Source organism: Stenotrophomonas sp. YJH_SMC_4 (assembly GCF_059371575.1).
This window is the reverse complement of record NZ_JCAFUR010000001.1, coordinates 503024-559684: the sequence shown is the minus strand read 5'-3', so window position 1 is coordinate 559684 and position 56661 is coordinate 503024. Positions and strand designations below refer to the sequence as shown.

Below are 56661 nucleotides of genomic sequence, written 5' to 3'. Positions count from 1 at the left end.
ACCGAGCCGCGCCTGTGGGTGTTCGACCTGGCCCACCAGCGCCTGCTGTTCGAGGAGTGGGTGGCGCATGGCCGCAACAGTGGCGAGAACCGCACCGAGCACTTCTCCAACCGCGATGGCAGTTTCATGTCCAGCCTCGGCGCGTTCACCGCGCAGGAGACCTACATGGGTGGCAATGGATATTCGCTGCGCCTGGCGGGGCTGGAACCGGGCTTCAACGACCGCGCGCGTGACCGAGCCATCGTCATCCATGGTGCGCCATACGTGAACCCGGCTGCCGCGCAGCTGCAGGGGCGGCTGGGCCGCAGCCTGGGTTGCCCGGCGGTGCGCCTGTCGGTGGCCAGGCCGCTGATCGATGCGTTGCGTGGCGGCACGATGGTGTTTGCTTACTACCCCGACCAGGATTGGCTGAAGCACTCGCAGCTGCTGGCCGGCGGGTGCGGTGGCCAGGGCACGCTCGCCACGCGGTGATGCACGACGGCGCGCGGCATGATGCAATGCGCCGATGAACATCGACTCCCTGCTGCACACTCCGAGCCAGGTGATCTCCAGCCTGGACTACCGCCGCGAACGTTGGCGCAACGGCCTGGGCTGGACCCGCGAGATCCTGCGCCTGCCCGCGCAGGGCGATGACTGGGCGCTGCGCCTGTCGGTGGCCGAAATCGAACAGGATGCCGCGTTCTCTGCCTTCCCCGGCGTGGAGCGCGAACTGGTGTTGCTGCAGGGCAATGGCGTGCGTCTGCGCTTCGACGATGGACGCGTGGCGGAAGTGCTGCCGCCACACGGACGAGTGCGGTTTGCTGGTGAGGAGACACTGCACGGGGAACTGATCGATGGCACCACCCACGACTTCAACCTGATGTGGAAGCGCGAGCTGCTGCAGGCCGAACTGCTGCACCGGCCGCTGGTGGGCGCGATGTTCTTCTTCTGCGAACCGGGCGTGGCCTGGGCGCTGCATCTGCTGGCCGGTCAGGCGGAGTTTGGTGCCGACAGCGGCCTGCCGGCGCTGCAGGCGGGCGATACCGCATGGTTGGCGGCCGGCGAACGTCAGCGGCACGCGTTGCAGGGTGGTGGCGAGTTGCTGGCGATACGGGTCAGTGCAGCAGCGGGATGATTGCTGGGCGCCGGTGGGCTCCATCCACGCATGGCGTGGATCTACAGCTGTGAGGTTGTCACCATGCCTGGGCACGCCGTCATGGTGCGGCTGTGGTTGGGGTCAGAGCCCTTTCCTGCGGAAAGGGATCCGACCCCGATGGTTCGTTCAATACACATCGCGCCGGTAACGACCGGCCAGCAACAGCGCTTCCTTGCCCGCAGTACCCAACACCTGCTCGATCACCGCATCCACCGCCGGGGCCATGCCCTGCAGGCTGCCGCAGACCAGGATCGTCGTGCCTTCATCCACCCACTGCCGCAGCGTTGCCGCTTCGGCCAGCAGCCGGTCCTGCACATAGCGATGCGCGCCGCCATCTCGGCTGAACACCGCATCCAGCCGCGCCAGCGTGCCGTCGGCCAGCATCGCCTGCAGTTCTTCACCGAAGTGGAAGTCGTGCGCGGCGGTACGCTCACCGAACAGCAGCCAGGTGCGGCGCGCGCCACTCCGGGCACGTTCGTGCAGGTGCGCGCGCAGGCCGGCGATGCCGGTGCCGTTGCCGATCAGCAGCAGCGGCACATCGGTGGGCACGCCATGGAAATTGTCGTTGCGGCGCAGACGCAGCTGCACCGGTTCGTCGATGGCCGCGTGGTCGCACAGCCAGCCACTGCCGATGCCCGGTGTTCCATCGGCGCGCAGTTGGCGGCGCAGCAGCAGCTCCACCGCACCGTCGGCCATCACCGAGGCGATCGAGTACTCGCGATGCGGCAGCGGCTGCAGGGTCGCCAGCAATGCAGGCAGATCACCCGGGGGAACCAATGAGGGCAGGTGCGAGCGCGCGACGCGTGCCAGCAACGTCTGTCCGTCATCCAGCACGATGTCCGCGTCAAAGCGTTGTGTGTCCAGCCAGGCACGCACGGTGTGCGATGCGTGCTGTGGGCCGATCTCGGCGATGTCACCGGCCTGCCATTGCGCATCTGCATCGGCTGGGGGCTGCAGGCGCAACCAATACACGGGGCCGCCGGGGCTGCCGGGGTTCAGATGCTCGCGCTGCAGCAGCGTCCACGGCTGGTACTCGGCCGGACTCCAGTCGGGCAGTTCGCTGGCGTTACCGCCGAGTTGTCCCAGCAACTGCTGCCAATGGCGCAGCGCCGCCGGATCGGCGTTGTCGACTTCGATTGCATCGAACAGTGGATGCGCGCCGTGCTGGCGCAGCCATTGGTCGAGCTGGTGACCGAATCCGCAGAAGTGGCCATAGCTGCGGTCGCCCAGTGCGAGCACGCCGTAGTGCAGATGCTGCAGCGAGGGCGGCGTGGCCATCACCCCGCGCAGGAAAGGCAGCGCGTGGTCGGGCGGATCACCTTCGCCGGTGGTGCTGGCAATGAACAGCGCGCGCTGGCTGCCGGCCAGCAACACGGCGTCGACCTCATGCAGTCCGCGCACGCGCGCTGGCACGCCGGCACCGCGCAGGGCCTCGGCACTGCGTTCGGCCAGTTCGCGGGCAAAGCCGGTCTGGCTGGACCAGGCCAGCAGGATGGGCGCGGAGTCTCCGCTTGCGGCATCGTCGCGCGGGCGCCCACGCCACCACAGCGCAACGCAGGCCAGCGCATACAGCGCCGTGGCGAGTACCGCGATCTGAGACTGCCGCGCCGGTGGCGCGCCATGCCACCAGGCTTCACCGAGGTGCAGGCGCAGCAGCGCCCAGCCGATCAGCGCCAGCAGAAGCAGGACCAGCGCGTTGCCGAGCCACGCGCGCGACGGCCGGGTACTCATGGGCTCTGCTCGTCGAGCAGGCGCTGGAAGGCGCTGCTGAGGAATTCCTGCGGGCCGTCCGCTGCGCGTTGCAGGTAGCGCGCAGCCAGCCCTTCGAGTTCGGCCAGCGCCATGCCCTGTTCGCGGCCCAGCACGGTCAGTGCGGTGGCCCAGGCATCGGCGTGCATGGCGTCGTCGGCCACCACGGTGACTGCCGCGGCAACCTGGCGCACCGGTCTGCCCGAACGCGGGTCCAGGCTGTGACTGTAGGCCTCGCCATCGACCTGGTACTGGTGCCAGCGATCGCCGGAGGTGGCCACCGCCTTGCCCTCCAGCGCCAGCACCCGCAGCGGGGTATTGGTGTGCGCATCTTCTTCCGGCGCGGACTCCACCAGCACGCGCCACGGCTGGCCGTCCGGTTTGCGGCCGTAGCCGGCCAGTTCGCCGCCGACTTCGACCAGCGCGGCAGTGATGCCCTGTGTGCGCAGCCACGCAGCGACATGGTCGACGCCAAAGCCCTTGGCGATCGCGGAGAGATCCAGTTCCAGCCCACCCGGTTGCAGCAGCGCATCGTCCTGCCACTGCAGGCGCTGCCAGCCGCAGCGATCGCGCGTGGCCTGCAGGGTAGCGTCGTCGGGCTGGCGGCGTTCACCGGCATGTGCACCGAAGCCCCACAGTGCAACCAGCGGACCGACGGTGGGATCGAAGGCGCCGCCACTGGTGGACGCGATCGCCTGTGCGCAGGCCAGAACGTGGCGGGTCTCGGCCGGCAGCACGCACCATTGGCCCGCGTCGGCGCGGTTGTAGCGGCTCAGGTCCGAACCGGGCTCCCAGGTACTCATCTGCGCGACCACTTCGTCCAGCCGCGCCTGGATGCCGGCGTGCAGCGGGTGCAGGTCGCGCTGGCGCGGCGCGACCAGCGACACGCTCCAGGTGGTGCCCATGGTGGTGCCGCCGAGGCGGGCGATGTCGAGCAGGGAATCGGTCATGGTGATGCGTTGCGGGTGCGATGCCGGGCTGCCCGGCATCGCGGTCCACGTCATTACTGCGGCAGCACTTCCAGCGTGGCGACGTAGCTCAGGCGGCGCTTGGCGGCCTGCTTCACCGACGTCTTGTTGTCCTCGGTGCCGGTTTCCAGCCAGTACATGCCGGCTTCCGGCCAGGTCACCTTGATCTCGCCCTTGGCATCGCTGGTGACCTTCAGCTCGTCCTGTGCGTTGCGGTAGCGGGTGGCACCACGCACGATCTCGAATTCCAGGCCGGCCGCCGGCTTGCCATCGACGAGCACGCGGAAGGTGGCTTCCTCGCCGGCGAACAGATCATTCGGGTGGCCGACGGCGACCAGCTCGATGCCACGGTTGGTCGGCTTCAGCGCGGTATCGTTCGGCGCGCCGTTGGTGACGAAGGTCTCCACGCGGCCGACCGACTGGCTCACTTCCAGCTTCTTCGCGTCCTTCGGCAGTTCGCCGAAGGTGGCAACGCTGCCGCGCCAGCGCTTGCGCTCGCCGTTCTGCTCGTAGGTGGCGAACAGGCCGTCATTGACCGACGCAATGCGGTAGGTGCCCGGCTGCTTCAGTTCGATGTCGAACACGCTGCGGTACTTGCCGGTCGACGCGTTCTGCGGTTGCACGGTGCTGCCGTCCGGTGCGGTGATCACCAGCGATTCCAGGCGCAGCGGCACGTGGTTGAAGTAGAACAGATCGTTGGAGACCGCACCGTCGACGGTGATCCACGGCGCGTTGCCGGCGATCACGGTCTGCGAGGGCAGCAGCCAGGCCTTGTGGGCCAGGGCGGAGAAGGGAAGGGCAGCGGCCAGGGCGGCGGCGAGGACGAGCGTGCGCTTCATGCGGAAGACTCCAGTTGGAAGGGGTCGGATCCCTTTCCATCGGAAAGGGCTCTGACCCCGGGGGATACGGCGATGGGGTCAGAGCCCTTCCTGCGGAAGGGACTCGACCCCGGCTCAGGCAGTTATGGTTTGACGGCGAGGGTGACCTGGCCCAGTTCGGTGGCGCCCTGCGCCTTGCCGTTCTGCGCGGCGGTGGCCGGCCAGGTGAAGGGGATCTTCAGCAGTTCGCGGCCGCCGACTTCGCGCACCGCTTCCACTACCAGGGTGTAGTTGCCCGGGGCCAGCTGCTTCAGTGCCGGCTGCCTGTCATTGAACGACAGTGCGTGCTTGCCGGCCGGGCGGGTCGGACCGGTCACGCCGTCCACCGGCACCTGCAGGGTGCGGCCGCTCTTGCGCCACCACTGGCGCAGGTCGGGCAGCCACTTGGTGCCGTGGCCTTCGCTGTTGCTGGTCTGCTGGTACCAGACCGAGAGGTTGGCCGCGACCTTCTGGTCGGCGCCTTCCAGCCACACGGCCACATACGGGCGGTGGTATTCGGCCACGTTGAGCTTGGGCACTTCGACGTTGATGTCGAGGGTGGTGGCATAGGCCGGCGAGGTGGCCAGCAGGCCGCTGAGGGCGATGGTCAGGGTGACGCGCATGGGGCGGCTCCGGAAAGGGGGAAAAGTCAGTGGATCAGCAGCAGGGCGATCAGCAGCGGGATCATCAGGCCGAGGCCGACCAGCGGCCAGGTCATGCGCCGCTGCCGTGCATGGAGGTGCAGCAGGAACAGGCCGGTGATGCAGAACACCAGGCAGGCCACGGCGAACAGGTCCAGGAACCAGCCCCATGCCGGGCCGGCATTGCGGCCCTTGTGCAGATCGTTGAGGTAGGACACCGCGCCGCGCGAGGTCGATTCGTATTCCACCGCGCCGGTCTCGCGATCGATGCTCAGCCAGGCGTCGCCGCCGGGGCGCGGCAGCGACAGGTAGATCTCTTCGGGCGACCACTCGGCCGGTCGCCCGCCGATGGCGATGCCCAGCTGCGTGTCCAGCCATTGCCGGGCAGGGCGCGGAATCGGTGCGTTGCCGTCTTCGCGCGTGCCGAGCTGTCCAAGCAGCGCGGCCGGCAGTTCAAGATGCTGGTTCTGCACCTCGGGCTTGGCCTCGATCTTCGCGGCATGGTTGAGGGTCAGGCCGGTCACCGCGAACAGCAGCATGCCGATCAGGCACACCGCCGAGCTGATCCAGTGCCACTGGTGCAGCGTCCGCAGCCAGAAGCCGCGGTTCTGTTGCTGCTGCACGGTGGAAGAGGCAGGACGGCTCACGGCAGGGTTCGAGGCGGACGGGGACTGCCCATTACATCATTGATGAGAATAGCTCGCAATTGCGTGTCGTTCTGTATCCCTGGAGCAGGTCTGGCGGGTTGCCGGCCAGCGGCCGGCACTACCGATCAGTAGAGCCACGCCATGCGTGGATGAAGCGGTGCCGACCAAGGTCGGCACCCACCGGGGCAGGGCGCGGCGATCAGAACTTCGCGTTCAACGAAATCCAGTAGCTGCGGCGCTGGTCCTTGGTCGCGTAGTCATCCACGCAGCTGAACTCGCTGGGATTGAGCAGCAGGCACGACTGCGAAACGAAGTCCTTGTCGAACAGGTTGTTGACCCGTGCATTGACCGTCAGCCACGGCGTAGCCTTCCAGCTGCCCCCAAGGTGGAAGATCGTGTAGTCCTCGTAATAGCGCACGTGGCGGGTGCCGGCACTGTCGATGAGGGTGTCGCGATAGCGGTCGTAGCGGCCTTCGCCGATCAGCGACAGGCTGATCGCTTCGTTGATCTGCCAGTTGAGGCTGGCGTTGGCCATGTGCTTTGCCGGCGTGGTGCCTGAGATCGGGCGTCCCTTGTCGGGGCCGCTGGTCTGCTCGCTCCTGGTCCAGGTGTAGTTGCCGCGCAGCTGCAGGGTGTCGAGCAGGTCGACATGACCGGCCAGTTCCGCGCCGCGGGTCTCGGCCTTGTCGATGTTCACGCTCTGGGTGAAGGTGCTGTAGCCCAGTGCTGCCCAGCCTGGGCCGATGTCTACGCAGTAGCCGCTGCCGGCGCGCGCCACTTCGCAGTTCGGGAACGTTCCGCCGCTGGCGATCTTGTCTTCGAACGTGTTGAAGAAGCCGGTGACGTTGAAGCCCCAGCGCTGGCCTTCGTAGTAGGCGGCCAGCTCGTAGTTGGTGCTGGTTTCAGGCTTGAGGTTCGGGGAACCGACCAGCGGCAGCACGCCCTGGCCACCAAAGCCGGTGATGCCCGGGAACAACTGGTCCGGTCGCGGGGTCTTGTAGCCGGTGCTGACGCCACCCTTGAAGGTCCACGCATCGCTGGCGTTCCACACCAGGTAGCCACGCGGACTGACGTGGCTGCCGAACACGTTGTGGTCGTCGTAGCGCAGGCCGAAGGTAGCGGTGAGGGTATCGGTCAGCGCCCAGTTGTCCTCGGCGAACAGCGCCCACATGCGGTGCTTCTGCCTGGTGTTGCTGCGATAACCGGCGCCATCCATGCCGAACACGCCGTCGATCATGTCGGTGTCGTTGTACTGGCCGCCGACGGTCAGCTTGTGCGCGCCGAAGTCGAGGTCGAGCATCGTGTCGAGCACGTAGCCTTCCAGTTCCATGGTGCGCAGCGGACGCGGCAGGAACGCCTGCAGGCGCGCCATCTCGCTCGGGTTGAGCGCGGCCAGGGCATTGCCACGGCCGGCCGCACAGTTGTTGGCGGCACCGGTGCGGCGGCAGACGTCATTCCACAGCGTCTGCAGGTTGGCGCGCTCGTCCAGGGTCAGCGGCAGCGAACGACCCAGGTTGCTGCTCTTGCTGTGGGTCAGCGAGGTCTGCCAGGTGCCGAAGCTGTAGCGGCCCTGGTGGGTCAGCGACAGCTGATCGCGCTCGTAGCGCTGGTAGGCGGTGTAGCCGACGCGCGGCTGCACCACGCGGCGGGTGACGGTGCCGCTGCCGTTCGGGTTGGGGATGACCGCATTGCCGACGCGCCACAGGCTGGCCAGGCTGTCCAGCGTGCCGGTCTGGCCTTCGCTGTTGTCGTACTTCTGCCGCGACACGTCGTAGTCCAGCCACAGTTCGTGGTCATCGTTGACCCGGAAGTCCAGGCGCACGCCGGTATTCCAGTTGGTGTTGGCCACCGACTTGCCACCGCCGCCGAAGCCGATGCTGCGCTCCCACAGGCTGCCGTCGGGCAGGGTCAGTGCGTCCCACTCCGGATTGGAGGCCTTGGCGTCGTAGTAGCTGCCGCGGACCGCCAGGCTGAGGCGGTCCTTCAGCAGCGGGCCGCTGAGGTACAGGTCGGTGGTGCGCGCATCACCGAACTGGTCATCCTGCTGCACGGTGAAGCCCTGGGTCACGGCGCCGTGCCAGCGGTCCTGGTTGCGTCGGGTGATGATGTTGATCACGCCACCCATCGCGTCCGAGCCATACAGCGTGGACATCGGGCCGCGCACGACTTCGATGCGCTCGATCGCGTCCAGCGGCGGCAGGTAGGCGAACTGGCCGCCACCGAAATTGTTCGGGTACAGCTGGCCGACATTGCTCTGGCGGCGGCCGTCGATCAGCACCAGGGTGTACTCGGACGGCAGGCCGCGCATGGAGATGGTGGCGCGGCCGTTCTTGTCGGTGGCCTCCAGGCCGACATCGATGCCTTCGACGTCGCGCAGCGCATCGACCAGGTTGGTGTAGGGGCGCTTGCTGAGTTCTTCGCGGCTGACCACGCTGATGCTGGCCGGTGCATCGATCACCTTCTGCTCGAAGCCGGAGGCGGTGACCACCACCTTGTCCAGCGTCTGTGGCGCGCCGGTAGCGTCACCGTGGGCGAAGGCAGGGGCGGTCATGGCTGCCAGCACGGCGCTGGTCAGCAGGGTACGGGACAGGGACGAACGGACACGATGGCGCTGGGCCATGGCAGTAACCTCGAAGGTTGCAGGGTGGTGCGATGCCAGGCGCGAACGGCGCGGCATGCACGGGGAGGCCCGGTCAGGGGCGGCAGGGATGAAGCAGGCAGCGGCGCGCGGGCGCGACCGCGCAGGCGGTCACGCGGGGCCGTGAATCAGGCGAGCGGCGGCGCCTGGCCGCGTTGCTGGCGGCGCCCGGGCGCATCGGCCCAAGGCGTGTCCGGAGCAGCCAGCGGCCAGTCCGGGCGCACGCCGGGCATGGCCGGCGTGGCGGGTACGAGTTCAAGCTCGGTGCGCAGCCATTGGCTGGCCAGCAGCAACGGCGGGCGTGCCTTCTCGGCCGCTTTCACCGGGGTGGAGGCACAGCGGCGCAGCTTGGCCGGGGCTTCTTCCTGCAATGGGCCTTCGCCGCCGCGTTCTTCCAGCGGTACCTGCACGGTCGCCGCTGTCGCCGGATGCGGCAGCAGCGGCAGGGTGCCCAGCAGCAACGCCAGCATCGCCACCCACGCCAGCAGGCTGGCCAGCGCAGGACGCTGGCCGCGCATTGCGGTGCCCATCTTGCGATGGATGAGTGGACGAGGGCGAAGCGGGCGCAGCAAGCAGGGGTCCCCAGGGGTCTGCCGGCAGCGGCCGGCATCAACGGGGCGTGATTGTAATGAGAGCTGTTAGCTGTTGCAAATGAGAATGATTGCCAAAATGTCGCAGGCCAGCCCGACCGGGCTCAGACCTCGCTCCAGCGCCGCAGCAGGTTGTGGTACACGCCGGTCAGCTGCAGCACCGCCCCGGCGTCGCCGCCGGTCTGCCGCAGGCGCTCGATCGAGCCGTCCATTTCCCATAGCAGGCGGCGCTGCACATCGTCGCGGACCATGCTCTGCACCCAGAAGAACGAGGCCACGCGCGCGCCGGCAGTGACGGGGCGCACCTGGTGCAGGCTGCTGGACGGGTACACGATCAGGTCGCCGGCCGGCAGCTTCACTTCGTGCTCGCCGTAGGTGTCGCTGATGATCAGTTCGCCGCCCTCGTACTCGTCCGGCGCCGACAGGAACAGGGTGCAGGAAATGTCCGAACGCAGCTGTTCGCCGTTGGCCAGGTTCATCACCGCGCCATCAACATGGAAGCCATAGGTGCCGCCACCGCTGTAGCGGTTGAAGCGCGGCGGCAGGTATTTCAGCGGCAGCGCGGCGCTGAAGAACAGCGGGTGCCGGGCCAGCGCGACGAGGATGATCTCGCCCAGTTCGCGGCGCAGCGGTGAGCCCTCGGGCAGCTGCTGGTTGTGCTTGGCCTGCGCGCCCAGATGGCCGACGGTTTCGCGGCCATCGGTCCAGTCGGCGGCATCCAGTCGGCGGCGAAAGTCGGCCACCTGGTCGGCGCTGAGAATGTCGGGGATGTGCAGCAGCATGCGGGGCTCCTCAGAGGGACGGCGGCGCGACCAGGGCGCGCACTTGTGGATGCGGCGACGCGGCCAGTTCGGGCACGATGTGCGCCATGAACGCCGGGCTGCCGTGGGCCAGTGCGAGCCGCAACCAGTGCACGGCCTGCTCGACCTGTCCGGCCTGCAGCAGGATCGAGGCGTAGTTCGCCTGGCCGCGGAAATCACCGGCTTCGGCCGCGCGCTGGTACCAGGCCAGCGCTGCCTGCGGATCGGGTGCGGTATCCAGCCCGTCTTCGAGGTGGCGGGCCAGCAGGTTCATCGATTTGGCATGGCCCAGGTGTGCGGCACGGGTGTACAGGGTCAGTGCCTGTGCGCGGTCCTGGGTCACGCCGCGGCCGGTGGCCAGCAGGTTGGCCAGGTTGTACAGGCCCCAGTCCAGGCCGGTGTCGGCCGCGCGCCGGTACCACACCGCGGCCAGCACCGGGTCGGGTGCGGTGCCCTGGCCCAGTTCGTGGCAGCGGCCCAGCATGTTCATCGCCATCGGCGCGCCGTTGTTGGCGGCGGTCTCGTACCAGAGCCGTGCCGCCGAGGCGTCCTGTGCGGTGCCTTTGCCTTCCATGTGCATCTGCGCGAGCAGCAGTTGTGCCTCGACCTGTCCGGCCTGCGCGGCGTCGCGCACGCGTGCGAAGGCAGCCTGCGGATCGTGCTGCAGCAGCGCGGCAAGAGCGTCGCTGTCGATGGGGGTACGGGTTGCCATGGGGTGAGTATCGCCGGAAACAAAAACGGCGGCAGGAGAGCCTGCCGCCGTGGTGGAGCGCAGTTACATCAGAACTTCACGTTCAGTGCCAGGGTGGCCGAGCGACCCGGGGCGATGCTCGCGTAGTGCGAGGCATAGGCCTTGGTGAAGTAGGTCTTGTCGGTCAGGTTCTGCACGTTGAGCTGCAGGCTGATGTTGTCCTGGATCGCGTAGCTGGCCATCGCGTCGAAGCGGGTGTAGCTGGCAATCCACTTGGTGTTGGCGACGTCACCGTACTGCTTGTCCGAGTAGAACGCACCGGCGCCGATGGTCAGGCCGATCGGGAAGCGGTAGGTGGTCCACAGGTTGGCGCTGTGCTTGGCGGTGTTCGGGAACACGTTGCCGTTGTTCGGCGACGGCACGTAGACGTTGGACGGACAGGTGCGGCCCACCGGTGCGCCACAGACGAAACCGTTGTCCTTCAGTTCCGAGTCCAGGTAGGTGTAGCCGCCGTACAGGCTCCAGGCATCGGTCAGCTGGCCGGTGAAGCCCAGCTCGAAGCCGTTGATTTCCTTCTTGCCGGCGTTCTGGCTGGTGCCGTTGTCGATGGTCACGCGTGCGTTGTTCATCACGGTGTGGAAGATCGCGGCAGTCAGGTTCAGGCGCTTGTCGAACAGGTCCCACTTGGTGCCCAGCTCGAGGTTCCTGGTGTCCTGCGGCTTGAGGTCGGCCACGGCGGCGCTCAGGCCGTCCGAACCGTCGCCACCGTCCATGCCCGGCGGGGTCGAGGAGGTGCCCCAGGACAGGTAGATGCTGCCGTTGGCGGCCGGCTTGAACACCACGCCGGCCTGGTAGTTCAGGAAGTCGTTGCTGTTGCGCACGCGGGTCGGTGCCTTGCCGGCCACCGGAGTGGTCAGGGTGGTACGGAAGTCGTCGTAGCGCAGGCCGAGGTTGATCATCCACTGCTCATTGAGCTCGATGGTGTCGAACACGTAGGCCGAGGTGGTCTTGGTGCGCTGCTCGACGTCCAGTGCCTTGTCGCTGCGATAGACGATCTGACCGGCCGCCCACGGATCGTTCGGGTTCGGATTGTTGAAGTCGGTGCAGTTGTAGCCGGTGGCCGCGCCGGACACCTGGCAGCGAGTGCTGTTGGCGCTGTTTTCAAGGGGATTGGCGGTGCCCGGCGACATCAGGTAGCTGCCACGGGTCATCTTCTCGTCGCTGTACTCCACGCCCGCGCTGTAGCTGTGCTTGAGCGCGCCGGTCTGGAACGCACCGGTCAGGCCCAGCTGGTCGGCGAAGCTCTTGACGTCGACCGCACGGGTGTTGGTGCGACGCCACAAGGTGCCGTACAGGTTGGGGTTGCCCTTGCTGTCGTCCGGCTGGGTCCACAGGTAGTCGTTGCTGGTGTTGCCCAGGCGCGCGATGTTGCGCAGCTTGTGGCCGCCGAAGTCGTAGCTGGCATCCAGGGTGCTGATGTCGGCGCGGGTGCGCTGGAAATCACGGTCGACCAGGCCGTAGTAGTTGTTGCGGTCCGGCACCATCGGCCGGCCATCACCGTTCTTGGCCACGTTCGGGCCGCTGGAGAACGGATTGCTGTAGGGGAAGCCACCCGCGTCCGGCAGGTCATCGCTCTGCATGTGGTAGTGGCTGGCGATCAGCTGCGCCGGTCCGTTCAGGCCGAACGCGATCGACGGCGCGATGCCCCAGCGGCTGACGTTGGCGGCGTCGCGGCCGGCGATGTCCGATTCGTGCTTCATCAGGTTCAGGCGGGCGGCGATGCCATCGCCCAGCACGTAGTTGGCGTCCACGGTGCCGCGCGCGTAGCTGTCGGTGCCGATGCCCATGCTGGCGCTGGTCTCGTTCTTCAGCTTCGGCGTCTTGCTCACCAGGTTCAGGCTGCCACCACCGGAGTCACGGCCGCCGTAGGCCGAGCTCGGGCCCTTGACCACTTCCACCTGCTCCAGGTCGAAGATCTCGCGGGTCTGCGAGCCGACGTCGCGCAGTCCGTCGACGAACACGTTGCTCTGCGAATCGAAGCCACGGATGAAGGGGCGGTCACCGGTCGGGTTGCCGCCTTCGCCGGCACCGAAGGTGATGCCCGGCACCATGCGCAGCGCATCCTGCAGGTTGGTCGCACCGGTTTCGGCGATCAGCTTCTCCGACACGATCGACACCGACTTCGGGGTGTCCAGCAGCTCGGCGGTGAACTTCGGCGAGGACGGGTTGAACCAGCTGCCGCGCACCTGCACCTTGTCCAGCTCGGTGGCGTTGCGGGAACCGGCGTCGGCGCCGTCGGCAGCCTGCGCAGCCAGCGGAGCAAAGCCCGCGGCCAGGGTGGCGGTGGCGAGCAGGGAAACGCGCGGGGCGTGCTTGCGGGACGTGATGTGGGTCATGGCGGTGGGTAGTGGCTTGGATCGGGAAAGGGCGAGCGCGAGCCGGCGCAGATGGGCATGCGGCGACAGGCGGGAGGTGGGTGCTGTAGAGCCGAGCCAGGCTCGGCTGGCGGGAACGCAATCAGGCGCACGGCAACGGCCGCAGGGCGCCTCAGCTGGCGTGCGGTGCGGGCGGTGCGTGGCCGGGGTTCAACCGCAGCGCGGGATCATGCAACTGCCAGCGCAGGGCATCGGAGCGCCACAGCGGGATACGCGCGACCAGAGCGGCGCGTGCAGGGACCAGACCGGTGCAGGGCGAGGTGCCCTCGCCATCAAACGGAGGCTCCGGTGCTGGTGCGGCGTGCTGCGGGCATTCGTCGGCTGGCGGTTGCGGCAGCGGCATCGCCTGCAGCAGATCTTCAGCGTGTGCCTGCCAGCCGTGCGCGGCCGGATCGCCGCCACGCCCTTCGTGCAAGGCCGACCAGCTCAGCAGCAACGTCAGCAGCACGGCCACGAGCAGTGGCCACCCTTGGCGGGCGAGCTGGCACAGCGTGGCGGTGGGCGCGGGCGAAGCCATGGCGCAGGGGCGATGTCGTTACGAAGATGTTACGTAGAATAACATCAACGATAATGATTCGCATATGCGCGATCGGGTTGCCGATCTGGATGGCCTGGAAGGGCCTTGGAGGGCCCCTCAGTGCACTCCAGTAGATTCCACCTCACGGGTGGATGCTCTCCGCCAGGCGCCCTCTGGGGGGGCTCTCCGGGCCGAGCGCCGCCTCAATCCCGGTCGTCGCGGGTCCAGACCGCGTCGTGCTCGCGCTTCACCGGGAACTTGGGCACAGGGCTGTAGGCCGGGGCGCACAGGGCGCGGCCATCGCGCACGTCGAAGCGCGCGCCGTGCAGCACGCACTCCACGCTGCCTTCGGTCGTGTTGAACTCGCCCGAGGACAGTTCGAACTCTTCATGCGTGCACTGGTCTTCCAGTGCGTACAGCTCGCCATCGAGGTTGAATACCACGATCGGCGTGCCGGTCACTTCGTCGAACACACTCTTCATTTCACCCGGCAGCAGCTCGTTGCCGGCACAGACAAAGGTCCAGGCCTCACTCACGCGGCGGCTCCGTTCAGCGGCTTTTCCAGGATCTCGAAGCGCAGGTCGTCGCGCTTGGGGATGCCGAAGCGTTCGTCGCCATACGGGAACGGCTTCTTGATGCCGGTACGGCTGTAGCCGCGGCGCTCGTAGAAGGCGATCAGCTCGTCGCGCACGTCGATGACGGTCATCTGCATCACCGGTACGTTCCATTCGCGCGCGGCGTGTGCTTCGGCGGCGTCCATCAGCTGCTTGCCGACGCCGCCGCCCTGCTGGGCCGGATCGACCGAGAACATGCCGAAGTAGCCCTTGCCGTCGACATCGGCGACGTGGGCGCAGGCCACCAGCTGGTCCCCGCGCTCGGCCAGCAGGATGGTCGAGCGCGGGCGGTCGAGGTCGGCCTGGATGCCTTCGGCGTCGATGCGGGCGCCATCCAGCAGGTCGGCTTCGGTGGTCCAGCCGACGCGGCTGGCGTCGCCACGGTAGGCCGAGGTGACGAGGGCGATCAGGGCGGGGATGTCGGCCGGCGTGGCGGCGCGGAAGGTCAGGGTGCTCATGGCCCCATTCTAGGTGGGGTGTGGGCGGGCGCAAATGGGGGAGGGGGCAGATCCCTTTCGCAACGCGGAAGGGATCTGACCCCGGCGTCTACTGACCCAACGGCAGGCCATGGACCGACTGGCACGGGCGCGGAATCGGCAGATGCTCGGGGTCGGATCCCTTTGCGCAGCGAAGGGCTCTGACCCCCTGTTACCAGGAGCTGCCCATGCCGAGGCCACGACGGGTCGATGCACCCGGATATCCGCAACATGTCGTCCAGCGCGGCAACAACCGCCAGCCCGTGTTCTTCACCGATGGCGACCACGTCGCCTACCTTCGCCTGCTGTGTCATCACGCGCACCAGCAGCATTGCCGGGTTCACGCCTATGTGTTGATGGGCAACCACGTCCATCTTCTGGCAACGCCTGATGTCTGCGGCGGGCTGTCACGGATGATGCAGGCCGTGAGCCGGACCTACGTACGTCGGGTGAATGAACGGCAGGGCCGCACCGGCACGTTATGGGAAGGGCGCTTTCACTCCACGGTGGTGGATTCGGATCGCTATCTGCTGGCCTGCCAGCGCTACATAGAGCTCAACCCGGTTCGGGCGGGGAAGGTGGCGCATCCCGGCGACTATCGTTGGTCCAGCTATCGCGCCAATGCGCGTGGCAGGCCCAATGCGCTGCTCGAGCCGCATTCGGCATTCGAGCTGATGGGTTCTGATGCGGATGAACGGCGCAGGCGCTATGTGGAGTTCATCGAGGCGGGCATTCCGGCGGGGGATCTGCTGGCGATCCGGCGGGCATTGCAGTCGCAACGGCGGCTGTCGGGAATGCTGGTGGGGTCAGAGCCCTTTCGCATCGCGAAAGGGATCTGACCCCGGTGTGCTACGGGCGGTATGCCGGGTTCATCTGGTCGCGATCCGGCGGGCATTGCAGTCGCAACGGCGGCTGTCGGGAATGCTGATGGGGTCAGAGCCCTTTCGCATCGCGAAAGGGATCTGACCCGGTGTGCCGGCTCAGCCCAACAGCTTCCGTACCTTGGTCAGCGCGGTCATGAACCGCTCGATCTCGGCGTGCGTGTTGTAGAACGCCAGCGAGGCACGGCAGGTTGCCGCCACGCCGAAGTACTGCAGCAGCGGGTGCGCGCAGTGCTGGCCTGACCGCACGGCCACGCCTTCCAGGTCGAGCAGGGTTGCCAGGTCGTGGGCATGCGCGCCGTCGATCAGGAACGAGACCACGGCGGCCTTCTCCGGTGCTTCGCCGATGATGCGCAGACCGTCGACGCGGCGCAGCTCTTCGGTGAAATGCGCCAGCAGTTCAGCCTCGCGTGCCTCCACGTTCTCCTGGCCAAGCTGCTGCAGGTAGTCGGCGGCCACGCCCAGGCCGATGAAGCCGGCGATGTTCGGGGTGCCGGCTTCGAACTTGTGCGGGGCATCGTTGAACACGGTGCCGTCGAAGCTGACTTCCTTGATCATCTCGCCGCCGCCAAGGAACGGCGGCATCGCATCCAGGTGCTCGCGGCGCGCCCACAGCGCACCGGTGCCGGTCGGACCACACATTTTGTGGCCGGTGATGGCGTAGAAGTCACAGCCGATCGCGGCCACGTCGACCTTGCGGTGCGGCACGGCCTGCGAGCCATCAACCACGGTGATGATGCCGCGCTTGCGCGCTTCACGGCAGATCTCGCGCACCGGGTTGACCGTGCCCAGCACGTTGGACACGTGGGTGACCGCCAGCAGCTTGACCTCCGGGGTCATTGCCGCGCGCAGCGCATCCAGATCGAGTGCGCCGTCAGGCGTGATCTCGGCCACGCGGATGGTGGCGCCGGTACGCTGTGCGACCAGCTGCCACGGCACGATGTTGGCGTGGTGTTCCATGCGCGTGATCAGGATCACGTCGCCGGCCTTCAATCGCGGCAGGGCCCACGAATACGCCACCAGGTTGATGGCGAAGGTAGTGCCGCTGCACAGCACCAGGTCGCTGGGGCGCACGTTGAGGAAGCGTGCCAGCTTGTTGCGCGCGCCTTCGTAGGCGTCGGTGGCTTCGCTGCCCAGTGCATGCACCGCGCGGCTGACGTTGGCGTTGTAACGGCGGTAGAACTCGTCCACCGCGCCGATCACCTGCACCGGCTTCTGGCCGGTGTTGGCATTGTCGAAATAGACCAGCGGCTTGCCGTGCACTTCACGCATCAGCAGCGGGAAGTCGAGGCGGACGCGATCCCAATCGGGCGCGCCGGTGCGTTCTTCGATCGGGCGCGGGGTGGACAGGTTCATGCCACACCCGCCTCGGCCAGGGCCTTGTCCAAACGGCGTGCCAGCTGCTCGCGCAGGGCTTCCGGCAGGATCTTCAGCGGCTCGTGGCAGAACGCGGCGCTCAGCAGTGCCTGCGCCTGTGCCTGCGGCAGGCCGCGCGAGCGCAGGTAGAACAGCGCGTTGGCATCGAGCTGGCCGACGGTGGCGCCATGCGCGGCCTTCACTTCATCGGCGTCGATGACCAGCGTCGGCTGGGTATCGATCTCGGCGTCGGCCGACAGCAGCAGATTCTTGTTGGACAGGTTCGCATCGGTACCGTCGGCGCCTTCGCGGATCTGGATGCCACCATGGAACACCACGCGGCTGCGGTTGGCGGCAACGCCACGCCACAGCAGCTCGCAACTCGTATCGCGCGCGATGTGGTCGATGCCCAGACGGGTCTCGACGTGGCGTCGGCCATTGCCGAGCAGCACGCCGTTGGCGGTCAGCTGGGCGTTGTCGCCTTCCAGGCGCACGTTCAGTTCGTGGCGGCTGAGTGCTGCGCCCAGTTCCAGGTCGACGCGGTGGTACTGCGCGTCGCGGGCCAGCACCGCGTCGGTACGCAGGAAGCTGGTCTGGCGCGCGCTGCCGGCCTGCACGCGGGCGTGCTTGAGCACGGCATCGCGGGCGACATGGGCGTGCAGCACGGTGTTGTCCAGGTGCGCCGAATCGCCGACGCTGAGGCGGTGCTCGACCACGCCCAGGCTGGCGCCGGCACGCAGTTCGATCAGGTGGCGGTGGTGCCAGGCCAGATCGGTATCGCCGGCGACGCTGGCGAACACCAGCTGTAGCGGCGCTTCCACCTGCACGCCTTCGTCCACGCGCAGCACCACGCCTTCATCGGCCAGCGCGGCATTCAGGCGGGCGAAGATCTCTTCGCTGCGCTCGTAGCGGCGGCCAAGGAAACGCACGGCGTCTTCGCCGGAGGCCAGTGCGGCCGACAGCGGCTGCAGCTGCACGCCGGCCGGCAGGCTCTGCACATCGCTCAGCGCGGCATCCAGGCGGCCGTTGACGAACACCAGGCGCGGTGCCGGGATGTCCTCCAGCAGCGCGGCGTCCAGCGCCGGGCCCTGCAGCGGTGCAGCCGCGAACGCACGGCGTTCCAGCTGGCGCAGCGAGGTGTACTTCCAGGCTTCGTTGCGCGCGGCCGGCAGGCCGTCACGCAGGGCCGCGTCCAGCACTTCGCGGCGCGCGTCGCTGCCGCAGAAGGCCTGGGCCATGGAGTCGAGCAGGGCGCTCATCAGACCGCCGCCTCGCGCACCACGCGATCCTTGAGGAAATCGTAGCCGTGCGCTTCCAGTTCCAGCGCCAGTTCCGGGCCACCGGTCTTGACGATGCGGCCATCGGCCAGCACGTGCACCACGTCCGGCTTGATGTAGTCCAGCAGGCGCTGGTAGTGGGTGATGACCAGGAACGAACGGTCGGCGCCGCGCAGCGCGTTGACGCCGTCGGCCACGCTCTTCAGCGCGTCGATGTCCAGGCCCGAATCGGTTTCGTCCAGGATCGCCAGCTTCGGCTCGAGCACGGCCAGCTGGAAGATCTCGTTGCGCTTCTTTTCGCCACCGGAGAAGCCTTCGTTGACGCCACGGTGCAGCAGCTCGTCCTTCAGGTGCAGCACGGCCAGCTTCTGGCGCACCAGCTTGAGGAACTGCATGGAGTCCAGTTCGTCCTCGCCACGCGCCTTGCGCTGCGCGTTCAGCGCGGCGCGCAGGAAGTAGGTGTTGTTCACACCCGGGATTTCCACCGGGTACTGGAACGCCAGGAACAGGCCGGCGGCGGCGCGCGCTTCCGGGTCCTGCTCCAGCAGGCCGACGCCGTCGAACTGCACGCTGCCTTCGGTGACTTCATAGCCGTCGCGGCCGGCCAGGACATTGCCCAGGGTGGACTTGCCGGCGCCGTTGGGGCCCATGATGGCGTGCACCTGGCCGGGCTTCACTTCCAGCGACAGGCCCTTGAGGATTTCCTTGTCGCCGATGCGGGCGTGGAGGTTTTCGATCTTCAGCATGGTCATGGCTTGGTAGGTTTCGGGGCTGCGGGGGCGATGCGGACGATCTGCACCGTGCCGTTGCCGGGCTGCCCAGGTTGAGCGGGGAGGGCGGAGAAAACCACGATGATCTCTTCACCGGGTTCTTGCAGGCAGGAGACTGCGAGGGAGGCCTGTCGGATGGATTCGGCAGCGGCGCGATCCAGCTCACGGTTGCCCGAGCTCAGGCGAGCCCGGATCGCGCCGAAGCTGCCGTCCTGCTGCGTTGTCAGCACTATCGAAAATTCTTTCGGCGCGGAGATGACCGTGCTGGCGGGCAATTTGACCGGGGTGGCACCCACCAGGTCTTCGGGGGTGCAGGACGCGTTGGCGAAGGCCCAGGGCGAAAGGCCCAGCAGCAACAGTGCGGGCAAAGACGTACGCATCATCCGACGCTTCCTTCCAGCGAGACTTCCAGCAGCTTCTTGGCCTCCACCGCGAACTCCATCGGCAGTTCGCGGAACACCTGCTTGCAGAAGCCGTCGACGATCATCGACACCGCGTCTTCCTGGCTGATGCCACGGGCGCGGCAGTAGAACAGCTGGTCGTCGGAAATCTTCGAGGTGGTGGCCTCGTGTTCGACGGTGGCGCCCGGGTTCTTCACCTCGATGTAGGGGAAGGTGTGCGCGCCGCACTGCTTGCCGATCAGCAGCGAATCGCACTGGGTGTAGTTGCGCGCGCCATCGGCGTTGCGGTCCACCCGCACCAGGCCGCGGTAGGTGTTCTGGCCACGGCCGGCACTGATGCCCTTGCTGACGATCTTGCTCTTGGTGCGCTTGCCGACGTGGATCATCTTGGTGCCGGTGTCGGCCTGCTGGCGGTGATGGGTCAGCGCCACGGAGTGGAACTCACCGACCGAGTCGTCGCCGAGCAGCACGCAGGACGGGTACTTCCAGGTGATCGCCGAACCGGTTTCGACCTGGGTCCAGGTGACCTTGCTGCGCGCGCCACGGCATTCGGCACGCTTGGTGACGAAGTTGTAGATGCCGCCGACGCCGTTCTCGTCGCCCGGGTACCAGTTCTGCACGGTGGAGTACTTGATCTCCGCGTCTTCCAGCGCGACCAGCTCGACCACCGCCGCGTGCAGCTGGTTCTCGTCGCGCATCGGCGCGGTGCAGCCTTCCAGGTAGGACACGTAGGCCTTGTCCTCGCACACGATCAGGGTGCGCTCGAACTGGCCGGTGTGGCCGGCATTGATGCGGAAGTAGGTGCTCAGTTCCATCGGGCAACGCACGCCCTTGGGAATGAACACGAAGCTGCCGTCGGAGAACACCGCCGAATTGAGCGCGGCGAAGTAGTTGTCGCCTACCGGCACCACGGTGCCCAGGTACTGGCGGACCAGTTCCGGATGTTCCTTGATGGCCTCGGACATCGAGCAGAAGATGATGCCCTTCTCGGCCAGTTCCTTGCGGAACGTGGTACCGACGGACACCGAGTCGAACACCGCGTCCACCGCCACGCCTGCCAGCTTGGCACGCTCGTGCAGCGGCACGCCCAGCTTGTCGTAGGTGTCGAGCAGTTCCTTTGGCACGTCATCCAGCGAGGCGTACTTCGGGCCCTTGGGCGCGGAGTAGTAGCTGAGCGCCTGCAGGTCGATCGGCGCGATCTCCAGCTTGGCCCAGTCCGGCATCGGCATGGTCAGGAAGTGGCGGTAGGCGTCCAGGCGCCACTGCGTCATCCACTCCGGCTCGTCCTTCTTGGCCGACAGGGCACGGATGGTGTCCTCGTCCAGGCCCGGCGGCAGGGAGTCCGATTCGATCTCGGTGATGAAGCCGGCCGAATACTTGCGACCGAGCTGCTCGTGGATCTCGCGGTTGGGGGTGTCGTCGTGGGCGACGTTTTCGATGGTTTCGGTGGCCATGGGGGGCTGCCTGTGGATCAGGAGACGACGTCGACAGCGATGGTGCGGCGCTGTTCGTCATCGGCAAGGGGAAGAGGGGGCAGGATCTGGGCGAGGGTGACATCGCGCAGGGCCTCGGAGACCACGTCGTTGATCAGCCGCCAGCTGCTGCGCGCGCCGCACTTGGGCGCCATGCCGCACTGGTGGTGGTCGTGGCTGCATTCGGTCAGGGCCAATGGCCCTTCCATCGCTTCGACCACTTCGAACAGCGAGATCTCGATGGCCGGGCGGGTCAGGCGGTAGCCGCCACGGACACCGCGCAGGCCTTCGACCAGGCCGGCCTGCGCCAGCGGCTTGAGCACCTTGCTGACGGTGGGCGGCTCCAGGCCGGTGAATTCGGCCAGCTCAGTGGCACTGAGCACCTCGCCCGGACGGGCGGCAAGCACGGTCAGCACCACGGTGGCGTAATCGGTGAGCTTGGTGACACGCAACATGGGAATGCGAGCGGTTCTTAAAGCGGACTGAAATTGTACGCTTTTATTCGCCGGCATCCAACCCGGGCATTCAGCCGGCGCTGGGACGGACCGGGACGACGCACCGGGGCCACCGCCGGGGCGCCATGCTGCGCCAACGGGGTGATTTTCGCAATCACCCGGAATGGGCGAGAATCCCGGTTCCATCCGCTGCAAACAGCCCGTGCCGATGCCGAAGAAGATCCAAGCCCGCAAGTCCGCCATCCATGGCAACGGCGTGTTCGCCGTGGCCCCGATCAAGCAGGGCGAGCGCGTGATCCAGTACAAGGGCCTGCTGCGCAGCCACGGCGACGTTGATGCCGATGATAGCGGCGACGTTGAAAGCGGCCATACCTTCCTGTTCACCCTCAACGATGACTGGGTGATCGATGCCAACTACAAGGGCAACGATGCGCGCTGGATCAACCACAGCTGCGACCCGAACTGCGAGGCGGTGATCGAGGAAGACGAGGACGGTGACAGCCGTGGCGACAAGGTGTTCATCGAGGCGCTGCGTGACATCAAGGCCGGCGAAGAGCTGACCTACAACTACGGCATCACCCTGGCCGAGCGTCACACCGCCAAGCTGAAGAAGATCTGGGAGTGCCGCTGCGGCTCGCCCAAGTGCACCGGCACCATGCTGCAGCCCAAGCGCTGACCGGTACCGGGTAGTGCCGGCCGCTGGCCGGCAAGGCGCAATCCAGGTGCCGGCCAGCGGCCGGCACCACCCGGAGGCTCTCCACCTGCCGTGCACGGCAGGGTCACCGCCGTGCAAGGGCCGTTCTTCCATTCTGTCGGCACCCCCAACCGGAGTGCACCCATGGCAGAACGATTGAAGGGCAAGCAGATTGCCATCCTTGCCACCCACGGCTTTGAACAGTCCGAACTGACCGAACCCAAGCGTCTGCTGGAAGCCGAAGGCGCGCGCGTCAGCGTCGTGTCGCCTGCAAAGGAGGCGACGATCAAGGGCTGGAAAGAGAAGAACTGGGGCGACGCCGTTGCAGTGGATATTCCGCTGGATGAGGCCGATCCGGCCAGCTTCGATGCCCTGGTGCTGCCGGGAGGGGTCATCAATCCGGACACGCTGCGTACCGACGAGGCTGTACTCGGCTTCGTCCGCGCAGTAGACGAAGCCGGCAAGCCTGTGGCGGCGATCTGCCATGGCCCGTGGCTGCTGATCAACAGTGGCCTCGCCGATGGCCGCGAGCTGACGTCCTGGCCGTCCCTGCAGCAGGATCTGACCAATGCGGGGGCGAACTGGCGCGATGCCGAGGTCGTGGTCGACGGCAACGTGATCACCAGCCGCAAGCCGGATGACATCCCAGCCTTCAGTGAGGCGGTGGTCAAGGCACTTGCCGCCTGATGCGCTACCGGTAGTGCCGGCCGCTGGCCGGCACCACCTTACTTGCCCAGCACGCCTGCCGGCACCAGGTTGCCCAGGTTCTGGTTGAAGGTGACCACCAGCTTGCCGTTCTTCACCTGTGCCGACTGCACCTGCAGCGCGCCAAGCATGCCGGCCACGGCCGGGTCCAGCTTGTAGATCGGCTCCCGCTGGGCGTAGTCGCTCAGCCAGGCGTTGAGCAGGCCACGGGTACGGGAGTCGAGACGACCGCCCTGGTTGGCCGGGGTGAAGTCATCCACGCTCGGCTGCTGCAGGTGGAACCCCTGGGTCTGCGCGTCGTAGCGCAGGCCGCTGCTGAGCTTCACCGTACCCAGTTTGGCCGGACTGCCACCGGCAGTGGCCAGTGCCACGTCCATGCCAAGGTTCAAGCGCTCGCCGGCCGGGAGGCTCAGCTGGGGGTGGCTCATGGTGAGGGCGATCAGTCCGCCCAACGCGTCCTGGGTGCGCGGGAAGCTGCCATCGAGATACTGCTGCACATCGCTGGCGCCGACCGACAGTTCGCGGCCGGAAATGGATGGGGCGGCCTGCGCGCCGATCGCGGCGGCGATCAGTACGGTGGAGGCGGCGAGGCGGGTCATCAGGGAACGCAGGCGCATGGCGGTGACCGCTGGACTGGGAAAGGATGGAGGAAAGAGTAGCCGGGGCGGCTGAATCGCGCGTGCATGCCGCTGCAACGGTTCAGTCCAGCGTTGGCCGCAGTTGCGCCGACTGGATCTGCCAGCCGCGGCCATCAGCACTGGGCTGCACGCGGTACCAGCCGCCGAAGCGGAAGGTGCCTTGGGTGGTGACCGCGCGGATCCGCACCGGCACCTCCAGCAGCTTGGGAGGGTGCTGGCCGTCGCGCGCCACCGGGCGCTCGCTGTCCAGCCGCAGCGTACGCACGCCCTGCAGCTGGCGTATGGCAGCGTCATCTGCGCGGTGCGGGTCGGCCGGTGGAATCGCCCATGCCGCGTCGCTGGCGCTGCGGTTGCGGTTGAGCAGCGCGATCACGTAGCGGTTGAGCATCACCGACGGTGGTTGGGCGTCGGCAGCGACCGCAGCGAACAGCGGATCGATCGCCGGTGTCTGCAGGGGCGCCGCTTCGGTGCCGGCGATGCCCTGCGTTCCGGCACTGGCGACAGCCGGCGCTGGCGCAACATCGGGCGCTGCCGCAGGCTTGGAGCAGCCGAGCAGCGCCAGGGGCGCGATCAGGAAAAGCGTCCTGCGCATGCCTCCTCCCCGAGGCGATGTGGGGGAGACAGTGTATCGGCTGCGCGGGAATCAGCGGGAGGAGGGCAACTGCTCCAGCGCATCCAGTGCCGGCAGCACCTGCCCGGCGATGGCGGCCAACGCATGTCCATCGGTCTCCGCGTGGCGCTGCACGATGTCGCGCAGCAGCTGGGTGGCGATCACCAGGGTCGCGCGTTCATCACCGCTGATGCCAGCGGTGCGTGGCGCCGCTTCCAGCAGGCGCATCAGGTCGCGGCTGGCGCGATGTTCCAGTTCGATGGTGCAGCGCCCGGTGCACTGCAACCCGTCCTTTTCGATGGGGGTCACCGAGATCCGGTAGCGGGTGGAGGGGCTGGCCATGAGGGGATGCTCGCCGTAGCTGTGGAGGATGTGCCCACCTTAGGCAAGGCCGTGCCCGGCGGCGATGGCCGGGGCTGCACGCAGTGTTCCACCCGGTACGTTCCAGGGCCTGCCCAGGCCGCGCCTGGCTAATGGCGACGGGCTTGAACGGGGATTTTCCAGTATGCGGCAACGCTGTGTTGCGGATGCCCCGGGGCGGCGCATCCACGCGTGGCGTGGACCTGCTGCCGGGAACGTGCAAAAGAAAACGGGACGGCCAGAACCGTCCCGTCGGAATCCGCGTCGGGGCGCGCGCTTACAGCGCGGCGTCCTTCAGCTTCTTCAGCGGACGCACCTTCAGCTTGGTGGTGGCCGGCTTGGCAGCGAACCACTGCTCTTCCTTGGTGAACGGGTTGATGCCCTTGCGCTTCGGCTTGGCCGGCACATTGACGGTGGTGATCTTCAGCAGGCCCGGCAGGGTGAAGGAGCCAGCGCCCTTCTTGTGCACCGAGGAGGCAACGGCGCTTTCCAGCGAGGCCAGCACAGCGCGGACGTCCTTGGCGACGACGCCGGAGGCTTCAGCGATGTGTGCAACCAGGCCGGACTTGGTCAGCACTTCCTTGATCGGCTTCGGAGCGGCCGGCTTGGCGGCTGCCTTCGTCGCGACTTTCTTCACTGCCTTCTTCGGGGCAGCCTTCTTAGCGGTCTTTGCCATGGTTTCCTGTTCCGTGAACGGTTGGTTGTTTGGTCGGCGCCGAACCCCGTCGGCAAGCGCAATGTAGGGCAACTCTTGGGCGCCGCCAATAGCCCGAAGCGCGGAAAGTGCATGTTTTTTCATATCCAGGCCGATTCAGTACATGGCGCGCCGTGGGGGACGGGGGTGTGGCAACGCGCGCTACGGCCCACGCCCGCCCATCGGCGGAATGCGCGAAACCACTGAAAACAAGAGAAAAATGCGTTTCCGGCTGGTGAGAAAGTGTCCACGCGCCGGGTTCGGAAGGCGACCTGCGGCGTGCGGCGGAGCGACGCAGGGCTAACGCCTCCCGTGCGAGGGTGACCGTTCATCACCGTCACGCAGGAGCAGCACATGGGAATCTCGCGACACGCCACCGCGCACTGGGAAGGCGATCTGAAGTCGGGCAAGGGGCAGCTGAGCACGCCGCAGAGCGGGCTGCTGGACAAGACACGCTACGGCTTCAACAGCCGTTTCGGCGACGAAAAGGGCACCAATCCGGAAGAGCTCATCGCTGCTGCGCACGCCGGTTGCTTCACCATGGCGCTGTCGGCCAAGCTCGGCGAAGCCGGCTTTACCCCGACCTCGCTGGATACCGAAGCCAAGGTCGATCTGTCATTGGAGGGCGGCCCGCAGCTGTCGCAGATCCGGCTGAAGGTGAAGGCAGTGGTGCCGGGTATCGACGCGACGCAGTTCCGTGCGATTGCCGATGACGCCAAGCAGAACTGCCCGGTGTCCAAGGCGCTGAGCGCGGTGCCGATCAGCCTGGAAGCCGAGCTGGGCTGAGGGTAGTGCCGGCCGCTGGCCGGCAACCGCATGATCTCGAGGTCCAGGTAACAGCCGGCCAGCGTTATGGCGGCCTTCCTGGCCGCCACCCTCCGGGCCGTCGCGTCCGACGTTGGCAGCGGCTCCTGCCGCTGCCTTCGGCTCCACTTCGATGGTGTTTACCAATCGATGGTGCCGCTGATCACCGTCTGCACCTGCCCGCCAGACCAGACCTCGCCGTCCTGGTCGACCAGCAGGGTCAGGCGCGCGTCATGGCCGACTTCGCGGCCCTGGCTGACTTCAAACGGCGTCCGTCCACGCGGCAGCGCGTCACGCAGGTCCAGCCACGCGGCCAGCACCGCATTGGCCGCACCCGAGGCGGCGTCCTCGAAGCGGCGTCCATTGCCGACGAAGGCACGTACGGCCAGGTCGAAACCCTCGCTGCCATCGCTGAAGGCATAGGCGAACACGCCCATGCTGTCGGTGGATTCAGCCAGTGCGGCCACTGCATCCCAGTCTGGCTGCAGCGCGCGCAATGCGGCCTCGTCGGCCACCTGCACCACCCACCAGCTGCGGCCGCCCTGCATGCGTGCCGGCGGCAGTGTGCCCAGCGGCCAGTCCTTCAGCGCGGCCTGCAGGCGCGGATCGGTGGCCTCAGCGGTTTCGGCCAGCTGCGCGCGCGGGGTGCGGATGGCGATGCGCTGCTGCGTACCCTCACCGCTGACGCGCAGCGGCAGCGCGCCGGCAATGCCGTCCTGCACCAGCACGCCGTCGACCGCTGCGGCCAGGCCCGCCTGCAGCACCGCGTGCGCGGTACCGACGCTGGGATGGCCCGCGAACGGTACTTCCTTCTGCGGGCTGAACATGCGCAATCGATAGCTGGCGCCCGGCACCTGCGGCGGGAACACGAAGGTGGTCTCGGGCAGGCGCGTCCAGCGCGCGATGGCCTGCATGCTGGCGTCGTCCAGGCCCTCGGCATCGAGTACCACGGCCAGCGGATTGCCAGCGCCGGCGCGCGGGGAGAACACGTCCAGCTGCAGGAAACGGCGGGTGGTCATAGGGGGCAAACTCCGTAAAACGAGAGGGGATACGGTAGCGCCGGGCCATGCCCGGCGACCGTGCGCGGCCCGGCGCTACCAATGGATGCTGCCGTCGATCACGCACTGCACCTGGCCGCCGATCCACACCGTGCCCTGCGCATCAACCTCGACCTGTACGCGACCATCGCGGCCGACTTCGCGGCCCTGGCTGGCGACGTAGCGGCCCTCGCGGCCGGGCAGGGCATTGCGCTGGCGCAGCCAGGCACCGATCAGCGCATTGGCGCTGCCGGTCACTGGATCCTCGGGCACGGCGGCTGCATCAGCGGGGCAGAAGGCGCGCACCACCCGGGTGTGGTCGTCGCCGGCCTCGTCGGCGAACACGGCCACACCGGTCGCGTCGGTGGCGAGGCTCCAGTCGGCCAGCGTGGCCATGTCCGGCACAAGGTTGCGTACGGCGGCGGCGTCGCGCAGCGGCAACAGCCACCAGCGTGCGCCGTTGTCCCACAGTTCGGGCACGTGCCCGCTGTCGGCCAGCGCCAGCAGCGCTTCGGGCGCTCCGTCGGCCGCTGTGTCCAGTCGCCGCGCCGGTGGGCTGGCCAGCTGGATCTGCAGTGCCTCGGCCGGGCCGCTGACCCGTACCGGCAGCAACCCCGCCGCACATTGCTGCAGCAGGGCACCGTCGTGCGGTTGCGCCAGGCCGCAGGTCACCGCCGCCCAGGCGGCGCCGACGCTGGGGTGGCCGGCGAAGGCCAGCTCGCGGGTCGGGGTGAAGATGCGGATGTGGTAGTCGGCGCCCGGCGTGCTGGGGCGCAGGAAGAACACCGTCTCGGACAGGTTCAGCCAGGCGGCCAGGGCCTGCATCTGGCTGCTGGAGAGCCCGTCGGCGTCCAGGATGACGCCCAGCGGGTTGCCGGTGCCGGGGCGGGGGGCGAAGACATCGAGCTGCAGGTAACGGAGGACGGCCATCTACGGGGATATTGCGCTTAGAATCAAAGGTTCCGCCCCCGAGGGCGGCTTCCCCACATTCTACATAGCCAATCCATGTCAGCTTCCCCCCTTGTCGATCGTTGGATCGTACTGAAGTTCGGCGGCACCTCGGTGTCGCGTCGTCACCGCTGGGACACGATCGGGAAGCTGGCGAAAAAACGCGCGGAAGAGACCGGCTCGCGCGTGCTGGTGGTGGTGTCGGCGCTGTCCGGGGTCACCAACGAACTGACCGCGATCGCCGATGGCGCGCCCGACAGCCGGGACCGCGTGGCGGCGCTGGTCGAACGCCACGAGGCCTTCCTGGTTGAACTCGGCCTGGGCCGCGAGGTGCTGGCCGATCGCCTCGCCGCGCTGCAGGGCCTGCTCGACGATGCGCGTGCAGCCACCCGTCCGCTCGACTGGCAGGCCGAAGTGCTGGGCCAGGGCGAGCTGCTGTCCTCCACCCTGGGTGCGGCCTACCTGCACGCGTCGGGCCTGGACATGGGCTGGATGGATGCCCGCCAGTGGCTGGACGCGATGCCGCCGCAGCCGAACCAGAGCGACTGGTCGCAGCGCCTGTCGGTGAACTGCCAGTGGCGCGCCGACGCGGAATGGGTGCAGCGCTTCCGCGCGCAGCCGACCCGCCTGCTGATCACCCAGGGCTTCATCTCGCGGCACGCCGATGGCGGTACCGCCATCCTCGGCCGCGGCGGCTCGGATACCTCGGCGGCGTACTTCGGCGCGTTGCTGGGTGCCAGCCGGGTGGAGATCTGGACCGATGTGCCGGGCATGTTCAGCGCCAATCCGAAGGATGTGCCGGACGCGCGCTTGCTGACCCGCCTGGACTATTACGAGGCGCAGGAAATCGCCACCACCGGCGCCAAGGTGCTGCACCCGCGCTCGATCAAGCCGTGCCGCGATGCCGGCGTGCCGATGGCCATCCTCGATACCGAGCGCCCGGAACTGCCCGGCACCAGCATCGATGGCAGCGCCGCGCCGGTACCAGGGGTGAAGGCGATCAGCCGCCGCAACGGCATCGTGCTGGTGTCGATGGAAGGCATCGGCATGTGGCAGCAGGTCGGTTTCCTGGCCGATGTGTTCAACCTGTTCAAGAAGCACGGCCTGTCGGTGGACCTGATCGGTTCGGCCGAAACCAACGTCACCGTGTCGCTGGATCCGTCCGAGAACCTGGTCAATACCGATGTGCTGGCCGCGCTGTCGGCCGACCTGTCGCAGATCTGCAAGGTGAAGGTGATCGTGCCGTGTGCGGCGATCACTCTGGTTGGCCGTGGCATGCGTTCGCTGCTGCACAAGCTGTCGGACGTGTGGGCGACCTTCGGCCGCGAGCGCGTGCACATGATCTCGCAGTCGTCCAATGACCTGAACCTGACCTTCGTCATCGACGAGGCCGATGCCGATGGCCTGCTGCCGGTGCTGCACGCCGAGCTGATCGACAGCGGCGCGATGCCGGTGGAAGAGACCGAAGTGTTCGGCCCGCGCTGGCGCGAGATCGCCGGCACCGTGCGCCCGCGTGGCACGCCGTGGTGGCGCGGCCAGCGTGCGCACCTGCTGCAGCTGGCCGATGCCGGTACGCCGCGCTACGTCTACCATCTGCCGACCGTGCGCGCCCGCGCCCGCGCGCTGGCCGCGATCAAGCCGATCGACCAGCGCTACTACGCGATCAAGGCCAACAGCCACCCGGCCATCCTGCAGCTGCTGGAAGCCGAAGGCTTCGGCCTGGAGTGCGTGTCGCATGGCGAACTGAAGCACGTGTTCCAGCACCTGCCGGAACTGTCGCCCAAGCGCGTGCTGTTCACTCCCAGCTTCTGCCCGCGCAGCGAGTACGAAGCCGCATTCGCGCTGGGCGTGACCGTGACGGTCGACAACGTCGAGGCACTGCAGCGCTGGCCGGACCTGTTCCGCAACCGCGAGCTGTGGCTGCGCGTCGACCTGGGCCGTGGCGAGGGCCACCACGCCAAGGTCCGTACCGGTGGCAAGGAGTCCAAGTTCGGCCTGCCGATCGCCCGTGTCGATGAGTTCGTGCGCGCAGCCACTGATCTGGGCAGCCGCGTGGTCGGCCTGCACGCGCACCTGGGCAGCGGCGTGGAGACCGCGCAGCACTGGCGCCTGATGTGCGATGAGCTGGCCGGTTTCGCCCGCCGCATCGGCAGCGTGCAGACCATCGACATCGGCGGCGGCCTGCCGATTCCGTATTCCGCCGAGGACGAGCCGTTCGATCTGGATGCCTGGGCCGAGGGCCTGGCTGAGGTCAAGGCGCTGCATCCGGCGTTCCGCCTGGCGATCGAGCCGGGCCGCTACCTGGTGGCCGAATCCGGCGTGCTGCTGACCCACGCCACCCAGGTGGTGGAAAAGGACGGCGTGCGCCGCGTCGGCCTGGATGCCGGCATGAATGCATTGATGCGCCCGGCCCTGTACGACGCCTGGCACGACATCGAGAACCTCAGCCGCCAGGGTGGGTATGCCGAGGCGGCGTTCGATGTGGTCGGCCCGATCTGCGAGTCCAGCGACGTGTTCGGCAAGCGCCGCAAGCTGCCGGTGTCGACCGCGCCGGACGACGTGATGCTGATCGCCGATGCCGGCGCCTACGGCTATTCGATGGCCAACACCTACAACCAGCGGATGCTGCCGCGCGAAGACGTGATCGAATGATCGCCGCGCGCGCCCTGCACCCGCCCACCGACACGCCGCGCGCCATCGCGCGGGCCCGTGCCTGACCGGATACACCATGACTGCTTTCGACAAACACCAGGTTTCCCGCTTCCGCTTCGTCCGCTGCGAATTCGCCGCGGAGACCGGCGTGGCCAGGCTGGTCTATGCCTTTGATGACGGCCCGGAGATGGTGGAGACCATCACCGTGCCGGGCGCCCCGTTCGTGCTGGACGAGGCGCGTGCCGCCGCCGTGCAGCGTGCGCTGCAGCTGCTGCACCTGATCGCCGGTGTCAGCTACTACAAGGCGGGCGTGCCGGAGACGGTCAGCATCGACAGCTACAGCATCGATGCCGATACCGCCGCACTGGTGGAGACCATTTACCTCAACGGCCTGGGCGAATTCGCCTACCGCAATGGCCTGAACCTGCGCGGCCGCTTCCGGTTGCCGGTGCAGGGCGAGGCCGTGCAGGCGCCGTCGCTGGGCCTGCAGCCGCACGCGCTGGTGGCCATCGGCGGCGGCAAGGATTCGCTGGTCAGCATCGAAGCGCTGCGCCGTGCCGGCGTGGACGAAACCGTGACCTGGATCGGTGGCTCGCAGCTGATCCGTGCGTGCGCCGAGCGCACCGGCCTGCCGACATTGAACCTGGGCCGCACGCTGGCACCTGAACTGTTCGAGTTGAATCGCCAGGGCGCATGGAACGGCCATATCCCGGTGACGGTGGTGAACTCGGCGATCATGGTGCTGGCCGCGTTGCTGCACGGCGTGGACCAGGTGGTGTTCTCCAACGAGCGCTCGGCCAGCTACGGCAGCCAGATTCCGGGCACCGGCGAAGTGAATCATCAGTGGTCCAAGGGCTGGGCCTGCGAGCAGGCGTTCGGCAGCCATGTGCAGAAGTACGTGGCGGCGGACCTGCAGTACTACTCGCTGCTGCGCCCGATGTCCGAGCTGGCGGTGGCCCGCCAGTTCGCCAAGAGTGACTTCTACGACGCGCATTTCTCCAGCTGCAACCGCAACTTCCACATCCTCGGCGAGCGCCCGGTGAACCGCTGGTGCGGCGTCTGCCCGAAGTGCCACTTCGTGTTCCTGGCGCTGGCCCCGTTCATGCCCAAGACGCGCCTGGTGCGTATCTTCGGCCGCAACCTGCTGGACGATGCCGAGCAGGCCGGTGGCTTCGATGCGCTGCTGGAATTCCAGGACCACAAGCCGTTCGAGTGCGTGGGCGAAGGCCGCGAATCGCGTGCGGCGATGGCGACCCTGGCGCAACGCCCGGAGTGGAAGGAAGACGTGCTGGTGAAGCGCTTCTGCAACGAGATCCAGCCGCAGCTGGATGCCGCCGAACTGGAACTGGCACCGCTGCTGCAGCTGCAGGGCGAGCACCGCGTTCCGGCTGCGCTGTGGGAACGGGTGCGTGAAGATTTCGAAGCTTGAAGGAAAGCGCGTTGCGCTGTGGGGCTGGGGCCGTGAGGGCCGCGCCGCGTTTGCGGTGCTGCGTGAGCGCCTGCCCACGCTGCCGCTGAGCCTGTTCTGCCCGGCGGCTGAAGTCGAGGCCGCGCGTGCGGAAACGCAGGGCGTGCTGGACGTGCGTGGCGAGCCTTCTGCTGAAGCGCTGGCCGCGTTTGACGTGGTGATCAAGTCTCCCGGCATCAGCCCTTACCAGCCAATCGCGTTGGCGGCGGAAGGGCAGGGCACCCGCTTCATTGGTGGCACCGCGCTGTGGTTCGCCGAACACGCGGCCGACGATGGCATCGTGCACGACACCGTGTGCGTGACCGGTACCAAGGGCAAGAGCACCACCACCGCGCTGGTTGCGCACCTGCTGCGTGCCGCCGGCCATCGCACCGGCCTGGTGGGCAACATCGGCCTGCCGCTGCTGGAAGTGCTGGATCCGCAGCCCGCGCCCGAGTACTGGGCGGTGGAACTGTCCAGCTACCAGACCGGCGAAGTGGCACGCAGTGGCGCCCGCCCGCAGGTGGCGGTGGTGCTGAACCTGTTCCCGGAGCATCTGGACTGGCACGGCAGCGAACAGCGTTACATCGAAGACAAGCTGCGGCTGGTGACTGAAGCCGCACCGCGCATCGCCGTGCTCAATGCCGCCGATCCGCACCTGGCCGCGCTGTCGCTGCCCGACAGCGAGGTGGTCTGGTTCAACCAGCCGCAGGGCTGGCACATGCGCGGTGACATCGTGCATCGCGGCGAACAGCCGGTGTTCGATACCCGCAACACGCCGCTGCCGGGCCGCCACAACCGCGGCAACCTGTGCGCGGTGCTGGCCGCGCTGGAAGCGCTGGGGCTGGATGCCGTGGCGCTGGCGCCGGCGGTGCAGGACTTCCGTCCGCTGCCCAACCGCCTGCAGCGCATCGGCGTGGCCGATGGCCTGACCTACGTCAACGATTCGATCAGCACCACGCCGCATGCCAGCCTGGCTGCGCTGGAGTGCTTCGCCGGCCAGCGCATTGCGCTGCTGGTGGGCGGGCACGACCGTGGCCTGGACTGGACCGATTTCATGCAGCACATGGCGCACGACGTGCCGCCGGTGGAGATCGTGACCATGGGCAGCAACGGCCCGCGCATCCACGCCATGCTGCAGCCGCTGGCCGATGCCGGTCGCTTCGGTCTGCATGCGGCCGGTGACCTGCCCGAAGCGATGGCGTTGGCACGCGCCGCGCTGGGTGCGCAGGGCGGGGTGGTGCTGCTGTCCCCGGGTGCGCCGAGCTTTGGTGCGTACCGCGATTACGTGGCGCGTGGCCGTCATTTCGCCGAGCTGGCCGGATTCGACCCGGACAGCATCAGCGCGATTCCGGGGTTGGGCATCGCCTGAGGGGTCGGATCCCTTTCCGCAGGAAAGGGCTCTGACCCCAACGGGATTCTGGCCGGCAACCCTCCGGAGAAATTCATCCACGCATGGCGTGGATCTACTGCTCCTCGTCGATGAACGCGTAGCCGCCGTCGATCAATTGCTGCAGATACGCATCGAAGCTGGGGGCGATCACCGCATAGCTGTCCGGGTCGTGCAGGTAGCGCACCACCTGGCCGACCGTGCCGCCCGGTGCGGGGTTGAAATCCAGGTAAAGCATCGACGTGCCGCCGTTGTTCATGCAGTGCGAGAAGCACAGGCGGCGGTTCATCGGCAGATCCGCGTCGATGCCTTCACCCAGAATCTCCGGCTCGTCATCCAGCCACTCTTCGTAGATCGAACGGATGCTGTCGTCCCATTGCTGCTGGTCCTCGAAGATCTGCGCGACCGAACGCAGGTAGTACGGGTAGCCCCCGTCTTCCACGTCCGAGCCGAGCATCAGCACGCAGACCCCGCCGCCGGGGTACTCGCGCAAATGGGTGCCATCGACGCGGGACAACAGTTCCACCAGGCTGTCAGGCACCTGCGGCCATTGCATGCGCAGGCGCTGCAGGTCTTGTGCGCTGGCGCCCTGGACGTGAGCCCATTGCGGGGCATCGTCGGCAGGCAGGCGTGGGATCAGGCCAGACAGAAAGCGGTCAACAAGGTTCATGCGAAAAAGGGGACGGAGGGGATTAAGTCGTATCCAACCACACCTGCGTCACGTCGCCAATGCAGAATGCGACGCGGGAGGGGCGAATACGGCTTAATCCCCTCCGTCCCCTTTTTCTTGCGGAGCAGGCGCATGAATCGTTGGCGATGCGGTGTGGCGGTGATGCTGGGGCTGGCGGCGATGCCGGCGTGGGCGGCGATGAAGACGCAGCCGGTGGAGTGGAAACACCAGGGCACGACCTTCAGTGGCGTGCTGGTCTATGACGACGGCGACAACGACAAGCGCCCGGGCCTGGTGATGGTGCCGAACTGGAAGGGTGTGAACGAGTCGGCCATCGAGAAGGCCAAGCAGCTGGCGGGCGATGATTACGTGGTGCTGGTGGCCGATGTGTACGGCAAGGGCGTGCGGCCGAAGACCGATGCCGAGGCCGGGCCGGTGGCGACCAAGCTGCGCAACGACCGGCCGTTGCTGCGGGCACGTGCGCTGGAAGCGGTGAACGTGCTCAAGGCGCAGGCCGGCAAGGTGCCGCTCGATGCCAGCCGGATCGGTGCGGTGGGCTTCTGCTTTGGCGGCACCACGGTGCTGGAGCTGGCCCGTGCAGGTGCGCCGTTGGCCGGTGTGGTCAGCCTGCACGGCGGGCTGGGTTCACCGCTGCCGGCGCAGGCCGGTGGCAGTCACCCGTCGGTGCTGGTGCTCAACGGTGCCGACGACAGGAGCGTGACCGCCGAGGATATCGCCGGTTTCCAGAGGGAAATGAACGCGGCCAAGGTCGACTGGGAGTTCACCAACTACAGCGGGGCGGTGCACTGCTTCGCCGAGCGCGATGCCAACAGCCCGCCGGGGTGCCAGTACAACGAGCGGGCGGCCAAGCGCGCGTGGAAGGCGCTGGATGAGTTCTTCGAGGAGCGCTTCGAGAAACGTTGATCCGCGCAGCGGTAGTGCCGGCCGCTGGCCGGCAACCTCATGATGCTGCGGATGTCATCGGGAATGCCGGCCAGCGGCCGGCGCTACCGGATGCGGTCAATGCGAGCGTTTCCGTGCCGACCAACGGTCGGCACCCACCGGAATGCCGGTGGGTGGGTGCCGACCGTTGGTCGGCATACCTCAACCCATCAATGCGAACGCTGCACCGCGTAACGCGCCAGGCCACGCAGGGCCGCCACGGCATCGTTGTCGCCCAGGCCATCGAGCGCGCGCTCGGCGGCTTCGGCATATTCCTCGGCACGCGCGCGGCTGTACTCCAGGCCGCCGGTAGCACGGATCGCGGCCAGCACTTCCGGCATCGCCGAAGCGTCGCCGTCCTGCACGATGGTGCGCAGGCGCTCGCGGGTGGCGTCGTCGGAGTGGGCCATCGCGTGGATCAGCGGCAGCGTGGCCTTGCCCTCGGCGAGGTCGTCGCCCAGGTTCTTGCCCAGTTCCTCGGCATTGGCCGAGTAGTCCAGCACGTCGTCGGCGATCTGGAACGCGTAGCCCAGATGCATGCCGTAGTCGAACAGGGCCTGCTGGGTGGCTTCGTCCACGCCGCTGGCCAGCGCACCCAGGCGGGTGCCGGCGGCGAACAGAACCGCGGTCTTGCGCTCGATCACACGCAGGTAGGCGGCTTCGTCGGTATCCGGGTTGTGCACGTGCAGCAGCTGCAGCACTTCACCCTCGGCGATGCGGTTGGTGGCGTCGGCCAGGATCTGCATCACCGGCATGCGCTCCAGCTCGACCATCAGCTGGAAGCTGCGCGAGTACAGGAAGTCGCCGACCAGCACGCTGGGCGCGTTGCCCCACAGCGCGTTGGCGGTGCTGCGGCCACGGCGCAGGCTGGATTCGTCCACCACGTCATCGTGCAGCAGGGTGGAGGTATGGATGAACTCGATGATCGCCGCCAGCTGGTGGTGCTCCGGACCGGCCTGGCCGACCGCGTGGCCGGCCAGCATCACCAGCATCGGGCGCAGGCGCTTGCCGCCGGCGGAAATGATGTGGTCGGCAATCTGGTTGATCAGCACGACGTCCGAAGACAGCCGGCGCCGGATCAGGGCGTCGACGGCGGCCATGTCGGCCGCGGCAAGCGACTGGATCTGGGGCAGGCCCAGGGCGGGACGGGTGTCTTCGGTGATGGTCATGCGATCAGGCTTTCAGGCTCACCACCGATTATAGGCGCTGGCCGTGAATTCGGGCGCAAACCGGGCTGGCCGGCGTTCCCGGCCCCGCAAACGCTGCCGCCTGCGTGAATACGTATGCAGGTTGCGCCATGCCCGCGAGGCCGCCGCTAAGCTTGCCGGAACAGGATTTCGGCCCGCTTCTGGCGGGTCCCGCATGCCCGGAGGGGGGCTGTCGATGTCGCACTATCCATGGTGGCGCGGAGCCGTCATCTACCAGATCTACCCGCGCAGCTACCTCGATGCCAACGGCGATGGCGTGGGCGACCTGCCGGGCATCATCCAGCGCCTGGACCATATTGCCGCGCTGGGCGTGGACGCGATCTGGATCTCGCCGTTCTTCAAGTCGCCGATGGCCGACTTCGGCTACGACATCGCCGACTATCGCGACGTCGACCCGCTGTTCGGCAGCCTGGACGACTTCGACCGTCTACTGGCCAAGGCGCACGACCTGGGCCTGAAGGTGATGATCGACCAGGTGTTGAGCCATACCTCGATCGAGCACGCCTGGTTCCGCGAGAGCCGCCAGGACCGCAGTAATCCGAAGGCCGACTGGTACGTCTGGGCCGACCCGCGCGAGGACGGCACCCCGCCCAACAACTGGCTGTCGCTGTTCGGCGGCGGCGCCTGGCAGTGGGAACCGCGCCGTGAGCAGTACTACCTGCACAACTTCCTGGTCGACCAGCCGGACCTGAACTTCCACAACCCGGACGTGCAGCAGGCCACCCTGGACAATGTGCGGTTCTGGCTGGACCGCGGCGTGGACGGCTTCCGCCTGGATGCGATCAACTTCTGCTTCCACGACGCGCAGCTGCGCGATAACCCGCCCAAGCCGGCGGACAAGCGCGTGGGCCGCGGCTTCAGTCCGGACAACCCGTACGCCTACCAGTACCACTTCTACAACAACACCCAACCGGAGAACCTGCCATTCCTGGAGCAGCTGCGCGCGCTGCTGGATGAGTATCCGGGCGCGGTGAGCCTGGGCGAGATCTCGTCGGAAGACTCGCTGGCCACCACCGCCGAGTACACCCAGGACGGGCGCCTGCACATGGGCTACAGCTTCGAGCTGCTGGTGGACGACTACAGCGTGGCCTACATCCGCGACACAGTCTCCCGGCTGGAAGCGGCGATGACCGAAGGCTGGCCGTGCTGGGCGGTTTCGAATCACGATGTGGAACGCGCGGTCAGCCGCTGGGGCGGCTATCCGGCCGATCCGCGCCTGGCGCGGATGCTGGTGGCGATGCTGTGCTCGCTGCGCGGCTCGGTGTGCCTGTACCAGGGCGAGGAGCTGGGCCTGGCCGAGGCCGAGGTGCCGTTTGAGGCGCTGCAGGACCCGTATGGCATCACCTTCTGGCCGAATTTCAAGGGCCGCGACGGTTGCCGCACCCCGCTGCCGTGGACCGACGCTCCGCTGGCTGGCTTTACCTCCGGCACGCCCTGGCTGCCGATCCCGGCCGAGCACCGGGCGGCGGCGGTGGCCGTGCAGGAGCGCGACCCGCACTCGGTCCTGGCGGCGTTCCGCGCCTTCCTGGCCTGGCGGCGTAGCCAGCCGGCGCTCCTGCATGGCAGCATCCGGTTCATTGAAAGCGCCGAGCCAGTGCTGCTGTTCGAGCGTATGCTTGCAGATGAAACCCTCCTGCTGGCCTTCAACCTGTCGGCCGAAGCGGTGAGCCATCCGCTGCCGCCGGGCAACTGGCAGCAGGTGGCGGTGCCGGGCCCGGATGCGGGCACGGTGCAGGGCAATGAACTCCAGCTGCCGCCGCGCGCGGTGTATTGCGCCCGACGCAGCTGACCGTTTTCTCCGGTGGCGGTACTTGCGGGGACGGGGCCGAAGCGCCCCGTCCCTTTTTTGTGGGTGGGATTGCGGTGAAGGGCATCCACGCAAAAGAAAACCCGCTGCCTGCGCAGCGGGTTTCCGGTCCTGCTCCCCTTGTGTTGCCGGCCAGCGGCCGGCACTACCCGGTCGTGGTCAGAACTTGTAGTTCACGCCCAGCATGTAGGTGCGGCCCCATTCGATGTACTCCAGCGGGCGGTCCTTGCTGCCGGCGTAGGTGCGGTACGGCTCGTTGGTCAGGTTGCTGCCCTGCAGCAGCAGGGTCAGCCCCCGCAGGGCGCTGCTGTCGCTGAAGGTGTAGCTGACCTGCGCATCGGTCACGTTTTCGCCCACCACGTAGCGCAGGCTGCGATTGCCGTTGAAATTGCCGATCTCACCGATGAAGTCCGAACGTCGGCGCTGGCTCACGCGTGCCTCAAAGCCGCTGCGCTCGTAATAGGCGGTGAAGTTGTACACGCGCTTGGACAGACCCGGCAGGCTGATCGGGTCACTGCCCACGCTGGACGCGCTTTCCGGATCCAGGATGGTGATGTCGCTCTTGTTGAAGGTCGCGCTGGCCTGCACGCCGAAGCCACGCAGGCTGTCGGTCAGCATGTCCAGCGGGAACGATGCGGTCAGCTCCAGGCCCTTCAGCGTGCCGCCCTTGCCGTTCTGCGGTGCGGAGAAGGTGCCGGTGGTCAGCACCGGTGCGGTCATGCCCGGCGGCGGTACGTAGCTGCCCAGCAGCGCGGTGAAGTCGTAGTTGTCCACCGACTGGGTGTAGACGTAGCTCTTCAGGTCCTTGTAGAAGATCGCGGCGGCCACGTAAGCCTTCTCGCCGAAGTACTTCTCATAGGACAGATCCAGCGCGGTGGCACGCCATGGGTCCAGCAGCGGATTGCCGCCACTGCCGCCGGGGCGGCCGGTGCCGGTGTCCACGCCGAATTCGAGGCCGGCACGCATCTGGTCCACGCGCGGGCGTGCGACCTGCTTGGCGGCGGCAAAGCGCAGCGTCTGCTGGTGCGGGAACATGAAGGCCAGGTTCAAGCTCGGCAGCCAGTCGTTGTACTTGCGGCCTGCGGAGTACGGCTGGATGTTGCTGCCGGCCGGCTGCGAGCTGTCCCAGTAGCGCGAATCCGAGCTCTGGTCGGTGTGCTGCATCTGCACGCCGATGTTGCCGCGCACGCCGACCACGCCGATGTCGGTGTTGATGTTCAGGCGCGCCCACGCGGTGGTGATCTTTTCCTGCACCGTCCACGACTTGGGAATCAGGTAGTCCAGGTTGTCGACCGGGTTGAAGGTCATGTAGCGACCGACCGCGGCCGGCACGTTCCAGGCCGGGATGGTGCCGAGGCCGGCGAAGCTCAGGTCGACCGGGCGGTACTGCAGGTCCGAGGCGATGTTGGCATCACCCTGTGCACCGAGCAGGATGTTGCCTTCGGACTGGGTCTTCACCTTGCGGCGGTCGGCATAGTTCACGCCGATGTCGAGGTCTGGCGCCCACGAGGCAATGGCCTCGGGCAGCGCAATCGTCGCGGCCAGCTTGCCGCCCTTCAGGCGGTCTTCCACCTGCGGCACCTTGCCGTAGCCGGAACCGTAGATGGTGTTGGTCAGGAACAGCGCGTCGGGATTGGAGTAGTTCAGGCCCGGGCTGATCTGCGAGAAGCCGTTCTGACGGATCGACACGCCGACCGTGTCCAGCTGCGGCATCGGGGTCAGCTGCAGGTTGTTTTCCAGGTTCAGCTCAGCGCGCGTGGCCTTGGAGTAGTTCAGGTCGGCGACCAGCTTGACGCCGCCGAAGTTGAACTCGTTGTTCCAGCCGAACGCATCGATCTTGTCCTTGCGCTTGTTGTACATGCCGCGCACCAGCGGATACACGCCGCTGGCGGTGCCGCCGGTGAACGAGCCGTTGGCGTTGATCTGCGGGTTGCTGACCAGCAGGCCCGGGGTGTAGTTGCCGTTGTAGTTGCTGAGGTTCAGCTCGAACTGGTTGGCGGTGTCGATCTGCTCGGCTTCGGTGTGGAACGCATCGAAGGTGCTGGTCCAGCTGTTGTTCGGCCGGAACTGGATCGTGGCCATCACGCCGTCGCGCTTGTTGTTGCCGGTGCGGCGCAGCGCCTTGATGCCATCGGAGAAGTAGGTGCCGGCGCCCACGCCCGGGCGCTCGCCCTTGTCGGTGTGTTCGGTGGTCCACGGTTCGTACAGGCCGACCTGGTTCTCCTGGATCGGCATGTCGCTGTGCGCGTAGCCGATGGCAATGCCCAGGGTCTTGTCCAGGAACTGGTCGATGTAGCTGGCGCTGAAGCGGTTGCCGTACGGATCGACGTTGGCGGCGCGGCCCAGCGAACTCTTCTGGTAGCGGCCGCTGACCGCGATCACGCGCTCGCCAAAGCTGAGCGGGCGTGCAGTCTGCATGTCGATGGTGCCCGACAGGCCCTGGCCGACCAGCGCCGCGTCCGGGGTCTTGTAGACGGTCACGCCGTTGACCAGCTCGGACGGGTACTGGTCGAACTCGACACCGCGGTTGTCGCCGGTGCTGACCACTTCACGGCCATTGAGCAGGGTGGTGGCGAAGTCCGGCGACAGGCCGCGCACGCTGATCACCTGCGCACGGCCGGCCACGCGCTGGGCGGCCAGGCCGGGCAGGCGCGAGATGGATTCGGCGATGCTGACGTCGGGCAGCTTGCCGATGTCTTCGGCGGAAATCGCCTCGACCACCGAGGTGGCGTCCTGCTTGACCGCGATCGCGTTCTCGATGCCGCGGCGGATGCCGGTGACCTGCACCGTATCCAGGTTGGTGGCGGCGGTGGCGGCCGGCGTGGTGGTGCTCTGCGTGGACTGTGCCGACGCCAGCGTCGGCGCCAGCACAACGGCCAGCGCGAGACTCAGCGCACTGTGCTTGTGGTTCAACATTTTCCCCTCCCAGGCAATGTTGCAGATCGATTTGTGAGCGTTCCGGCGGTGCCGTGAACGTGCGACGCGGTGGCCGCTGTCGTCGCCGCTATGGTAGGCAGCGCATTCTTCGCGGGAATCACCCTGCATACGTATTCAATGGCGTCTGCAGGGGTGTAATCGCTTTCAGATCCTGCTTGCGGTGGTGCCGGCCAGCGGCCGGCACTACCGGGGCATTCACAGCGGCGTGAAGCGAATGGCCTGCCCACCGCCCGGTGCCAGCACCAGCGTCAGTGCATCGGCACTGGTCACCTCGCGGGTTTCGCGTGCGAACGCGAACGGGTTGCTGCGGAAATCAGCGCCTTCACCATCACGGTAGATCTCGGCGCGATAGCGCACGCCCGGCTCCAGGAAGCCCAGCGATACCGGCAGCACGCGTCCGTGTTCATCCGTGATGCTGCCGAGGAACCAGTCGCGGCTGTTGCGGTCGCGGCGCACGATCGTCACGTAGTCGCCCACCTCGCCATCGAGCACGCGGCTCTGCTCCCAGTCCACCGCCACGTCCTCGATGAAACGGAACGCCTCGCGGTGCTGCAGGTAGTGTTCGGGCAGGTCCGCGGCCATCTGGATCGGGCTGTACAGCACCACGTACAGCGCCAGCTGGCGGGCCAACGTGCTGGGGATGGCCTGGCCGTGGCGGCCCTTCAGGCTGAGGATGCCGGGGGTGTAATCCATCGGCCCGGCCAGCATGCGGGTGAACACCAGGTTGGCCTCGTGCTCCGGCGGGTTCGGCGGCTGGCCCCAGGCGTTGTACTCCATGCCGCGCGCGCCTTCGCGCGAGATCCAGTTGGGGTAGGTGCGGCGCAGGCCGGTGTCCTTGATCGGCTCATGCGGGTTCACCGACAGGTGCCGGCGCGCAGCCTCCTGCACCACCTTCAGGTGATGGCGGGCCATGAACTGCCCGTCGTGCCACTCGCGCCACAGCGGGCCCCCCGTGGGATTGCGGCGGTCGACCTGGCCATCGTCGCAGACGTAGCCGGTCTTGAACTGGTCCACGCCCAGCCGTGCGTACAGGTCCAGCGCGGCGCCCAGCTGATCCTCGTAGTGCTCGATGGCGCAGCCGGTTTCATGGTGGCCGATCAGGTGCACACCCTTTTTCAGGCCATATGCCGACAGCGCTTCAATGTCGAAATCGGGCGTGGCCCGGGTGAAATCGAAGTCGTAGCCGTTGCCCACCCACATGCCGTCCCAGCCCGGGTTCCAGCCCTCCACCAGCACGCCGCGGAAGCCATGCGCGGCGGCAAAATCGATCACCTTCTTCGTCTTGGCGGTGGTGGCCGCGTGCTTCGGCCCGGTGGCCCAGCTCTCGTTGTCCAGGTGCATCGACCACCACACGCCCACGTACTTGGCCGGCTTCACCCAGCTCACGTCGCCCAGCGCATTGGGCTCGTTGAGGTTGAGGATCAGGTCCGATTCGACCAGGCCGCCGGCGCGGTCGGCAATCTGCAGCGTGCGCCAGGGCGTGGCGAAGGGCAGGGCACGGCGCACCTTCCAGCCTTCGGCCGAGGGTGACAGCTGCGCGCGCAGGCGTTGTCCCTCGGTTCGCCGCAGCCACATGCCGGCGTAGTCCACCAGCGCGGCCTCGTGAATGGCCACATGCAGGCCATCGCGGCCGCGCAGGGTCATCGGCGTATGCACCAGCGGCACCTCGCGCAGCGGCGTGCGCTGGTACAGGTATTCGTAGTGGATCGGTTCGCCGGCGGGAATCCACCAGGCGGTGGAATCCTGCGCGATGGCGAACTCGGTCAGCTCGTCATCGATGATCGCTTCGTGCAGGTTCGGCTGCTCGGGGAACACATAGCGGAAGCCAACGCCATCGTCGTAGACGCGGAACACCACGTCCAGCCGCCGCTTGCTGCCGGTGGTTTCGGCCAGCTGTACGGTCAGCTCGTTGAAGTGGTTGCGGGTGAGCCGGCGCTCGCCCCACGGCTGCTCCCAGCGGTCATCGACGCTGCGCCGCTGCTGGCCAAGCAGGGCGAAATCGCGGTCCAGGCGACCGTCGCGCAGGGTAAAGCCGAGCTTCGAATCCTCCACCACGGGCTCGTCGAAACGCTCGACGCGATAGCGGGCGGTGCCGCCGTCCAGCACGAGACTGACCTTGAGTATCTTGCCCGGTGACTCGACGCTGGCCACCTGTGGCGTGGCCTGTGCCAGCGTGGCCCAGGCCAGCAGGGCCAGACCGAGCAGGTGCGCGATTGCCGCGCGTACAGCAGTGGGTGACATCGGCAGTTCCCCTCCCAAGGCGCCGTTGGCAGACCCGGACCATAAGCCAGTGCGGCAGGCGTGCTACCGCGTGGCGCCATGAATACGTATGCAGCTGGACGCAGCCGACAGCCCCGCGTCTACCATGGGGCCAAGGCACCTTGAGGGAGGGGCCGCGCCCGCCCGCCGGCAACGACGGTGCGGACCTACAACGCGTGCAGAGAGGGAGGGAGGCCGACGGGCGCAAGCCGGTCCGCCGCTTCGATGCTGAAGATCATTTGCCTGACCGCTGCCCTGGGGGCAGCGCTGGGATCGACCGCGCAGGCGGCCGACCTGCAATTCGACGGCCGCCATGCGCGCGCCGAAGCCGCTGCCAACGGCAGCTTCGTGCTGCATGCGCCGAAAGGTGAGGTGCGTATCGCGCCGATGCCGATGCGCAGCCAGACCGGTAGCGTGATGTTCGACGCGTTGTTCGCGCTGGCCCAGCAGGAGATGGACCAGGACCGCGTGGACGCGATTCGCGATCCCGCGTTCGACGAAGGCCGGCCGGTGCCGTGCGAGTGTTTCCAGACCGGCGCGCGCTGGCCCTATGTGTGGACCCGCGATGTCAGCTTCGCCGCCGATCTGGCGCTGGCGCGGCTGGACCCGCAACGCACGAGGCAGTCGCTGCAGTTCAAGCTGTCGGCGGCGCGCGACGGGCACACGCCCGGCCTGTTCGTGGCGCAGGACACCGGTTCCGGTGGCAGCTGGCCGATCAGCAGCGATCGCGTGGTGTGGTTCCTGGCGGCCCGTCATCTGCTGGAGGATCGCGCGTTTGCCGACCAGGTCTGGCAGGCGCTGAAGGGCACGCTGGCGCAGGACCGCGCGATGGTGTTCGACGCGCAGGTGGGCCTGTACCGTGGCGAGACCTCCTTCCTGGACTGGCGCGAGCAGACCTATCCGGACTGGACCCGCGAGGACGTGCGCTTCATCGGTGATTCCTACGCACTGTCCACCAACGTGCTGCACTACCAGGCATTGCGCCTGGCCGAACGCCTGGCCGGCCAGCACGGCGACGCCCGCGGGGCCAACTACAAGGCGTGGGCCGATGCGTTGGCGCAGCAGATCGATGCGCGCTTCTGGCGCGAGGATATCGGCCAGTACATGAGCTACATCGGCGAAGCCGCGCACCCGGTGCCGTACGCCAAGGTCGATCTGCTGGGCCTGTCGCTGGGCATCCTCGCCGGGGTGCTGCCGCCCGAGCGCGCGCGCCGTGCACTGGCTGCTTACCCGATGGGGCCAGCCGGCAGCCCCGTGGTCTGGCCGCAGGAAGCGCAGCAGCCGATCTACCACAACCGCGCGATCTGGCCGTTTGTCAGCGCCTACTCGCTGCGTGCGGCGCGGCAGCTGGACGATGCGCCGCGCATCGCCGCCGAGATCCGTTCGCTGATGCGGGGCGCCGCGCTGGCCGGTTCCAACATGGAGAACTACGAGCTGGTCAGCCAGGCCGTGCATGTCGAGGAAGGCGCGCTGAGCGGCCCGGTGGTCAACTCCGAACGCCAGCTGTGGTCGGTGGCCGGGTATCTGTCGATGGTGGTCGAAGGCGTGTTCGGCGTGCAGGACGATGGCCGCGTGCAGCCCAAGCTGCCGGCCGCGCTGGTGCCGGAACTGTTCGGCACGCAGCGCAGCATCAGCCTGGAAGTCACTGGCAAGCGCTATGTGGTGGAGCGTCCGCAGAGCGTGGGCGATGGCTTGCTGGTGGCGGGCAGGACCACCACGCGCGGCACGACCACCACGGTGCAGCTGGTGACTGCCCCGGCAGCAACAGGCTTCGCTGCCACGACTGCGGATGCCAACGCGCGTGCGCCCGCAACACCGGCGGCACCGCAGGCCCTGCGCAGGGGCACGGGTTGGAACGTTCCGGTGCAAGCCGGGCAGGTTCTGTGGAAGGACGGCAGGGCCGTCGTCGCCAGCAATGGCCAGGTGCAGATCAGCGACGATGGGCTGCAGCATTGCCTCAGCCTGACCCGACGCGAAGGCGCGTTGGAATCGCTGCACAGCCCAATGGTCTGCGTCGGTCCGCAGCAGGTGCTGAAGGGTGCGCAGCGCTGGCAGTTCACCTCGGCCAAGGCCGGGCAGGTTCGCCTGCGCCTGCAATATCGAAACCCGAACGGGCCGATCAACACCGGCGTCACGGCTGCGGTCAAGCAGCTGGTGCTGCAGTGCCCGGGCCAGCCGTTGCAGCGGCATACGGTCACGCTGCCGCACAGCGTGGCCGTGCAGGACTCGACCTCGGCAACATTCACGGTGCCAAAGGGGCAATGTACGGTCGCGCTTGAAGAGGGCTTCAACATGAGCGCGCTTGAACATTTCGCGCACTACACCGGTGGCAAGGGCGGCCGCGAGGGCGTGCTCAACCATGCCCAGGTGCAGGCGCTGACGGTGGCGCCGGTGGCGATGGAAGAGGGTGCACGATGAATCGTCCCGCCAAACCGCAGCTGTCGTTCTGGCAGATCTGGAACATGTGTTTCGGCTTCCTCGGCATCCAGTTCGGGTTCGCCCTGCAGAACGCCAACGCCAGCCGCATCTTCGAGACGCTGGGTGCGGACATCGACGCGGTACCCGGGCTGTGGATTGCCGCGCCGCTGACCGGCCTGCTGGTGCAACCGGTGATCGGTTACCTGTCCGACCGCACCTGGACCCGCTGGGGTCGTCGTCGTCCGTACTTCATGATCGGTGCGGTGTTGACCACGCTGGCGCTGCTGGTGATGCCGAACTCGCCGACGCTGTGGATCGCGGCCGGCACGCTGTGGGTGCTGGATGCTTCGATCAACGTATCGATGGAGCCGTTCCGTGCCTTTGTCGGCGACCAGCTGGCGCCACGCCAGCGTCCGGCCGGCTACGCGATGCAGAGCTTCTTCATCGGCGTGGGCGCCATCGTCGCCAGCTTCCTGCCATTCATCCTGGCCCACTTCGGCGTTGCCAACACCGCGGCCGCCGGGGAAGTGCCCGACACTGTGCGCTATGCGTTCTACTTCGGCGCGGTGGTGCTGCTCGCGGCGATCACTTGGACGGTGGTCAGCACCCGCGAATATTCACCAGCGGAGCTGGCCGGGTTCGATGATGCCGAGCCACCGGAACATCACGCGGCGGCCGCGATCAACGGCCCGGCTTCATGGACGCGGGTGACCCTGTGGCTTGGGTTGGGTGTGTTGCTGGCGCTGCTGATCACCTGGCGGCAAGGCGACAGGATGCTGTACGTGCTGGCCGGCCTGTGCGCCGGCTACGGCCTGCTGCTGGCGGCGGCGCGCGCGCTGCCGGCCACGCATATGCTGGCCGCCATCGTCGGCGACCTGCGCGCGATGCCGGTCACCATGCGCCGCCTGGCGTGGGTGCAGTTCTTCTCGTGGTTCGCGCTGTTCGCCATGTGGATCTACACCACCGCTGCGGTGGCCGGTACCCACTTCGGTTCGACCGATCCACAGTCGGCCGCCTACAACGAAGGTGCCAACTGGGTGGGCGTGCTGTTTGGCGCCTACAACGGCTTCGCTGCGCTGGCGGCGGTGCTGATTCCGCCGATGGTGCGTGCGATCGGCCTGCGCTGGAGCCACCTGGTCAACCTGTGGCTGGGCGGCGCCGGCCTGGTCTCGCTGATGTTCATCCGCGACCCGCACTGGCTGCTGCTGTCGATGGTGGGTGTGGGCTTTGCCTGGGCCTCGATCCTGTCGTTGCCGTATGCACTGCTGTCCGACAGCGTGCCGGCGTCGAAGATGGGTGTGTACATGGGCATCTTCAATTTCTTCATCGTGATCCCGCAGCTGGTGGCGGCCAGCGCGCTTGGCTTTGCCCTGCGCGCATGGCTGGGTGGCCAGCCGATGCATGTGCTGGTGCTGGGCGGCTGCAGCCTGTTCCTGGCCGGCCTGTGCGTGCTGCGGGTTCCGTCCCGTCCGGAGGTGGTGTGATGCGTGGTGTCCTGGCTGTTGCTGTTTCCCTTGCCCTGTTCGCCGGCCAGGCCGCGGCCGCGCCGCGCCCGGACTACGTCGGCACCACCGAGCCGTTCGCCAGCGATGCGGTGTACTTCGTGGTCACCGACCGCTTTGTCAACGGTGACCCGTCCAATGACCATCGTGACCAGGGTGGCGCGCACCGCACCTTCGATATCCCGGTGCCATGCCCGGACAAGGTGGACGGCAACATCGGCTATCTCGGCGGCGACTTTCGCGGCGTGCTCGACAATGCGCAGTACATCCGCAACCTGGGCTTCGGTGCGGTGTGGATCACGCCCATCGTCGACAACCCGGACGAGGCCTTTACCGGCAGCAAGCCGATCAGCTGTACCAGCACGCTGACTGATCGTGGGAAGACCGGTTACCACGGCTACTGGGGCATCAATTTCTACAAGCTCGACGAGCACCTGCCGAGCAGGGGCCTGGACTTCGCCGGGCTGACCAAGGGCCTGCACGGTGCTGGCTTGAAGGTGGTGCTGGATATCGTAGGCAACCACGGTTCGCCGGCCTGGACCATGCCGACACGGCAGCCGCAGTTCGGGCAGATCTTCGACAAGGACGGAAAACTGATCGCCGACCACCAGAACCTGCCGCCGCAGAAACTGGATCCGAAGCACAACCCGTTGCACGCGTTCTACAACAACATCGGTCCGGTCGACAGCAAGGACGGCTCGATCTTCGACGGCAACCTGGCCGAGCTGTCGGACTTCAACCAGGACAATCCGGCGGTGATGGACTACCTGGTCGGCGCCTACCTGCAATGGACCGCGCAGGGCGTGGACGCATTGCGCATCGACACCATCGGCTGGCTGCCGCACCCGTGGTGGCATGAATTCGTCAAGCGCATCCGCGCCGAGCATCCGGGCATGTTCATGTTCGGCGAAGCGTTCGACTACGATGCCGCGCGCATCGCCGAGCACACCTGGCCCGCCAACGCGAACGTGAGCGTGCTCGATTTCCCATTGCGCGGCGCGCTGGAGCAGACCTTCGGCACCGCCGGCAAGGGCTTCGAAACCCTGGCCGAGCCGCTGCACCTGAGCGGCGGACCGTACGCCAACCCGTACGAGCTGATGAGCTTCTACGACAACCACGACATGCCGCGCCTGCAGGCCAGCGACGATGGTTTCATCGATGCGCACAACTGGCTGTTCACCGCGCGCGGCATTCCGGTGGTCTACTACGGTTCGGAGACGGGCTTCATGCGTGGCCGTGCCGAGCATGCCGGCAATCGTGCGTACTTCGGCCAGCCGCGTGTGGATGCGGCGCCGAAGAGCCCGATCTTCGCGCCGCTGCAGCGTATCGCCAGGCTGCGCGAAGCCACCCCGGCGCTGCAGCGCGGCCTGCAGGTGAACGAGCGCCTGCAGGGCGATGAGGCAGTGTTCTTGCGCGTGCTGCAGCATGGCGAGGTGGCGCAGACCGCGCTGGTGCTGCTGAACAAGGGCGACCACGCCAGGACCCTCACCGTGGCGCGTTTCGTCCAGTCCGGCCGCTGGCGCGATGCGCTGGACGGCGGTTCGTTGCAGGTGAACGGTCCGCTGAAGGCCGACGTGCCCGCGCACGGCGTGAAGGTCTATGTGCTGGACGCTGCCGTGCAGCAGCCGGCGCTGCAGGCCGAGCTGGACAAGGCGATGGCCGACCAGAAGGCGCGGGACCAGCGTCTGGGGCGGTAGTGCCGGCCGCTGGCCGGCAGCCCCGGATTCCGGGTACCTGCAGCTGCCGGCCAGTGGCCGGCACTACCGGGTTTGGCCGCATCCGGCACAATAGGCACCCCTCACGCCCCGCCGTATCGCCATGACCGACCTCGCCCCGCAGACCCCGATCGAAACCCTGCTGAAGGCGGCGATGGACGGGGCGGTGCCGATCCGCACCTTCATGGAAGCCTTCGTCGCTTCCGAGGTAGTGCTGCTGACCGGCAGCCTGGTCACCCCGGACGGCAGCGGCTTCGACCCGCTGCTGTTCGACAAGCAGGGCACCCTGCATGTGGCGGTGTTCACCGATCCGTCGCGGGTGGGCGTCTACAGCCAGCAGGCCGAACACCAGATCCGCTGGCTGATGCTGGACGTGCTGCGCCGCGTGCCGGGTGGCTACGGCGTGGTGATCAACCCGGGTACTTCGCTGGGCTTTGAGATCTCGCCCAGCGGCGTTGGCGAGATCCTGAAGGACTTCGCCCAAGGCTGAGTTGCCGTCGCGCCATTTGTAACGCCGAGCCATACTCGACTGCCTTTCGCGCATGGCTTGATGTGTCGAGCATGGCTCGACTTTACAGAAGGCTTCCCTTCGGGCGCCGTCCATGATCCCCTTGGGTGACATCGGGATCGAGGCATTGCCATGGAATTCAGGGGACTACCCGCCGACGCACCGGAACGGCAGCAATTGGCCCGGTGGTACCACGCGGAATGGGGCCAGGACGCCGGCCTGACAGTGGAACAGGAACTGCAGCGGCTCAATCCGCCACAGGATGCCGAAGGTTTCCCGCACCTGATCGCCGTATTCGATGACGGTCAGGTGGTTGGCGCAGTCCAGCTCAAGCGGCGGGAAATGCAGGCTTTCCCACAGTACGAACATTGGCTGGGCAGCGTGTTCGTGGCCGACAGCCATCGCGGGCGTGGGCTGGCTGGCGCGCTGGTGGAGCAAGCAGCGGCGCAGGCGGTGCGGATGGGGGTTTCCGATCTCTACCTGCAGACCGAGGCCCTGGACGGTGGGCTGTATGCGCGTCTGGGCTGGAAGCCGCTGGAGGAAGCCGACAACCGCAGCTATCGCGTGCTGGTGATGGTGCGCAGGTTGGCCGCATGAGCGTATCCACGGCACGCCATTCCCGCTCGGCCCTGATCTTCCTGATCGCGGCGATCGCTGCCGCGCTGGTGTCCATGCCCCTGCTGCGCGCGGTGGGCATGGTGCTATGGCCGGTGTTCGTCATTGCCTGGCTGATCAACCTGGGCGCGGCCTGGCATCTGGCCCAGTGGGCGCGCCAGCAGCGCCGTTCGGCGTGGGCGTTCGGGTTGCCGGCGGCGCTCGGCACCGTCGCCTCGATCGTGTTCTATGTACTGCTGGCGTTGCTTGGGCCGAAGGCCAGGCCTCAGCCGGAAATCACCGGCTGAGTGCTTCGTTCCACTCGTTCCACAGGACACCGTCCACGGCGGTGAGCAGTGTCTGCTGGACCTCGATCAGCGTGTTCATCTCATCCAACACCGCCTCCAGGTCGGTGATTGAGATCTCGAATCTGGCCGTGCACTGGCTCATGGCATGTACGTGTTCAGTGCCATGCGCTAGCGCGATGGCTTCCTGGAGAACATGGGGCGCGTCGTTGAGAGAGAGCCGCAGGCGAACGTCTTCATCGCCCGTAATGAGAACACTGTTCCCACCCAGCTCCAATTCGAGCTCAAGACCACCGTCGGCCAATACCTCGGCTGCCCAGTTCAGTGATGCTGAGATTCCGTGTGCGGCGAAGTAGATATGGCTGGATGTCATCGCGGCCTCTCGAAGGTGCACGGAGAGTATCGCTTGCCTTGAAATGGAATCTGGTGGTGTCCCTGCATCTCTGGCCAATCAGGACTTTAAATGACGCAATTGGGCGTGGCATGTCGTTTCTGTCTGCAGCAGTGATGCCAGCCATTTGACTGGCACCACCGCATACCTCACATCGTTACCTTGCGCCGGTTGTCATCGCTCACCCGGTCGATCAGCTTGTTGTACGGGTCGAAGCCCGCTTCATCCGGCTTTTCGTCCACCGTTACCGTGATCTTCGGATCGGCGCTGGTGATGTGGTGGCGCTGCAGGTACAGCACCTTCTGGTCGCGCTCCTTGCCCGACGGCCCATTGGCGAACACGCCGACCTCGACCCAGTCATCCATCTTTCCGTCGCTCTCCTTGCCCTTGCCGTCGGCGTACTGCTTGGCGGCGTGCAGGTCCAAGGTCACGTCGTAGCGGCCGTCATCGCGCTTGCGGGCGCTGGCGGCCATCACGCGGTTGTCGTAGAAGCTGATCTTCTCGAACAGGTCGGTGACCAGCTGCTGGCGGTCGGCCGGGGTGTCGGCGCGGATGTAGTCCAGCAGCTCGCGTGAGGTGGTGTACGGCGGTTGCTGGTACCCCTTGTCCTGCAGGAAGCGCTTCAATGCGCGGTTAAGCGCCTGCTCGCCGATCTCCTCGCGCAGCCGGTAGAACACCAGCGAACCCTTCTGGTAGTGGATGTACTGCTGGTTCTCCACACGTTCCAGCGGCTGTTCCTCGATGGCCTCGCCGCCGCGGCCGGACAGGTAGCCGTCCAGTTCGCGCTTGAGGAACTGGCGCATGTGCTGGCGGCCGTACTCCTGCTCCATCACCATCAGCGCAGAGTACTGCGACAACGATTCGGACAGCACCGTCGCGCCCTGCACGTTGGCACCGATCACCTGGTGCGCCCACCACTGGTGTGCGATCTCGTGCGCGGTCACGTAGAACACGTAGTCCACCTTGTCCGGGTCACGCAGGTCGGCGATGAAACCGATGGCCTCGGAGTAGGGGATGGTGTTGGCGAACGACTGCGCGAAGCGCGCATAGCCTGGGAACTCGATGATGCGCACCTGGCGATGCTGGTACGGGGTGAAGTTCGCCTCGTAGTAGGCCAGCGATTTCTGCACCGCTTCGATCATACGGTCCACGTTGTAGCCGTGCGCCGGGTCGAAGTAGACCTCCACCGGGATGTTCTTGTACTTCGCCCTGCGTACCTCCCAGCGTGCCGACAGGTAGGCGTAGAAGTTCAGCATTGGCCGGTCCATGGCGTAGCTGAAGCAGCGCCGGCCACTTACCGTGGTCTCCTTCAGAAGGTAGCCCGGCGCCAACGCCACCTGGTCCGGTGCCGTGCAGACCGTGGTGCGGAAGTCGAGCCAGTCGGCATCGTTGGCTATGTACGTGTTGGCACGCGCGGCTTCGTCTTCCAGCTTGGGCATGCGCCGCGGCTCACCCAGGTCGCGTTTGCGCCGCTCGTTGCGGTCGCTGATCTCGGCGCCTTCGTTGTAACCGAAGGAAGGCAGTACGCGGCTGTTGAAGAAGGTGCCGTTGTCGACGATGTTGCTTGGTGCCTGGCCCGCGGTGATGCCGTTGGGCTTCTGCACCACCCGGAAATGCACGCTGCGGGTTTCACCCGGTTGCAGCGGTTTCTGCAGGCGGTAGATGCGGTAGCCGAGATCGGCGTCATGCATCGAAAGGGTCTGCCCACCCAGGTCGACCGCGACCAGCTGCTTGTCATCGCCCATCGAGACGTGCACGTCCTGGATCGGCGTGGCGTGGGTATTGCGCACCGTCCAGTTCGCATCGATCACCATCGACTGCGATTCCGGGAACAGATCCACGCGGTTGTCCACCGCCACGATGCGGGGCTGCGGCAGCGTGCGGTACTTCGACAGCTCGCGCTCGTAGCGGGCCTGCAGATCCAGCTGTTGGTCGGGCGAGATGAACTCGTTGCGGATGTTGGTGCTCCAGTACAGCCAGCCGCCCACGGCGACAAAGGCCAGGGCGGCCACTGCGGCGAAGGCACCGGTCGGGCCGCGCAGGCGACGGCCGGCCAGGGTCATGCGCTGGCGCAGACCCTGGCTGACACCTCGTACCCAGAAGGCCGACGCCAGGCACATCAACGTCAGCAGGAACAGCGCCCAGTAGCCCTGGAACACCAGTTGCCCGGTCAGGAAGTGGCCGTAGCCGTTCATGTCCGAATAGGGTGCGTTGGGCCAGCTGCCGAAGTTGTACAGGTTCTGCGTGTAGTCGAGCATGCCCAGCACGCCTTGGCCGATCATCACCACGATCAGCAATGCGTAACCGACGAACTTGTTGTTGGTGAGCACCTGCAGCACCAGCGCCAGGCCCCCCATGAGGATGTAGACCACCGAATCCAGCGCCAGGCTGCGCAGGTACAGGAGCGGCTCCAGATGCGTGTAGCCCTTGGCCAGCTGCACGCCCATCGCGGCCAGCGCGCCGGCGGCCTGGAAGCAGACGATCACGGCCAGCAGTGCGGTGAACTTGGCCAGCAGCGGCACCCAGTTCGGCACTGGCATGGCATCGGTCACTTCATTGATGCGCGCACTGCGTTCCTTCCAGACCAGCTCACCGGCGAAGAACAGCACGATGATCACCAGCAGCCAGCTGAAGGCCCCCTGCAGGCCCATGATCATCTGCGAGGTGACCGGCCAGATCGAGGTGCCGTACAGGGTCTGCCGGAACAGCGCGCTGGGCAGGAAGTTGGCCAGGCCCAATACCAGCAGCACGATGAACGGCACGCTGCGCAGGACGCCGCGTGTATCGAAGCGGACCTGGCGCAGGAACTGCTGCCACGCCGTGCTGGCAGTGAACGCCGGTATCACGCGCGGCAGTGTCGCGCGGGTGGGGCGGACCACGCTGGCATCGGCAGCCGGTTGCGCCTGCCTGCGGCCCCAGCGCGGACGGCCACTGCCGCTGCGTTCGGTGCGGAACAGCGCGAAGGTGGCGGCGAACAGCGCGGCAGCCACGCCCAACCACAGGGCGCGGTTGGCCAGCAGGTAACCGGCCAGCTCGGGAATCCCGTTGTTGCGTTCGGCAGTGGACCAGTAGCGGATGGTACGGCCGAGTGCGCGCATGCCCAGCGGTTCGCTCAGCACCGCGATCCACGTATTGTCGATGTCGCGCAGCAGCGCCGCGCTGGCGCCGTACAGGACCAGGTAGGCCACCAGGCCGATGTAGACCCAGAGGATCGAGCGGGTCAGCGCTGCCAGCAGCGACAGCAGCGCGGTGGTGAACAACAGGTTCGGAATGACGATGACCGCGAACGTCCAGGCATAGCCCTGCCAGCTGATCGGGCCCATGCGTTCGGGATCGACCCAGGGCATGAACGGCGCCAGCCACAGGCCGAACGCGATCAGGATGTAGACCAGCAGCCCGGCCGCCAGGGCGGCAGCGATGCGCCCGGCCAGGTAATCGCGGCGCTTCACCGGGCTGGCGAAGATCAGTTCGGCAGTGCCGAGTTCGAAGTCACGCAACAGCGCGTTGCTGACGAACAGCGCGGTGACCAGCATGCCGAGCAGGGTGAAGATGCCCAGCATCTGCGCGATCACGGTGGGCGCGTTGCTGTGCACGTTGCCGGTGCCGCCACCGATCTGCACGGCGTCGCTGGACGCTGCGGCAAAGGCAAGCAGGGCGAACAGCCCGGCCAGCAGCCACAGCAGCGGGGAACGCAGCTGCTCGCGCAGTTCGAAGCGGAAGAAATTGAAGATCATGGCGTGCTCCGCTCAGGCTGCCGCGCGGGCACGGGCCTGCAGGCGCAGGCGCTGGAAGTACACGTCCTCGAGGTCGGGAGCCACGGCTGCGAAGCCGTCGCCGGGGTCGTTGGTGCTGTGCACGTGGATCACCGGGCGACCACCGACCAGGCGGGTGGACAGCACCACGTAGCGTGCCTCGTGGTCGGCCAGTTCCGAAGGATCAACCTGCTTGCGCCAGACCTGGTGCTGCAGGGCGTCGATCGCTTCGGCAGGACGGCCGGTCAGCAGCACCTGGCCCTTGTTCATGATCGCCATCGTCGGACACAGATCGGTCACGTCCTCGACGATGTGGGTGGACAGGATCACCGCCACGTTCTCGCCGATGGCCGCCAGCAGGTTGAGGAAGCGGTTGCGCTCTTCCGGGTCGAGGCCGGCGGTGGGTTCATCGACGATCACCAGCCGCGGGTCACCCAGCAGCGCCTGGGCAATGCCGAAGCGCTGGCGCATGCCGCCGGAGTAGGTGCCCAGCTTGCGCTTGCGGGCATCCCACAGATTCACCTGCTGCAGCAGCCCATCGACCACCTCGCGGCGCTGCGCGCGCTGGGTCAGGCCCTTGAGCACCGCGAAATGCTCCAGCAGGTCCAGCGCGCTGACTTTCGGATACACGCCGAAATCCTGCGGCAGGTAGCCCAGCCGGCGGCGCACCGCGTCCTTGTCGCGCAGCACGTCGATCGGCGCCTCGCCTGGAATGCTGAGCGTCGCCGTTCCGCTGTCGGCCTCCTGCAGGGTGGACAGCGTGCGCATCAGCGACGACTTGCCGGCGCCGTTGGGGCCGAGCAGGCCGAACATGCCGCGCGGGATATCCAGGTTGACGTTGTTGAGGGCGTGCACGCCGTTGGCGTACGTCTTGGACAGCGAATCGATCTTCAGCACTTGGCAGCTCCAGTAGAAGAGGCGGACCGAGGTGGAATCGACCGGGCTACCTGAAATCAGGTTGCCTGGCCTTGAAGGCTGAAACTCTGGGACGTGCAGCCTCAACGTCCTATAGGACGTGTCCCAGAGTCATGGATACTCGTGGGTGTCCTGCAGGCACTGAGCTGCAACACCGGATTGCATGCGATGGGCTCTTGTCCGGATGCCAGCCGGCAGTTCAGCAGACGAGCGCTACCGATGTTCCCTGTGTGCGTCGTGGTTATCGCTCACGGGCAGGCAGGCGTCATCCGCCGTTGGTCATGGGGGGAGAATTCCGCCGTCGCACGTTGGGGCGTGGCGGGAGGCCTGGCGGCGCCTACCGGCGCAGCGACGATTCCCGCACCACCAGCTTCACCGGGATGCTCTGGCTCTCCACCGGCTGTCGGCCGATCAGCGCCAGCAGGCGTTCCACCAGCAGCTGGCCGGCCTGCTTGGTGTCCTGCTGCACCGTGGTCAGCGCCGGGGATACCGAGGCTGCCAGCGGGATGTCGTCGAAGCCGGTCACCGCTACGTCCTGTGGCACCCGCAGGCCGGCCTCGCGCAGGGCCCGCATCGCGCCGATGGCGATCAGGTCGCTGGCGGCGCAGATCGCATCGATCGGTTCACCGCGTGCCAACAGTGCCTGGCAGGCTTCCTGGCCGGAAGCCTCGGTGGTGATCGCATCGTGCTGCAGCGTCGGTTCGGCGGCCAGGCCGTGGTCCTGCAGGGCCGCGACATGGCCGCGGTAGCGCTCCTGGAATTCGGGGTAATGGCTGGAGGCATGGCCGAGAAAGGCGATGCGGTGGCAGCCCTGCTGCAGGAGGTGGGTGGTGATGTCATGCCCGCCCTGGAAGTTGTCGCTGCCGATCGAGACACCGGGTTGGCCGGGCAGGGCGGCGCCCCAGCGCACGAAGTGCGTGCCCTGTTCGACCAGCTGCTGCAGGCGGTCGCGCGATTCGTGGTAGTCGCCGTAGCCGAGCAGGATGATGCCGTCGGCCTTGTTGCTGTCCTCGTAATCGGCCTGCCAGTCGGTGGACAGCTGCTGGAACGAGACCAGCAGGTCCTGCCCATGCAGGGCGCAGGCACGGGTGATCGAGCCCAGCATCGAGTGGAAGAACGGGTTGATCAGCGAGTCGTCGTTGGTCGGGTCCTCGAAGAACAGCAGGGCCAGCGTGCCGGCGTTGCGCAGGCGCAGGCTGGAGGCGTTCTTGTCGACCTTGTAGTTCAGTTCGCGGGCGATGCGCAGGATGCGCTCGCGGGTCTCGGCATTGACCATCGGGCTGCCTCGCAGGGCCCGCGACACGGTCGGCTGGGAGACCCCGGCCAGGTGGGCGATGTCCAGGGAGGTGGCTTTGCCTTTGATCGTCATGGGAACGGATAGGGAACGTG

The 56661-nt window shown here is 67.1% G+C and carries 50 protein-coding genes (1 of these 50 running past the window's edge); 17 read left to right on the top strand and 33 right to left on the bottom strand.

Translation table 11 applies throughout. From position 1 onward, the window contains the following. Together AC5P9F_RS02600 and AC5P9F_RS02595 are read left to right on the top strand one after the other, a co-directional pair. Nucleotides 1-471, top strand: partial view of a murein L,D-transpeptidase catalytic domain family protein gene (locus tag AC5P9F_RS02600; protein ID WP_005408415.1) — the 3' portion only. It extends 255 nt beyond the left edge of the window; only the last 471 of its 726 coding nucleotides appear in the window; its start codon lies beyond the left edge, outside the window; it ends in the stop codon at nt 469-471. Between the two features lie 34 nt (nt 472-505). After that, nucleotides 506-1114: a HutD/Ves family protein gene (locus AC5P9F_RS02595; protein ID WP_043034193.1), complete on the top strand. Its 609-nt coding sequence runs from the start codon at nt 506-508 to the stop codon at nt 1112-1114. A gap of 147 nt (nt 1115-1261) precedes the next feature. Here AC5P9F_RS02595 and AC5P9F_RS02590 read toward each other — a convergent pair whose 3' ends face one another. The 13 genes from AC5P9F_RS02590 to AC5P9F_RS02530 all read right to left on the bottom strand — a co-directional run bounded on the left by AC5P9F_RS02590 (nt 1262) and on the right by AC5P9F_RS02530 (nt 14740). Beyond that, nucleotides 1262-2866: a sulfite reductase subunit alpha gene (locus AC5P9F_RS02590; RefSeq protein WP_043034192.1), complete on the bottom strand. Its 1605-nt coding sequence runs from the start codon at nt 2864-2866 to the stop codon at nt 1262-1264. Continuing rightward, nucleotides 2863-3834: an FAD:protein FMN transferase gene (locus tag AC5P9F_RS02585; protein WP_043034216.1), complete on the bottom strand. Its 972-nt coding sequence runs from the start codon at nt 3832-3834 to the stop codon at nt 2863-2865. Before AC5P9F_RS02585 ends, AC5P9F_RS02590 begins: the two co-directional genes overlap by 4 nt. 53 nt (nt 3835-3887) lie before the next feature. After that, entirely contained in the window at nt 3888-4691 is an 804-nt protein-coding gene (locus tag AC5P9F_RS02580) for a DUF4198 domain-containing protein (protein WP_005408419.1), read from the bottom strand. A gap of 122 nt (nt 4692-4813) precedes the next feature. Then, nucleotides 4814-5332: a DUF2271 domain-containing protein gene (locus AC5P9F_RS02575; protein ID WP_005408420.1), complete on the bottom strand. Its 519-nt coding sequence runs from the start codon at nt 5330-5332 to the stop codon at nt 4814-4816. A 26-nt stretch (nt 5333-5358) separates the two neighbouring features. Further along, nucleotides 5359-5997 (bottom strand): PepSY-associated TM helix domain-containing protein, encoded by a 639-nt coding sequence (locus tag AC5P9F_RS02570; RefSeq protein ID WP_005408421.1) that lies wholly within the window; start codon nt 5995-5997, stop codon nt 5359-5361. A 199-nt stretch (nt 5998-6196) separates the two neighbouring features. Beyond that, a complete protein-coding gene (locus AC5P9F_RS02565; protein WP_005412519.1) occupies nt 6197-8617 on the bottom strand; it encodes a TonB-dependent receptor domain-containing protein in 2421 nt (806 codons plus the stop codon). Between the two features lie 146 nt (nt 8618-8763). Continuing rightward, nucleotides 8764-9165, bottom strand: a complete 402-nt coding sequence (locus tag AC5P9F_RS02560) for a hypothetical protein (protein ID WP_099498038.1) — start codon at nt 9163-9165, stop codon at nt 8764-8766. Nucleotides 9166-9329: 164 nt separating this feature from the next. Further along, nucleotides 9330-10007, bottom strand: a complete 678-nt coding sequence (locus AC5P9F_RS02555) for a Fe2+-dependent dioxygenase (RefSeq protein WP_043034189.1) — start codon at nt 10005-10007, stop codon at nt 9330-9332. 10 nt (nt 10008-10017) lie between these two features. Then, nucleotides 10018-10737, bottom strand: a complete 720-nt coding sequence (locus tag AC5P9F_RS02550; protein WP_012479363.1) for a tetratricopeptide repeat protein — start codon at nt 10735-10737, stop codon at nt 10018-10020. Nucleotides 10738-10805: 68 nt separating this feature from the next. After that, nucleotides 10806-13112, bottom strand: coding sequence for a TonB-dependent receptor (locus tag AC5P9F_RS02545; RefSeq protein ID WP_033835561.1), 2307 nt, complete (start codon nt 13110-13112; stop codon nt 10806-10808). 151 nt (nt 13113-13263) lie between these two features. Continuing rightward, entirely contained in the window at nt 13264-13668 is a 405-nt protein-coding gene (locus AC5P9F_RS02540; RefSeq protein ID WP_111117620.1) for a hypothetical protein, read from the bottom strand. 203 nt (nt 13669-13871) lie between these two features. After that, the gene (locus tag AC5P9F_RS02535; protein ID WP_005412525.1) at nt 13872-14204 is read right to left on the bottom strand and encodes a non-heme iron oxygenase ferredoxin subunit; all 333 of its coding nucleotides are present in this window, start codon (nt 14202-14204) and stop codon (nt 13872-13874) included. Continuing rightward, the gene (locus tag AC5P9F_RS02530; protein WP_005408429.1) at nt 14201-14740 is read right to left on the bottom strand and encodes a GNAT family N-acetyltransferase; all 540 of its coding nucleotides are present in this window, start codon (nt 14738-14740) and stop codon (nt 14201-14203) included. The genes AC5P9F_RS02535 and AC5P9F_RS02530 overlap by 4 nt, the downstream gene beginning before the upstream one ends. 206 nt (nt 14741-14946) lie before the next feature. On the opposite strand from AC5P9F_RS02530, the gene AC5P9F_RS02525 reads away from it, so the two are divergent. Next, the gene (locus AC5P9F_RS02525; RefSeq protein ID WP_111117621.1) at nt 14947-15597 is read left to right on the top strand and encodes a transposase; all 651 of its coding nucleotides are present in this window, start codon (nt 14947-14949) and stop codon (nt 15595-15597) included. A 141-nt stretch (nt 15598-15738) separates the two neighbouring features. Here AC5P9F_RS02525 and AC5P9F_RS02520 read toward each other — a convergent pair whose 3' ends face one another. Genes AC5P9F_RS02520 through AC5P9F_RS02495 form a run of 6 tightly spaced genes read right to left on the bottom strand, consistent with a single transcriptional unit; the run spans nt 15739 to nt 21370 of the window. Then, nucleotides 15739-16995, bottom strand: coding sequence for a cysteine desulfurase (locus AC5P9F_RS02520; protein ID WP_005408431.1), 1257 nt, complete (start codon nt 16993-16995; stop codon nt 15739-15741). Beyond that, entirely contained in the window at nt 16992-18254 is a 1263-nt protein-coding gene (gene sufD / locus AC5P9F_RS02515) for a Fe-S cluster assembly protein SufD (RefSeq protein WP_059033437.1), read from the bottom strand. The genes AC5P9F_RS02520 and sufD overlap by 4 nt, the downstream gene beginning before the upstream one ends. Continuing rightward, nucleotides 18254-19018, bottom strand: a complete 765-nt coding sequence (gene sufC, locus AC5P9F_RS02510) for a Fe-S cluster assembly ATPase SufC (protein WP_012479368.1) — start codon at nt 19016-19018, stop codon at nt 18254-18256. Before sufC ends, sufD begins: the two co-directional genes overlap by 1 nt. 2 nt (nt 19019-19020) lie before the next feature. Next, entirely contained in the window at nt 19021-19425 is a 405-nt protein-coding gene (locus tag AC5P9F_RS02505; protein WP_308680160.1) for a hypothetical protein, read from the bottom strand. Then, on the bottom strand, nt 19422-20897 hold the full coding sequence (sufB, locus tag AC5P9F_RS02500) for a Fe-S cluster assembly protein SufB (RefSeq protein ID WP_005408435.1): 1476 nt from the start codon (nt 20895-20897) through the stop codon (nt 19422-19424). The genes AC5P9F_RS02505 and sufB overlap by 4 nt, the downstream gene beginning before the upstream one ends. Nucleotides 20898-20914: 17 nt before the next feature. Next, complete coding sequence (locus tag AC5P9F_RS02495) at nt 20915-21370, bottom strand: SUF system Fe-S cluster assembly regulator (protein WP_005408436.1); 456 nt, start codon at nt 21368-21370, stop codon at nt 20915-20917. Nucleotides 21371-21578: 208 nt separating this feature from the next. Here AC5P9F_RS02495 and AC5P9F_RS02490 point away from each other — a divergent pair, with 208 nt between their 5' ends. Both AC5P9F_RS02490 and AC5P9F_RS02485 read left to right on the top strand, forming a co-directional pair. Then, complete coding sequence (locus tag AC5P9F_RS02490; protein WP_012479369.1) at nt 21579-22046, top strand: SET domain-containing protein; 468 nt, start codon at nt 21579-21581, stop codon at nt 22044-22046. 162 nt (nt 22047-22208) lie between these two features. Beyond that, nucleotides 22209-22751, top strand: coding sequence for a type 1 glutamine amidotransferase domain-containing protein (locus tag AC5P9F_RS02485; protein ID WP_024956948.1), 543 nt, complete (start codon nt 22209-22211; stop codon nt 22749-22751). Nucleotides 22752-22789: 38 nt separating this feature from the next. On the opposite strand, the gene AC5P9F_RS02480 is transcribed toward AC5P9F_RS02485, so the two are convergent. The 4 genes from AC5P9F_RS02480 to AC5P9F_RS02465 form a co-directional block, all read right to left on the bottom strand. Then, nucleotides 22790-23386 carry a YceB family lipoprotein gene (locus AC5P9F_RS02480; RefSeq protein ID WP_049403261.1) on the bottom strand — a complete coding sequence of 199 codons (597 nt, stop codon included), beginning with the start codon at nt 23384-23386 and terminating at the stop codon, nt 22790-22792. Nucleotides 23387-23468: 82 nt separating this feature from the next. After that, nucleotides 23469-23999, bottom strand: a complete 531-nt coding sequence (locus tag AC5P9F_RS02475) for a hypothetical protein (RefSeq protein WP_180873947.1) — start codon at nt 23997-23999, stop codon at nt 23469-23471. 51 nt (nt 24000-24050) lie between these two features. Beyond that, on the bottom strand, nt 24051-24359 hold the full coding sequence (locus AC5P9F_RS02470) for a DUF3861 family protein (RefSeq protein WP_005408441.1): 309 nt from the start codon (nt 24357-24359) through the stop codon (nt 24051-24053). A gap of 295 nt (nt 24360-24654) precedes the next feature. After that, entirely contained in the window at nt 24655-25053 is a 399-nt protein-coding gene (locus AC5P9F_RS02465) for an HU family DNA-binding protein (RefSeq protein WP_005408442.1), read from the bottom strand. A gap of 372 nt (nt 25054-25425) precedes the next feature. Between AC5P9F_RS02465 and AC5P9F_RS02460 the strand changes: the two genes are divergently transcribed. Continuing rightward, on the top strand, nt 25426-25857 hold the full coding sequence (locus AC5P9F_RS02460) for an OsmC family protein (protein WP_005408443.1): 432 nt from the start codon (nt 25426-25428) through the stop codon (nt 25855-25857). Between the two features lie 158 nt (nt 25858-26015). On the opposite strand, the gene AC5P9F_RS02455 is transcribed toward AC5P9F_RS02460, so the two are convergent. After that, entirely contained in the window at nt 26016-26894 is an 879-nt protein-coding gene (locus AC5P9F_RS02455; RefSeq protein ID WP_005408444.1) for a PhzF family phenazine biosynthesis protein, read from the bottom strand. A gap of 75 nt (nt 26895-26969) precedes the next feature. After that, on the bottom strand, nt 26970-27842 hold the full coding sequence (locus tag AC5P9F_RS02450; RefSeq protein ID WP_099480376.1) for a PhzF family phenazine biosynthesis protein: 873 nt from the start codon (nt 27840-27842) through the stop codon (nt 26970-26972). 75 nt (nt 27843-27917) lie between these two features. Between AC5P9F_RS02450 and AC5P9F_RS02445 the strand changes: the two genes are divergently transcribed. The 3 genes from AC5P9F_RS02445 (at nt 27918) to murD (ending at nt 33331) form a co-directional block, all read left to right on the top strand. Continuing rightward, complete coding sequence (locus AC5P9F_RS02445; RefSeq protein WP_005412537.1) at nt 27918-30512, top strand: bifunctional aspartate kinase/diaminopimelate decarboxylase; 2595 nt, start codon at nt 27918-27920, stop codon at nt 30510-30512. A gap of 76 nt (nt 30513-30588) precedes the next feature. Then, complete coding sequence (gene murL / locus AC5P9F_RS02440) at nt 30589-31941, top strand: UDP-N-acetyl-alpha-D-muramoyl-L-alanyl-L-glutamate epimerase (protein ID WP_043034178.1); 1353 nt, start codon at nt 30589-30591, stop codon at nt 31939-31941. Further along, a complete protein-coding gene (murD, locus tag AC5P9F_RS02435; RefSeq protein WP_043034177.1) occupies nt 31922-33331 on the top strand; it encodes a UDP-N-acetylmuramoyl-L-alanine--D-glutamate ligase in 1410 nt (469 codons plus the stop codon). The genes murL and murD overlap by 20 nt, the downstream gene beginning before the upstream one ends. Nucleotides 33332-33425: 94 nt before the next feature. Here the strand turns inward: murD and AC5P9F_RS02430 are convergent, their stop codons facing one another. Then, complete coding sequence (locus tag AC5P9F_RS02430) at nt 33426-34019, bottom strand: SMI1/KNR4 family protein (protein WP_495231885.1); 594 nt, start codon at nt 34017-34019, stop codon at nt 33426-33428. A 132-nt stretch (nt 34020-34151) separates the two neighbouring features. Between AC5P9F_RS02430 and AC5P9F_RS02425 the strand changes: the two genes are divergently transcribed. Next, the gene (locus AC5P9F_RS02425; protein ID WP_100437970.1) at nt 34152-34943 is read left to right on the top strand and encodes a dienelactone hydrolase family protein; all 792 of its coding nucleotides are present in this window, start codon (nt 34152-34154) and stop codon (nt 34941-34943) included. Between the two features lie 188 nt (nt 34944-35131). Here AC5P9F_RS02425 and AC5P9F_RS02420 read toward each other — a convergent pair whose 3' ends face one another. Then, a complete protein-coding gene (locus AC5P9F_RS02420) occupies nt 35132-36130 on the bottom strand; it encodes a polyprenyl synthetase family protein (protein WP_005408451.1) in 999 nt (332 codons plus the stop codon). A 214-nt stretch (nt 36131-36344) separates the two neighbouring features. Between AC5P9F_RS02420 and AC5P9F_RS02415 the strand changes: the two genes are divergently transcribed. Then, nucleotides 36345-37958: an alpha-glucosidase gene (locus AC5P9F_RS02415; RefSeq protein ID WP_044569629.1), complete on the top strand. Its 1614-nt coding sequence runs from the start codon at nt 36345-36347 to the stop codon at nt 37956-37958. A gap of 177 nt (nt 37959-38135) precedes the next feature. On the opposite strand, the gene AC5P9F_RS02410 is transcribed toward AC5P9F_RS02415, so the two are convergent. Continuing rightward, nucleotides 38136-40892 carry a TonB-dependent receptor gene (locus tag AC5P9F_RS02410; RefSeq protein ID WP_162292021.1) on the bottom strand — a complete coding sequence of 919 codons (2757 nt, stop codon included), beginning with the start codon at nt 40890-40892 and terminating at the stop codon, nt 38136-38138. Nucleotides 40893-41108: 216 nt separating this feature from the next. Further along, entirely contained in the window at nt 41109-43160 is a 2052-nt protein-coding gene (locus AC5P9F_RS02405) for a glycoside hydrolase family 97 protein (protein ID WP_099524223.1), read from the bottom strand. A gap of 237 nt (nt 43161-43397) precedes the next feature. Here AC5P9F_RS02405 and AC5P9F_RS02400 point away from each other — a divergent pair, with 237 nt between their 5' ends. The 6 genes from AC5P9F_RS02400 (at nt 43398) to AC5P9F_RS02375 (ending at nt 50217) form a co-directional block, all read left to right on the top strand. Beyond that, on the top strand, nt 43398-45590 hold the full coding sequence (locus AC5P9F_RS02400) for a glucosidase family protein (RefSeq protein WP_100437971.1): 2193 nt from the start codon (nt 43398-43400) through the stop codon (nt 45588-45590). Next, nucleotides 45587-47074, top strand: coding sequence for an MFS transporter (locus AC5P9F_RS02395; protein ID WP_012479383.1), 1488 nt, complete (start codon nt 45587-45589; stop codon nt 47072-47074). The genes AC5P9F_RS02400 and AC5P9F_RS02395 overlap by 4 nt, the downstream gene beginning before the upstream one ends. Beyond that, entirely contained in the window at nt 47074-48789 is a 1716-nt protein-coding gene (locus AC5P9F_RS02390) for an alpha-amylase family glycosyl hydrolase (RefSeq protein ID WP_044569633.1), read from the top strand. The genes AC5P9F_RS02395 and AC5P9F_RS02390 overlap by 1 nt, the downstream gene beginning before the upstream one ends. A gap of 121 nt (nt 48790-48910) precedes the next feature. Continuing rightward, a complete protein-coding gene (locus tag AC5P9F_RS02385) occupies nt 48911-49297 on the top strand; it encodes an SseB family protein (protein ID WP_043034169.1) in 387 nt (128 codons plus the stop codon). A 150-nt stretch (nt 49298-49447) separates the two neighbouring features. After that, nucleotides 49448-49912, top strand: a complete 465-nt coding sequence (locus AC5P9F_RS02380; RefSeq protein WP_012479386.1) for a GNAT family N-acetyltransferase — start codon at nt 49448-49450, stop codon at nt 49910-49912. Further along, nucleotides 49909-50217 (top strand): hypothetical protein, encoded by a 309-nt coding sequence (locus AC5P9F_RS02375; RefSeq protein ID WP_100437973.1) that lies wholly within the window; start codon nt 49909-49911, stop codon nt 50215-50217. The genes AC5P9F_RS02380 and AC5P9F_RS02375 overlap by 4 nt, the downstream gene beginning before the upstream one ends. Here AC5P9F_RS02375 and AC5P9F_RS02370 read toward each other — a convergent pair. From AC5P9F_RS02370 to AC5P9F_RS02355, 4 genes are all read right to left on the bottom strand, one after another. After that, nucleotides 50207-50587, bottom strand: a complete 381-nt coding sequence (locus AC5P9F_RS02370; protein ID WP_100437974.1) for a hypothetical protein — start codon at nt 50585-50587, stop codon at nt 50207-50209. The genes AC5P9F_RS02375 and AC5P9F_RS02370 overlap by 11 nt on opposite strands. Nucleotides 50588-50754: 167 nt before the next feature. Beyond that, nucleotides 50755-54339, bottom strand: coding sequence for an ABC transporter permease/M1 family aminopeptidase (locus AC5P9F_RS02365; RefSeq protein WP_100437975.1), 3585 nt, complete (start codon nt 54337-54339; stop codon nt 50755-50757). A 12-nt stretch (nt 54340-54351) separates the two neighbouring features. After that, on the bottom strand, nt 54352-55254 hold the full coding sequence (locus AC5P9F_RS02360) for an ABC transporter ATP-binding protein (protein ID WP_100437976.1): 903 nt from the start codon (nt 55252-55254) through the stop codon (nt 54352-54354). Between the two features lie 355 nt (nt 55255-55609). Next, a complete protein-coding gene (locus tag AC5P9F_RS02355) occupies nt 55610-56641 on the bottom strand; it encodes a LacI family DNA-binding transcriptional regulator (protein WP_100437977.1) in 1032 nt (343 codons plus the stop codon). Nucleotides 56642-56661 lie beyond the last annotated feature (20 nt).

Excerpts from the sequence above, each read along its gene's own strand:
- AC5P9F_RS02400 (WP_100437971.1), top strand. The coding sequence starts at position 43,398 with ATGCTGAAGATCATTTGCCTGACCGCTGCCCTGGGGGCAGCGCTGGGA.
- AC5P9F_RS02565 (WP_005412519.1), bottom strand. The coding sequence starts at position 8,617 with ATGGCCCAGCGCCATCGTGTCCGTTCGTCCCTGTCCCGTACCCTGCTG.
- AC5P9F_RS02380 (WP_012479386.1), top strand. The coding sequence starts at position 49,448 with ATGGAATTCAGGGGACTACCCGCCGACGCACCGGAACGGCAGCAATTG.
- sufC (WP_012479368.1), bottom strand. The coding sequence starts at position 19,018 with ATGCTGAAGATCGAAAACCTCCACGCCCGCATCGGCGACAAGGAAATC.
- AC5P9F_RS02370 (WP_100437974.1), bottom strand. The coding sequence starts at position 50,587 with ATGACATCCAGCCATATCTACTTCGCCGCACACGGAATCTCAGCATCA.
- AC5P9F_RS02395 (WP_012479383.1), top strand. The coding sequence starts at position 45,587 with ATGAATCGTCCCGCCAAACCGCAGCTGTCGTTCTGGCAGATCTGGAAC.
- AC5P9F_RS02590 (WP_043034192.1), bottom strand. The coding sequence starts at position 2,866 with ATGAGTACCCGGCCGTCGCGCGCGTGGCTCGGCAACGCGCTGGTCCTG.
- AC5P9F_RS02355 (WP_100437977.1), bottom strand. The coding sequence starts at position 56,641 with ATGACGATCAAAGGCAAAGCCACCTCCCTGGACATCGCCCACCTGGCC.
- AC5P9F_RS02530 (WP_005408429.1), bottom strand. The coding sequence starts at position 14,740 with ATGAGCACCCTGACCTTCCGCGCCGCCACGCCGGCCGACATCCCCGCC.
- murL (WP_043034178.1), top strand. The coding sequence starts at position 30,589 with ATGACTGCTTTCGACAAACACCAGGTTTCCCGCTTCCGCTTCGTCCGC.
- AC5P9F_RS02505 (WP_308680160.1), bottom strand. The coding sequence starts at position 19,425 with ATGATGCGTACGTCTTTGCCCGCACTGTTGCTGCTGGGCCTTTCGCCC.
- AC5P9F_RS02425 (WP_100437970.1), top strand. The coding sequence starts at position 34,152 with ATGAATCGTTGGCGATGCGGTGTGGCGGTGATGCTGGGGCTGGCGGCG.
- AC5P9F_RS02595 (WP_043034193.1), top strand. The coding sequence starts at position 506 with ATGAACATCGACTCCCTGCTGCACACTCCGAGCCAGGTGATCTCCAGC.
- AC5P9F_RS02545 (WP_033835561.1), bottom strand. The coding sequence starts at position 13,112 with ATGACCCACATCACGTCCCGCAAGCACGCCCCGCGCGTTTCCCTGCTC.
- AC5P9F_RS02525 (WP_111117621.1), top strand. The coding sequence starts at position 14,947 with ATGCCGAGGCCACGACGGGTCGATGCACCCGGATATCCGCAACATGTC.
- AC5P9F_RS02430 (WP_495231885.1), bottom strand. The coding sequence starts at position 34,019 with ATGAACCTTGTTGACCGCTTTCTGTCTGGCCTGATCCCACGCCTGCCT.
- AC5P9F_RS02550 (WP_012479363.1), bottom strand. The coding sequence starts at position 10,737 with ATGGCAACCCGTACCCCCATCGACAGCGACGCTCTTGCCGCGCTGCTG.
- AC5P9F_RS02410 (WP_162292021.1), bottom strand. The coding sequence starts at position 40,892 with ATGTTGAACCACAAGCACAGTGCGCTGAGTCTCGCGCTGGCCGTTGTG.
- AC5P9F_RS02480 (WP_049403261.1), bottom strand. The coding sequence starts at position 23,386 with ATGCGCCTGCGTTCCCTGATGACCCGCCTCGCCGCCTCCACCGTACTG.
- AC5P9F_RS02485 (WP_024956948.1), top strand. The coding sequence starts at position 22,209 with ATGGCAGAACGATTGAAGGGCAAGCAGATTGCCATCCTTGCCACCCAC.
- AC5P9F_RS02555 (WP_043034189.1), bottom strand. The coding sequence starts at position 10,007 with ATGCTGCTGCACATCCCCGACATTCTCAGCGCCGACCAGGTGGCCGAC.
- AC5P9F_RS02385 (WP_043034169.1), top strand. The coding sequence starts at position 48,911 with ATGACCGACCTCGCCCCGCAGACCCCGATCGAAACCCTGCTGAAGGCG.
- AC5P9F_RS02580 (WP_005408419.1), bottom strand. The coding sequence starts at position 4,691 with ATGAAGCGCACGCTCGTCCTCGCCGCCGCCCTGGCCGCTGCCCTTCCC.
- AC5P9F_RS02560 (WP_099498038.1), bottom strand. The coding sequence starts at position 9,165 with ATGGGCACCGCAATGCGCGGCCAGCGTCCTGCGCTGGCCAGCCTGCTG.
- AC5P9F_RS02585 (WP_043034216.1), bottom strand. The coding sequence starts at position 3,834 with ATGACCGATTCCCTGCTCGACATCGCCCGCCTCGGCGGCACCACCATG.
- AC5P9F_RS02575 (WP_005408420.1), bottom strand. The coding sequence starts at position 5,332 with ATGCGCGTCACCCTGACCATCGCCCTCAGCGGCCTGCTGGCCACCTCG.
- AC5P9F_RS02475 (WP_180873947.1), bottom strand. The coding sequence starts at position 23,999 with ATGCGCAGGACGCTTTTCCTGATCGCGCCCCTGGCGCTGCTCGGCTGC.
- AC5P9F_RS02445 (WP_005412537.1), top strand. The coding sequence starts at position 27,918 with ATGTCAGCTTCCCCCCTTGTCGATCGTTGGATCGTACTGAAGTTCGGC.
- AC5P9F_RS02415 (WP_044569629.1), top strand. The coding sequence starts at position 36,345 with ATGTCGCACTATCCATGGTGGCGCGGAGCCGTCATCTACCAGATCTAC.
- AC5P9F_RS02465 (WP_005408442.1), bottom strand. The coding sequence starts at position 25,053 with ATGGCAAAGACCGCTAAGAAGGCTGCCCCGAAGAAGGCAGTGAAGAAA.
- AC5P9F_RS02495 (WP_005408436.1), bottom strand. The coding sequence starts at position 21,370 with ATGTTGCGTGTCACCAAGCTCACCGATTACGCCACCGTGGTGCTGACC.
- AC5P9F_RS02460 (WP_005408443.1), top strand. The coding sequence starts at position 25,426 with ATGGGAATCTCGCGACACGCCACCGCGCACTGGGAAGGCGATCTGAAG.
- sufB (WP_005408435.1), bottom strand. The coding sequence starts at position 20,897 with ATGGCCACCGAAACCATCGAAAACGTCGCCCACGACGACACCCCCAAC.
- sufD (WP_059033437.1), bottom strand. The coding sequence starts at position 18,254 with ATGAGCGCCCTGCTCGACTCCATGGCCCAGGCCTTCTGCGGCAGCGAC.
- AC5P9F_RS02520 (WP_005408431.1), bottom strand. The coding sequence starts at position 16,995 with ATGAACCTGTCCACCCCGCGCCCGATCGAAGAACGCACCGGCGCGCCC.
- AC5P9F_RS02390 (WP_044569633.1), top strand. The coding sequence starts at position 47,074 with ATGCGTGGTGTCCTGGCTGTTGCTGTTTCCCTTGCCCTGTTCGCCGGC.
- AC5P9F_RS02450 (WP_099480376.1), bottom strand. The coding sequence starts at position 27,842 with ATGGCCGTCCTCCGTTACCTGCAGCTCGATGTCTTCGCCCCCCGCCCC.
- AC5P9F_RS02540 (WP_111117620.1), bottom strand. The coding sequence starts at position 13,668 with ATGGCTTCGCCCGCGCCCACCGCCACGCTGTGCCAGCTCGCCCGCCAA.
- AC5P9F_RS02420 (WP_005408451.1), bottom strand. The coding sequence starts at position 36,130 with ATGACCATCACCGAAGACACCCGTCCCGCCCTGGGCCTGCCCCAGATC.
- AC5P9F_RS02375 (WP_100437973.1), top strand. The coding sequence starts at position 49,909 with ATGAGCGTATCCACGGCACGCCATTCCCGCTCGGCCCTGATCTTCCTG.
- AC5P9F_RS02365 (WP_100437975.1), bottom strand. The coding sequence starts at position 54,339 with ATGATCTTCAATTTCTTCCGCTTCGAACTGCGCGAGCAGCTGCGTTCC.
- AC5P9F_RS02470 (WP_005408441.1), bottom strand. The coding sequence starts at position 24,359 with ATGGCCAGCCCCTCCACCCGCTACCGGATCTCGGTGACCCCCATCGAA.
- AC5P9F_RS02455 (WP_005408444.1), bottom strand. The coding sequence starts at position 26,894 with ATGACCACCCGCCGTTTCCTGCAGCTGGACGTGTTCTCCCCGCGCGCC.
- AC5P9F_RS02490 (WP_012479369.1), top strand. The coding sequence starts at position 21,579 with ATGCCGAAGAAGATCCAAGCCCGCAAGTCCGCCATCCATGGCAACGGC.